The 56,107-nt window shown below is 65.8% G+C and carries 54 protein-coding genes and 2 tRNA genes (1 of these 56 cut by a window edge); 30 read left to right on the forward strand and 26 right to left on the reverse strand.

Annotated elements, in window-relative coordinates:
- From ACT3SZ_RS06610 to ACT3SZ_RS06625, 4 genes are all read left to right on the forward strand, one after another.
- The coding region (locus ACT3SZ_RS06610; protein WP_444617675.1) for a cutinase family protein at positions 1-530 on the forward strand (530 nt) is incomplete at its 5' end.
- Positions 531-631: 101 nt separating this feature from the next.
- On the forward strand, positions 632-1,219 hold the full coding sequence (locus ACT3SZ_RS06615) for a TetR/AcrR family transcriptional regulator (protein WP_444617677.1): 588 nt from the start codon (positions 632-634) through the stop codon (positions 1,217-1,219).
- A gap of 105 nt (positions 1,220-1,324) precedes the next feature.
- Positions 1,325-2,638 (forward strand): phenylacetate--CoA ligase PaaK, encoded by a 1,314-nt coding sequence (gene paaK / locus ACT3SZ_RS06620; protein WP_444617679.1) that lies wholly within the window; start codon positions 1,325-1,327, stop codon positions 2,636-2,638.
- Positions 2,639-2,939: 301 nt separating this feature from the next.
- Positions 2,940-3,914 (forward strand): S1 family peptidase, encoded by a 975-nt coding sequence (locus ACT3SZ_RS06625; RefSeq protein ID WP_444617681.1) that lies wholly within the window; start codon positions 2,940-2,942, stop codon positions 3,912-3,914.
- 191 nt (positions 3,915-4,105) lie between these two features.
- On the opposite strand, the gene ACT3SZ_RS06630 is transcribed toward ACT3SZ_RS06625, so the two are convergent.
- The 4 genes from ACT3SZ_RS06630 to paaZ all read right to left on the reverse strand — a co-directional run bounded on the left by ACT3SZ_RS06630 (position 4,106) and on the right by paaZ (position 9,645).
- Positions 4,106-5,584 (reverse strand): aldehyde dehydrogenase family protein, encoded by a 1,479-nt coding sequence (locus tag ACT3SZ_RS06630; protein WP_444617682.1) that lies wholly within the window; start codon positions 5,582-5,584, stop codon positions 4,106-4,108.
- A gap of 49 nt (positions 5,585-5,633) precedes the next feature.
- Entirely contained in the window at positions 5,634-6,878 is a 1,245-nt protein-coding gene (locus ACT3SZ_RS06635; RefSeq protein ID WP_444618056.1) for an MFS transporter, read from the reverse strand.
- Positions 6,879-7,081: 203 nt separating this feature from the next.
- Positions 7,082-7,525: a hydroxyphenylacetyl-CoA thioesterase PaaI gene (paaI, locus tag ACT3SZ_RS06640; RefSeq protein ID WP_444617684.1), complete on the reverse strand. Its 444-nt coding sequence runs from the start codon at positions 7,523-7,525 to the stop codon at positions 7,082-7,084.
- Positions 7,522-9,645, reverse strand: a complete 2,124-nt coding sequence (paaZ, locus tag ACT3SZ_RS06645) for a phenylacetic acid degradation bifunctional protein PaaZ (protein ID WP_444617686.1) — start codon at positions 9,643-9,645, stop codon at positions 7,522-7,524. Before paaZ ends, paaI begins: the two co-directional genes overlap by 4 nt.
- 115 nt (positions 9,646-9,760) lie before the next feature.
- Here paaZ and ACT3SZ_RS06650 point away from each other — a divergent pair, with 115 nt between their 5' ends.
- Together ACT3SZ_RS06650 and ACT3SZ_RS06655 are read left to right on the forward strand one after the other, a co-directional pair.
- Positions 9,761-10,162, forward strand: a complete 402-nt coding sequence (locus ACT3SZ_RS06650) for a PaaI family thioesterase (RefSeq protein ID WP_444618057.1) — start codon at positions 9,761-9,763, stop codon at positions 10,160-10,162.
- A 127-nt stretch (positions 10,163-10,289) separates the two neighbouring features.
- Positions 10,290-11,549: a CynX/NimT family MFS transporter gene (locus tag ACT3SZ_RS06655; RefSeq protein ID WP_444617688.1), complete on the forward strand. Its 1,260-nt coding sequence runs from the start codon at positions 10,290-10,292 to the stop codon at positions 11,547-11,549.
- A gap of 26 nt (positions 11,550-11,575) precedes the next feature.
- Here the strand turns inward: ACT3SZ_RS06655 and ACT3SZ_RS06660 are convergent, their stop codons facing one another.
- From ACT3SZ_RS06660 to ACT3SZ_RS06705, 10 genes are all read right to left on the reverse strand, one after another.
- Entirely contained in the window at positions 11,576-12,460 is an 885-nt protein-coding gene (locus tag ACT3SZ_RS06660) for a 3-hydroxyacyl-CoA dehydrogenase family protein (RefSeq protein WP_444617689.1), read from the reverse strand.
- Between the two features lies 1 nt (position 12,461).
- Positions 12,462-13,238, reverse strand: coding sequence for an enoyl-CoA hydratase/isomerase family protein (locus ACT3SZ_RS06665; protein WP_444617691.1), 777 nt, complete (start codon positions 13,236-13,238; stop codon positions 12,462-12,464).
- The gene (locus ACT3SZ_RS06670; RefSeq protein WP_444617692.1) at positions 13,238-14,461 is read right to left on the reverse strand and encodes an acetyl-CoA C-acyltransferase; all 1,224 of its coding nucleotides are present in this window, start codon (positions 14,459-14,461) and stop codon (positions 13,238-13,240) included. Before ACT3SZ_RS06670 ends, ACT3SZ_RS06665 begins: the two co-directional genes overlap by 1 nt.
- A complete protein-coding gene (locus ACT3SZ_RS06675) occupies positions 14,458-15,261 on the reverse strand; it encodes an enoyl-CoA hydratase/isomerase family protein (RefSeq protein ID WP_444617694.1) in 804 nt (267 codons plus the stop codon). Before ACT3SZ_RS06675 ends, ACT3SZ_RS06670 begins: the two co-directional genes overlap by 4 nt.
- Positions 15,254-16,408, reverse strand: a complete 1,155-nt coding sequence (paaE, locus tag ACT3SZ_RS06680) for a 1,2-phenylacetyl-CoA epoxidase subunit PaaE (protein WP_444617696.1) — start codon at positions 16,406-16,408, stop codon at positions 15,254-15,256. Before paaE ends, ACT3SZ_RS06675 begins: the two co-directional genes overlap by 8 nt.
- The gene (paaD, locus tag ACT3SZ_RS06685; RefSeq protein WP_444617697.1) at positions 16,408-16,947 is read right to left on the reverse strand and encodes a 1,2-phenylacetyl-CoA epoxidase subunit PaaD; all 540 of its coding nucleotides are present in this window, start codon (positions 16,945-16,947) and stop codon (positions 16,408-16,410) included. The genes paaE and paaD overlap by 1 nt, the downstream gene beginning before the upstream one ends.
- Positions 16,941-17,765 (reverse strand): 1,2-phenylacetyl-CoA epoxidase subunit PaaC, encoded by an 825-nt coding sequence (gene paaC / locus ACT3SZ_RS06690; RefSeq protein ID WP_444618058.1) that lies wholly within the window; start codon positions 17,763-17,765, stop codon positions 16,941-16,943. Before paaC ends, paaD begins: the two co-directional genes overlap by 7 nt.
- Before the next feature lie 38 nt (positions 17,766-17,803).
- Complete coding sequence (gene paaB, locus ACT3SZ_RS06695) at positions 17,804-18,088, reverse strand: 1,2-phenylacetyl-CoA epoxidase subunit PaaB (protein WP_038549899.1); 285 nt, start codon at positions 18,086-18,088, stop codon at positions 17,804-17,806.
- Between the two features lie 69 nt (positions 18,089-18,157).
- The gene (gene paaA, locus ACT3SZ_RS06700; protein ID WP_444617700.1) at positions 18,158-19,111 is read right to left on the reverse strand and encodes a 1,2-phenylacetyl-CoA epoxidase subunit PaaA; all 954 of its coding nucleotides are present in this window, start codon (positions 19,109-19,111) and stop codon (positions 18,158-18,160) included.
- A gap of 130 nt (positions 19,112-19,241) precedes the next feature.
- On the reverse strand, positions 19,242-20,891 hold the full coding sequence (locus ACT3SZ_RS06705) for an AMP-binding protein (protein WP_444617701.1): 1,650 nt from the start codon (positions 20,889-20,891) through the stop codon (positions 19,242-19,244).
- A gap of 117 nt (positions 20,892-21,008) precedes the next feature.
- On the opposite strand from ACT3SZ_RS06705, the gene ACT3SZ_RS06710 reads away from it, so the two are divergent.
- A complete protein-coding gene (locus ACT3SZ_RS06710) occupies positions 21,009-21,593 on the forward strand; it encodes a lipoprotein LpqH (RefSeq protein ID WP_444617703.1) in 585 nt (194 codons plus the stop codon).
- A gap of 23 nt (positions 21,594-21,616) precedes the next feature.
- Here ACT3SZ_RS06710 and ACT3SZ_RS06715 read toward each other — a convergent pair whose 3' ends face one another.
- Entirely contained in the window at positions 21,617-23,059 is a 1,443-nt protein-coding gene (locus ACT3SZ_RS06715; protein WP_444617704.1) for an alanine/glycine:cation symporter family protein, read from the reverse strand.
- A gap of 250 nt (positions 23,060-23,309) precedes the next feature.
- On the opposite strand from ACT3SZ_RS06715, the gene ACT3SZ_RS06720 reads away from it, so the two are divergent.
- Positions 23,310-24,122 carry a DsbA family protein gene (locus ACT3SZ_RS06720; protein WP_444617705.1) on the forward strand — a complete coding sequence of 271 codons (813 nt, stop codon included), beginning with the start codon at positions 23,310-23,312 and terminating at the stop codon, positions 24,120-24,122.
- Positions 24,123-24,342: 220 nt separating this feature from the next.
- On the opposite strand, the gene ACT3SZ_RS06725 is transcribed toward ACT3SZ_RS06720, so the two are convergent.
- A tRNA-Ala gene (locus ACT3SZ_RS06725) sits at positions 24,343-24,418 on the reverse strand.
- Positions 24,419-24,617: 199 nt separating this feature from the next.
- On the opposite strand from ACT3SZ_RS06725, the gene ACT3SZ_RS06730 reads away from it, so the two are divergent.
- The 6 genes from ACT3SZ_RS06730 to nrdE all read left to right on the forward strand — a co-directional run bounded on the left by ACT3SZ_RS06730 (position 24,618) and on the right by nrdE (position 30,391).
- A complete protein-coding gene (locus tag ACT3SZ_RS06730) occupies positions 24,618-25,244 on the forward strand; it encodes a vitamin K epoxide reductase family protein (RefSeq protein ID WP_444617707.1) in 627 nt (208 codons plus the stop codon).
- A 221-nt stretch (positions 25,245-25,465) separates the two neighbouring features.
- Positions 25,466-25,588, forward strand: coding sequence for a type B 50S ribosomal protein L36 (gene ykgO / locus ACT3SZ_RS06735; RefSeq protein WP_012732041.1), 123 nt, complete (start codon positions 25,466-25,468; stop codon positions 25,586-25,588).
- Between the two features lie 397 nt (positions 25,589-25,985).
- Positions 25,986-26,216 carry a glutaredoxin-like protein NrdH gene (gene nrdH, locus ACT3SZ_RS06740; RefSeq protein WP_301442506.1) on the forward strand — a complete coding sequence of 77 codons (231 nt, stop codon included), beginning with the start codon at positions 25,986-25,988 and terminating at the stop codon, positions 26,214-26,216.
- A 116-nt stretch (positions 26,217-26,332) separates the two neighbouring features.
- Complete coding sequence (locus tag ACT3SZ_RS06745) at positions 26,333-27,691, forward strand: MFS transporter (protein WP_444617709.1); 1,359 nt, start codon at positions 26,333-26,335, stop codon at positions 27,689-27,691.
- Positions 27,692-27,722: 31 nt separating this feature from the next.
- A complete protein-coding gene (nrdI, locus tag ACT3SZ_RS06750) occupies positions 27,723-28,166 on the forward strand; it encodes a class Ib ribonucleoside-diphosphate reductase assembly flavoprotein NrdI (protein WP_444617711.1) in 444 nt (147 codons plus the stop codon).
- A 65-nt stretch (positions 28,167-28,231) separates the two neighbouring features.
- Positions 28,232-30,391, forward strand: a complete 2,160-nt coding sequence (gene nrdE / locus ACT3SZ_RS06755) for a class 1b ribonucleoside-diphosphate reductase subunit alpha (protein ID WP_444617713.1) — start codon at positions 28,232-28,234, stop codon at positions 30,389-30,391.
- Positions 30,392-30,662: 271 nt separating this feature from the next.
- On the opposite strand, the gene ACT3SZ_RS06760 is transcribed toward nrdE, so the two are convergent.
- Positions 30,663-31,160 carry a ferritin gene (locus ACT3SZ_RS06760; RefSeq protein ID WP_444617715.1) on the reverse strand — a complete coding sequence of 166 codons (498 nt, stop codon included), beginning with the start codon at positions 31,158-31,160 and terminating at the stop codon, positions 30,663-30,665.
- A gap of 422 nt (positions 31,161-31,582) precedes the next feature.
- On the opposite strand from ACT3SZ_RS06760, the gene nrdF reads away from it, so the two are divergent.
- The 4 genes from nrdF (at position 31,583) to ACT3SZ_RS06780 (ending at position 36,983) form a co-directional block, all read left to right on the forward strand.
- The gene (gene nrdF / locus ACT3SZ_RS06765; protein ID WP_444617716.1) at positions 31,583-32,581 is read left to right on the forward strand and encodes a class 1b ribonucleoside-diphosphate reductase subunit beta; all 999 of its coding nucleotides are present in this window, start codon (positions 31,583-31,585) and stop codon (positions 32,579-32,581) included.
- A gap of 481 nt (positions 32,582-33,062) precedes the next feature.
- The gene (ctaD, locus tag ACT3SZ_RS06770; protein WP_444617717.1) at positions 33,063-34,763 is read left to right on the forward strand and encodes an aa3-type cytochrome oxidase subunit I; all 1,701 of its coding nucleotides are present in this window, start codon (positions 33,063-33,065) and stop codon (positions 34,761-34,763) included.
- 111 nt (positions 34,764-34,874) lie between these two features.
- Positions 34,875-36,155 carry a phosphoserine phosphatase SerB gene (gene serB, locus ACT3SZ_RS06775; RefSeq protein WP_444617718.1) on the forward strand — a complete coding sequence of 427 codons (1,281 nt, stop codon included), beginning with the start codon at positions 34,875-34,877 and terminating at the stop codon, positions 36,153-36,155.
- Positions 36,156-36,983, forward strand: a complete 828-nt coding sequence (locus ACT3SZ_RS06780; RefSeq protein WP_444617720.1) for a peptidyl-tRNA hydrolase — start codon at positions 36,156-36,158, stop codon at positions 36,981-36,983.
- Here the strand turns inward: ACT3SZ_RS06780 and ACT3SZ_RS06785 are convergent.
- The 3 genes from ACT3SZ_RS06785 to ACT3SZ_RS06795 all read right to left on the reverse strand — a co-directional run bounded on the left by ACT3SZ_RS06785 (position 36,972) and on the right by ACT3SZ_RS06795 (position 42,159).
- A complete protein-coding gene (locus tag ACT3SZ_RS06785) occupies positions 36,972-38,546 on the reverse strand; it encodes an AMP-binding protein (RefSeq protein ID WP_444617721.1) in 1,575 nt (524 codons plus the stop codon). The two genes, ACT3SZ_RS06780 and ACT3SZ_RS06785, sit on opposite strands and share 12 nt — an antisense overlap.
- Before the next feature lie 167 nt (positions 38,547-38,713).
- Positions 38,714-40,792: an ATP-dependent DNA helicase gene (locus ACT3SZ_RS06790; RefSeq protein ID WP_444617722.1), complete on the reverse strand. Its 2,079-nt coding sequence runs from the start codon at positions 40,790-40,792 to the stop codon at positions 38,714-38,716.
- A 20-nt stretch (positions 40,793-40,812) separates the two neighbouring features.
- On the reverse strand, positions 40,813-42,159 hold the full coding sequence (locus ACT3SZ_RS06795; protein WP_444617723.1) for a nicotinate phosphoribosyltransferase: 1,347 nt from the start codon (positions 42,157-42,159) through the stop codon (positions 40,813-40,815).
- 32 nt (positions 42,160-42,191) lie between these two features.
- Here ACT3SZ_RS06795 and clpS point away from each other — a divergent pair, with 32 nt between their 5' ends.
- The 9 genes from clpS (at position 42,192) to ACT3SZ_RS06840 (ending at position 49,619) form a co-directional block, all read left to right on the forward strand.
- The gene (clpS, locus tag ACT3SZ_RS06800) at positions 42,192-42,506 is read left to right on the forward strand and encodes an ATP-dependent Clp protease adapter ClpS (protein WP_301442465.1); all 315 of its coding nucleotides are present in this window, start codon (positions 42,192-42,194) and stop codon (positions 42,504-42,506) included.
- A 25-nt stretch (positions 42,507-42,531) separates the two neighbouring features.
- Positions 42,532-43,134 (forward strand): DUF2017 domain-containing protein, encoded by a 603-nt coding sequence (locus ACT3SZ_RS06805; RefSeq protein ID WP_444617724.1) that lies wholly within the window; start codon positions 42,532-42,534, stop codon positions 43,132-43,134.
- A 7-nt stretch (positions 43,135-43,141) separates the two neighbouring features.
- Complete coding sequence (locus tag ACT3SZ_RS06810) at positions 43,142-44,179, forward strand: P1 family peptidase (RefSeq protein WP_444617725.1); 1,038 nt, start codon at positions 43,142-43,144, stop codon at positions 44,177-44,179.
- 33 nt (positions 44,180-44,212) lie between these two features.
- Positions 44,213-44,872 (forward strand): rhomboid family intramembrane serine protease, encoded by a 660-nt coding sequence (locus tag ACT3SZ_RS06815; protein WP_444617726.1) that lies wholly within the window; start codon positions 44,213-44,215, stop codon positions 44,870-44,872.
- A gap of 66 nt (positions 44,873-44,938) precedes the next feature.
- Entirely contained in the window at positions 44,939-45,823 is an 885-nt protein-coding gene (gene murI, locus ACT3SZ_RS06820; protein ID WP_444617727.1) for a glutamate racemase, read from the forward strand.
- Between the two features lie 76 nt (positions 45,824-45,899).
- Positions 45,900-46,727, forward strand: coding sequence for an MBL fold metallo-hydrolase (locus ACT3SZ_RS06825; protein ID WP_444617728.1), 828 nt, complete (start codon positions 45,900-45,902; stop codon positions 46,725-46,727).
- Between the two features lie 11 nt (positions 46,728-46,738).
- The gene (gene rph / locus ACT3SZ_RS06830) at positions 46,739-47,500 is read left to right on the forward strand and encodes a ribonuclease PH (RefSeq protein ID WP_444617729.1); all 762 of its coding nucleotides are present in this window, start codon (positions 46,739-46,741) and stop codon (positions 47,498-47,500) included.
- A gap of 23 nt (positions 47,501-47,523) precedes the next feature.
- On the forward strand, positions 47,524-48,168 hold the full coding sequence (locus ACT3SZ_RS06835) for a non-canonical purine NTP pyrophosphatase (protein ID WP_444618059.1): 645 nt from the start codon (positions 47,524-47,526) through the stop codon (positions 48,166-48,168).
- Positions 48,169-48,248: 80 nt separating this feature from the next.
- Entirely contained in the window at positions 48,249-49,619 is a 1,371-nt protein-coding gene (locus ACT3SZ_RS06840; RefSeq protein ID WP_444617730.1) for an amidohydrolase, read from the forward strand.
- A 28-nt stretch (positions 49,620-49,647) separates the two neighbouring features.
- Here the strand turns inward: ACT3SZ_RS06840 and ACT3SZ_RS06845 are convergent, their stop codons facing one another.
- Positions 49,648-50,025, reverse strand: a complete 378-nt coding sequence (locus ACT3SZ_RS06845) for a DUF3817 domain-containing protein (RefSeq protein WP_444617732.1) — start codon at positions 50,023-50,025, stop codon at positions 49,648-49,650.
- Complete coding sequence (locus tag ACT3SZ_RS06850; RefSeq protein WP_444617734.1) at positions 50,022-50,489, reverse strand: hypothetical protein; 468 nt, start codon at positions 50,487-50,489, stop codon at positions 50,022-50,024. The genes ACT3SZ_RS06845 and ACT3SZ_RS06850 overlap by 4 nt, the downstream gene beginning before the upstream one ends.
- Before the next feature lie 89 nt (positions 50,490-50,578).
- Between ACT3SZ_RS06850 and ACT3SZ_RS06855 the strand changes: the two genes are divergently transcribed.
- A tRNA-Leu gene (locus ACT3SZ_RS06855) sits at positions 50,579-50,663 on the forward strand.
- Positions 50,664-50,824: 161 nt separating this feature from the next.
- Here ACT3SZ_RS06855 and ACT3SZ_RS06860 read toward each other — a convergent pair.
- Complete coding sequence (locus ACT3SZ_RS06860) at positions 50,825-51,514, reverse strand: hypothetical protein (RefSeq protein ID WP_444617736.1); 690 nt, start codon at positions 51,512-51,514, stop codon at positions 50,825-50,827.
- A gap of 853 nt (positions 51,515-52,367) precedes the next feature.
- Between ACT3SZ_RS06860 and ACT3SZ_RS06865 the strand changes: the two genes are divergently transcribed.
- Positions 52,368-52,502 carry a hypothetical protein gene (locus ACT3SZ_RS06865; protein WP_444617738.1) on the forward strand — a complete coding sequence of 45 codons (135 nt, stop codon included), beginning with the start codon at positions 52,368-52,370 and terminating at the stop codon, positions 52,500-52,502.
- On the opposite strand, the gene ACT3SZ_RS06870 is transcribed toward ACT3SZ_RS06865, so the two are convergent.
- Both ACT3SZ_RS06870 and ACT3SZ_RS06875 read right to left on the reverse strand, forming a co-directional pair.
- Positions 52,499-52,876, reverse strand: coding sequence for a hypothetical protein (locus ACT3SZ_RS06870; RefSeq protein ID WP_444617740.1), 378 nt, complete (start codon positions 52,874-52,876; stop codon positions 52,499-52,501). The genes ACT3SZ_RS06865 and ACT3SZ_RS06870 overlap by 4 nt on opposite strands.
- A 36-nt stretch (positions 52,877-52,912) precedes the next feature.
- On the reverse strand, positions 52,913-53,467 hold the full coding sequence (locus ACT3SZ_RS06875; RefSeq protein WP_444617742.1) for a DUF4352 domain-containing protein: 555 nt from the start codon (positions 53,465-53,467) through the stop codon (positions 52,913-52,915).
- 200 nt (positions 53,468-53,667) lie between these two features.
- On the opposite strand from ACT3SZ_RS06875, the gene ACT3SZ_RS06880 reads away from it, so the two are divergent.
- Complete coding sequence (locus ACT3SZ_RS06880) at positions 53,668-55,731, forward strand: neutral/alkaline non-lysosomal ceramidase N-terminal domain-containing protein (protein WP_444617744.1); 2,064 nt, start codon at positions 53,668-53,670, stop codon at positions 55,729-55,731.
- Positions 55,732-55,747: 16 nt separating this feature from the next.
- Here ACT3SZ_RS06880 and bcp read toward each other — a convergent pair whose 3' ends face one another.
- Positions 55,748-56,107, reverse strand: the 3' portion of a protein-coding gene (bcp, locus tag ACT3SZ_RS06885; RefSeq protein ID WP_444617746.1) for a thioredoxin-dependent thiol peroxidase. It continues 138 nt past the right edge of the window; 360 of the gene's 498 nt are visible here — the last part of the coding sequence; the start codon falls outside the window, past its right edge — the gene reads right to left on this strand; the stop codon is at positions 55,748-55,750.

The following is a 56,107-nucleotide window of genomic DNA, read 5'->3' on the forward strand; positions in this document are numbered from 1 at the left end:
ACCAGCTCGTCGCTCGCACCGCTGCGGAGTGCCCGTCCTCGAAGATCAGCCTGGCGGGTTACTCGCTGGGGGCGGACGTGGCGTCCCGCGTGGCCGCGGACATCGGCCACGGACGTGGCCCGATCGACGCCGACAAGTTCGGTTCCGCCGCGGTGATCTCCAGCCCGAACCGTGGTGCCGACTCGGTCGAGGGCGGTAGCGCCCGCGGCGGGGCCGGCGTGTTCGGCGCCCTGCCCGACGGTTACGGCGAGGTTGCCGACCGCGTAATGGACGTGTGCGCTGCCGCCGACTACATCTGTAACTCCGACGAGCGCACGGAGAACACTCGCGAGCGTGCCGAAGCCGTCACTCAGATGACCGCTCTCGACCAGACGCTGACCGGCAGCTCGGACGTGCGCGCCGTGGACAACCGCAGCGTGGTCGCCGAGGTTCCGTTCGGCCTGGCCCCCGGTCAGTACGCGCACGTCTCTAGCTACGGCGGCAACGGTGGAGTTAACCCCGCTTACGGTTTCCTGACCAGTAACTTCTGATCTCCCATGGCTCTATGCAGGGCCATTCGGGGTAGGGGGCAACTCCACTGGGGCACTCTATCGGTACAGTCTTCAGAAAGACGTCGGCGAGGAGTGTGAACGTGGTGGTTGAGGTTCGAGGGCGCAATGCCTATGACCGTGAGACGGTCCTTCGTACGTGCGTCGAGGTTTTCAATCGTCGAGGCTATGAAGCGACGAGCATGGGGCTCCTGGCGAAGGAACTGGGGATTTCAAAGGCCGGGATCTACCACCATGTGGCCTCCAAGGAGGAAATCCTCGAGGTCGCGTCCGACCGAGCGCTGGCGGGCTTGGAGGCGGCCAGGCGTCGGTGTGAGGCACTCGATGGCAGCTGGAGTCAGAAGCTGGAGTATCTGCTTCGGGAGTCGGTCCGTCTGGCGATCGACGATCGTCCCTATGTGGCGCTGCTCCTCCGGCTCCGGGGCAACTCACCAGTGGAGGTGGCAGCTCTTGAGCGCCGGCGTGAGTTGACGCGCTTTGTGGAGGAGCTGATGCTCCGTGCGCAGGAGGCGGGGGAGATCAGGGGAGATGTCGACGCCAGACTTCAAGCCAGGCTCCAGCTTGGCATGGTGAATTCGGTCGTGGACTGGTTTGCGTCCCAGGGAGAGACTGGTGTTGGTGCGCTCCAGGACAACGTGGTGAAGCAGGTCTTCGAGGGGATCGCTGTGTAATTGGTGACTTGGGTCATGTTTTGTGTAGGATATCTATCATCCCACCTACCGACCGAACGGTCGGAAGGTACAGGGTAATCCACACTGCGAGAAGAGATGGTGAACATGACTGCGCTCATCACGAACCGCGTCGCCGGCGGCGGCCCGGAACTGGACATCGAATACGCCTCACGTGACGAGATCACGGCCCTGCAAATCCACCGGGCCAAAGCCACCTTGCGGCATGTGTACTACAACGTGCCGCACTACCGTAAGGCCTTCGCTGACCTCGGCGTCCATCCGGATGACTTCCGGGAGATGGACGACCTGGCGAAGTTCCCGATGACCGAGAAGGAGGATCTTCGTCAGAACTACCCCTTCGGCATGTTCGCCGTGCCGCAGGAGCAGATTGCACGGGTCCATGCGTCGTCAGGCACGACAGGACGCCCCACCGTCGTTGGATACACCCACAAAGACATTGAGACGTGGTCGGAACTCGTCGCCCGGTCTCTGCGCGCGGGGGGAATGCGTCCCGGCGACAAGATCCAGGTCGCATTCGGCTATGGACTGTTCACCGGAGGGCTCGGTGTGCACTACGGCGTCGAGAAGCTTGGTGCCACCGCGATTCCTACCTCCGGGGGGATGACGGAACGTCAGGTGCAGATCATCCAGGACTTCAAGCCTGACGGGATCATGTGTACCCCCTCCTACATGCTGAACATCGTCGACCGCATGATGAAGGAAGGGATCGACCCTTCGGAGACGTCGATCCGAGCGGGAATCTTCGGTGCGGAACCATGGACTGCGGGTATGCGTGACGAGCTCGAGAAGGTCATGGGAATCACGGCCACCGACATCTATGGTCTTTCCGAGGTCATGGGGCCGGGCGTCGCGCAGGAGTGTGTTGAGACCAGGGACGGCCTCACGATCTGGGAAGACCACTTCTATCCTGAAATCGTCGATCCGAAGACTGGGGCCCAGCTTCCTGATGGACAGGTCGGCGAGCTCGTGATCACCTCCCTGACTAAGGAGGCGTTCCCCGTTATTCGCTACAGGACCCATGATCTGACGCGCCTGTTGCCGGGAACGGCGAGGTCGATGCGGCGAATCGACAAGATTCTTGCGCGCAACGACGACATGATCATCCTCCGCGGTGTGAACTGTTTCCCTTCCCAGTTCGAGGAGATCATCACGGAGCACGCTGACCTGCGCCCTCGGTACCAGTGCGTGTTGGACAGGAAGGGGCGAATGGACACGCTGACCATCAAGGTCGAGGCCGTCGACGGACTGGCAAAGGCGCACCGCGATGATGCCGCGGCTTGGCTCAACCGTGAAATCAAGAACCGCATCGGGATCTCGACGAGTGTCGAAGTTCTGGAAGCCCTCGACACCGGCGAAGGTAAGGCCACGCGGTTGGTCGATAACCGGCCGCAGAGCTGAGGCATTCCGCGCCTGGCGAAAGATCGCTGTGAGCTGCCAGCCCCGGCAACATCTATGGGGGGCTGAGGTTCGCGGCCGGCAGGTGGGGGACTCCTGCCGACCGAAGTAACCGAACAGTATCGATTGAACATACTATGGGGAAAATTCCCCAGACTTGATCAGGCTCCTTCCTGCCCTGTGCTAGCTTTGCCTAATGATAATATCGAGATCGATTATGCGGTTCGGTGGGGCTATTCTTTCGGCAGGGTTGGTGGGAGGTTTGATCGCGTGTGGGAGTGACGACGGAGTTGTAGAAGGGGGTGTGGCTACGGGCGAGGCTACTGGCGCGGACAGTAGCGAGGAATTTCAGGCCAGCGCCTGTCCTGATGTTGACCTTCCGTATGAAGCTACACTTTCGGATTCTCTTGACTGGATCAAAGATCGAAAACTCATCGCCGAAGATGCTGGCAGGTGTGTTACCTGGGCGGATGCGCGGGAGTACCTAGAAAGCCGCACGGCATCTAGTTCTCCAGCTGCGACTACTCCGGCCACGGCACCTGATTTGGGTAGCTCCTCATCGTCGGACCGAGCGGAGGGGAAGGTTGATGCTAGTGACCGAAAGATATATCGAAATAGTCGAGATTTCGACTACCTGAACACTATGGGAAAGATATCCCCTGGGGTTCGCTATTACATCGAGAATGGCGGAAGCTGCTCGTTTGGATGGACGGTTGCGAAGAAGGACCAGCCGTCGAGAATCTACAACTTGACCGCGGGGCATTGTGGAAATGAGGGCGATCGCGTCTATATTACTGCTGCCAGCGGCGAGAAAGTTAATGTCGGTGAGTTTGTCGAGAGTTACTTTGATGGGACCCCGGACAACGTAGGTCCCGGAGATGACTACGGGCTTATAGAGATATACTCTGAATATCAAGAATATATCGAGGCTACCCCGTCTGTGAACGTTGGAGGAACTCCTCTGAGCTTGGGGGGATGGAGGTCTGCAGAGTGGCTGGAGAGCGCTAAGCCGTATATTTGCCGTCTTGGTTGGCGTTCGGGATTATCCTGCGGGAACTTCCAAGATATGCTGAACGCGAAGACTCTTACCTTCGATGCTATTCAGGATCAAGGGGATTCCGGTGGCGCTATATGGGCTGTCGACCCCACTGACCAGTCTGAAGTTAATATCTATGCGGTAGGGGTCGCGAGTTTCGGCTACGTCGAGGATGCGACTACCGCGGGGGCCAAGGTGGTCGGGCCCATGATGGATAAATTCGGTTTTACGATTTATGGGTGACTTCGCCTCGGTGACTGAGTGTGGCTGACAAGTGGGGGTTCTTGGTGCCGCAGGGACCTGGTCGGCGGGAACGCTGTGGGTTTCGGCGCTGTCGTAGCGCGGCGATGCGATGACTGTGGATGATGTCAGAGATGAACGGGAGGGCCCCTCGCTGTGGCGAGGGGCCCTCCCGTTCGGACTGTGGATAGTGTCTATCCGTTGATCACATGCGGGACTGCCACATGCTTGAGCCCTTCCTGGCCGAACTCGAGTCCATATCCCGAGCTCTTGATTCCGCCGAAAGGCACACGGGGGTCGATCGTCCCGTGAGAGTTAATCCAGGTTGTGCCCGCTTCAATTTTGCTGGCGACAGCGCGCGCAGAGTCTCGGTCAGCCGACCACACCGACGAACCAAGGCCAACGTCCAGGCGATTCGCTTCCAGGATGGCCTCGTCCAACGAGGAATACCCGATGATCGGGAGTGCGGGGCCGAACTGTTCTTGGGTGACCAAGGGGTTGTTCGGGTCGATGTCCGAGACCAGCGTGGTCGGATAGAAGTAGCCGGGGGCGGAGTAGTCGGGATCGCCCCCGAGAAGAACGGTTGCACCGGAGGCGATGGCTTCCTTCACCAGACTGTCGACGATATCGAACTGGTCCTGGTTCTGCAGCGGTCCAAGCACGTTCTCCTCGGATAATCCCACTCCCATCGGCATTTTCTGAGCCACACGGACCAGTGAGTCGCAGACAACGTCGTAGATGGAGTCGGGAACGTAGAGCCGCTTCAAGGCCGCACAGGTCTGACCGGTATTGATGAACGCGCCCCAGAAGATTCCCTCGGCGACCTTGTCGTTGGCGGCAACAACATCCGGGTCGGAGATATTGGTTCCGAACGCGTCTTCGAGGACGATGCCGGCATCATTTCCTCCGAGTTCCAGGGTGAGACGTTTGATCGTCCCGGCCGAACTCTCCGCGATCTTTCTGCCGGTCGCGATGGATCCGGTGAACATGATCTTGTCTATCCCGGGATGAGTGGGGATGCGGGCCCCAACTTCGCGGTCGCCGGCCACGACCGTCAGCACTCCCGCAGGAAGTACCTTGTTCAACACGTAACACAGGGCCAGCACCGACAGCGCGGTGTTCTCCGATGGTTTCAGGACGACGGTGTTACCCATCCGCAGCGACGGAGCGATCTGCCATATCGAGATCAACATTGGCCAGTTCCAGGGGCCGATGGCGCCGACGACACCGACTGGGCGGTACGCAAGGGTCGCGTAGGTCTCGCCGTCGTCCACCAGGACTTCCTCTGGAAGTGGCGTGGTGGCAGCGGTTCGGGTCCACGCCTGGCAGCCGCCAACCTCAAAGCGGGCGTTCGGGCCATTCAGGGGCTTGCCCTGTTCTCGGGAAAGCAATTCGGCCAGTGGTTCGGCAACGGCCTCCACAGCGTCGGCGGCGAGGAGGAGAAGGTCGCGACGCTCGGAATCCGGACGCTGGGCCCATTCCTTCTGCGCGGCGCGAGCGGTGGCCACGGCATCGTCGAGTACCTCGGCACCGTGCACAGGCGCATGGCCGATGAGCTCCTCGGTCGCGGGGTCGTAAACGGGACGTCCTCGGTCATCATCGGCGCAGACCGCATTGAGCAGTTCATCGTAGCTACTGGGAAGTGATGGCAGGCTGGTTGGAGAAGTGGTCACGGTACCTCCTTGGGACGGGGCGGTTGGATCCTGGTGGTTGGCGTCCTGTTTACACGCGCAGGTCACCCTTCTCCACGGACTTTGGAACGGCCCAGGCGGCCAGGAAGGAGATGACACACACGATTGCCAGGTAGAGGCCGATCGTCCAGGATTGGCCCGTCGAATCGAGCAGGAGTTGGGCAATCAGCGGGGCGAAGGCACCACCGATTACCGACCCGATTGCATAGCCGATCGACGTTCCGGAGTAGCGGAGGTTGGCGGGGAACATCTCGGCGTAGAGCGCAGGCTGGGGTGCATAGCAGGGGCCAAGGGCCATACCGAGGATCACCACGGCCAGGATGAACAGACCCGTGTTCCCCGTGTCGATCAGTGACCACATGGGGATCAGCCAGACGATCAGGAGGGCGTAGCCGATCATGAACGTGACTCGTCGTCCGATCCGGTCAGACATCCATCCGCCAAGGAAGGTGAAGCCGAGCCACACGACACCGCCGCACAATGCGACGACCAGGGTGGCGGTCTTCGTCATTCCCAATTCGGACGTTCCGTAGGAGGAAAAGAACGCAATGATCATGTAACCCACGGCGTTCGTTCCGGCGAAGATGAGGGCAGCCAGGAGGACGCTCCTCCAGTGATAACGGAAGAGCGAGCTCAGCGGTGCGGATGCTTCCTTCTTGCGGGCCTGCATTTCCACGAACACCGGGGACTCGTCCACGGAGCGCCGGATCACGTACCCGGTCAGGATCAGGATGATCGAAGAGAGGAAGGGGATCCTCCAACCCCAGGAGAGGAATGCCTCGTCCGACATGGAGCTGGTGAGCACCATCATGAAGGTCGTGGCGAGGATGAGTCCGAGCGGGACCCCGATCTGCGGGTATGCGCCGAACCAGCCGCGCTTCTCTCGAGGAGCGTGCTCGACCGCCATCAATGCAGCCCCGCCCCATTCGCCACCGGCGGACAGGCCCTGGAGGACTCGCAGCAGGACGAGCAGGATCGGTGCCCCGACTCCGATGGACGCATAGGTGGGAAGCAGTCCGATGAGTGCGGTGGCCAGTCCCATTCCGACGAGGGTGAGGACGAGAAGCAGCTTCCGGCCGTAGCGGTCACCAAGATGCCCGGCGATGACTGCGCCGAGCGGACGGAAGAGGAAACTGATGCCGAGCGACGCCCACGACAGAATTTGGGCAAGTGTGCTCTGGGAACCGACGGGCTCGAAGAACAGTGGTGCGAAGACGAAGGCTGCTGCCTGGGCGTAGATGAAGAAGTCGTACCACTCGATGGTGGTGCCGACCATGGTGCCAGCGAGGACACGGCGTTCCTCGCGTCGACGCTGAGGTGATCGATTCTGGGTGGGGTCGCCGGGATGGGCGGCGGTGTCAGTAGGGTCAGGTGCGGGCGCGGCGCCCGGGGTGAGTGTAGCCACGGAGGGACTCCAGAGGGATTCGGTGGAGAGCAGGCGTGAACAGCTATGACGGGTCTAGCGAGGTGGAGCGGAGACTACTTCAGGGTGACGGCACGTGAGGTGCCACGGAACTGGGCGATCACACGCCCCTCACAGGACAGTTCGACATCAGTGATGCCGTTTCGGCCCCAGACATCTGACTGCACGGCGCGACCATGGATGCGCTGGCCTTCTTTCCCCGGTGCGATGTAGTGCATGGTGTTGAAGGCAGCGACAGCGGGCTGGCCGCCTGAATTGCAGGCGCCGGCGAAGAGGGAGTCAGCGAAGGCATACAGGAAACCGCCTTGGGCATTGCCGTGGCCGTTGCACATCTCGGCCCGGAGAGTGAATTCGCCTTCGCACCTCCCGGCGGAGAGTGAAGTGATCGTGATGCCGAGAAACTGGGAGGCCCGGTCTTGCTGGAACATTCCCCGGACCCAGTCGAATTCGGGTTCGTCCGCCACTCCCGGTGCGAGGATCGTGTCCTGGGTCGTCATCATTCACCCCAGGTTGCGTAGGTGGTGTTTTCCTTTTCGACGAGGGTCAGGACGTCGTAGGTGGCAACGATCTCATCGTCTTGATTCGTGATCAGCGCGTCCCAGCACACTTCCCCGTACTCGTCAGTGACGCGGGGGGTGATGCGTTTCGCCGTGAGAGTCACGCGGATGGTGTCGTCGTAGGTGACCGGCGTGATGAACCGGAGGTTCTCGAGGCCGTAGTTGGCCAGTACGGGACCGGGAGCCGGTTCGACGAACAAGCCGGCCGCCCAGCTCACCAGGAGATATCCGTGCGCGACTCGTCGGGGGAAGAAAGGATTCGCCGTGGCAGCGGCTTCGTCGGTGTGGGCGTAGAAGGTGTCTCCGGTGGTGTCCGCGAAGTAGCGGATGTCATCCAGAGTCACGGTACGAGGCTCCGATACGAGCTGGTCACCGACGCGCAGGTCCGCCAGCGACTTCCGGAAAGGATGAATACCAGTTCCGGCATCGATGTCTTCGCGTGTGACGGTGTTGGATCTGGCACCCTGGACCCATTCTCCGGTGACCGCGGTGAGGAGGTCGGGGGAGCCCTGCACTGCGGTGCGCTGCATGAAATGCTTGATTCCGCGGACGCCGCCGAGTTCCTCGCCTCCGCCGGCGCGTCCTGGCCCGCCGTGGACCAGCACCGGAAGGGGAGAACCGTGACCGGTCGAGGTCTTTGCGTCCTGTCGGTTGACCAGGTGAAGGCGTCCGTGCAGGGGCGCGATACCGCGCGACACCGCCGCAGCCGTGTCCATGTCATTGGTGACCAGCGATGCGACCAGGGAACCTCGACCGAGGTTGGTCAGCTCGATTGCTTCATTGATGTCCCCGTCGTTGTATCCGATGACGGTGATCACGGGGCCGAAGGCCTCTGTGTCGTGCACGGCGGGCGTCCGAGGATCGTCAACGGTGAGGATGGTGGGGGAGAAGAAGGCACCGTCTTCGGTGCCTTCCGGAACGCCGCCAAGCCGGACGTCCGCACCGGCGTCGACCAGCGTCCTGACGGCTGCGGCGACATCGGACTGCTGGGCCTTGGAGACGAGAGGCCCCATCGTGGTTGCGTCCTCACGAGGGTCGCCAACTACGACCTTGTCAGTGAGACGGGTGGCCAGTGCCTCAACGACGTCGTTGACCTGCGTGGACGGCACGATCGCGCGTCGGACGGCGGTGCACTTCTGTCCCGCCTTCGCGGTCATCTCTCCGAAGAGAATTCTGATGTAGGCGTCGAATTCCGGGGTGTCGGGGGTTGCGTCCGGCGCGAGAATCGCGGCGTTGAGGGAATCTGCCTCGGCGGAAAAACGCAGGCCATGGGTCTGGACCGCGTCGGAGCCACGGAGCACACGGGCGGTGTCTGCTGAGCCGGTGAACGCCAGGTGGTCGCGCTCGTCGAGGTGGTCGATGAGATCGCGTCCCCCGCCCGCGATGATCTGCAGCGATCCCGCGGGGAGTAGTCCGGACTCCGCCATCATGCGTACACATTCGACGGCAACCGCGGCGGTCTGGGTCGCGGGCTTAACGATGGACGGAACGCCGGCCACAAATGCCGGGGCGAACTTCTCGAGCATGCCCCAGACGGGAAAGTTGAATGCGTTGACCTGTGCGGCGACGCCGGGAATTGCGGTGTAGATGTGGCGGGCGACGAAGCTGCCGTCCCGGCTCAGCACCTCAACGGGGCCATCAGGAATCACGTTGGTGTTGGGCAGCTCCCGACGTCCCTTCGAGGAGAACGCGAAGAGCGTGCCGATGCCACCGTCGATGTCGACCAGATTGTCGCGGCTCGTCGTGCCGGTGGTGAATGACAGCTGGTAGAGGCTGTCGCGACGGTCGTTGAGGTACAGTGCCAGATTTTTGAGGATCAGGGCACGCTCGTGGGTGCTGAGCTCACTGAGGTTGCGCTGTCCGACCGTGCGTGCGTGCTGGACGGCCGCGGCGCTGTTCTGGGAGCTGTCGGCGACGACCTGCGCGGTGGTCTCTCCCGTCGACGCATCGGGGATGGACGTGATGCGCGCGCCGGGGGCCGAGGAGTCAGGAGTGAGCCACTGGTCAGCGATGTAGCTCGGAAGGGTTTTTACGTCAGTCCGTGCAGTTGTGGAGGCAGTCACGGGCGTCCTTTCTATAAAGCGTAGTTACCGAACGATCGGTCGGTTCCGCTATAGTATCGCAGGAGAAAGAAGTGACACAACACACAGGACGGGAGTCTTCTCGGTGGATCACGAGATGTGGCAGATCAGGTTGGGTGAACTCGACGAGAAACTCGGGGTGAAGATTCTCCAGGAGAGCCCGGAAAAGGTGGTGGCGACGATGCCCGTGGCGGGTAACAGGCAGTCGCTGGGACTGTTGCACGGCGGTGCCATGGTCGCCGTGGCAGAGGCCGTGGGATCCTGGGCGGCGCTCAAACATGCCTCGACGTCAGGCAACGCCGTGGTCGGTGTGGACATCAACGCAACTCACCATGCGTCGGTCTCGGAGGGAACCATCACGGCGACCGCTACCGCCATCCGGCTGGGGAGGCGGATGTGCTCGCATGAGGTCGTCATCACCGATGAGGACTCCCGCCGGCTCTGCACGGTACGGATCAGCAATCTCGTCGTCCCTCAGAGCTCACGTCCAGGGAACTGATGCCCGACACAATCCAGGCTTCACGGCTCTCCATGTGAGACGCAGTTGATAAGTTGATCGGCATGCCTAAGATCCAGCCGCATCACACACGTGCCAACGCGCACTCAGAACCGGGAGCGTACCGGCGATGACGGCGCCGACATCGCCGACATCGAAGACGGCAAAGGGCCGGCGCTACGGACGAGCTGCTCCTGTGTTGGCTGTGGCGGGCATTCTCCTCGTCGCGGGCAATCTGCGCGCGGCGATAACAACGGTGGGCCCGGTGCTCACCGAGATCGAGGATGACCTCGATATCTCATCCTCAGCAGCGTCGTTCCTTGTTAGCCTGCCTCTGGTGGCCTTTGCCGCAGTATCGCCGCTGGTGCCCCGTCTCGCGCACCGGTTCGGCCTGGAACGCGTCATTGCCGGTGGCCTCGGACTCCTGGCACTGGGGTTGGTGGCTCGGTCGACACCACCGTTCGCCCTCCTGTGGGTCGGCACGCTTCTTATCGGCGTCGCCATAGCGGTCCTCAATGTTGTGCTTCCCGCACTGGTGAAGAGAGATTTCCCGACGAAGATCGGGCAAGTAACCGGGGCGTATTCGGCCATTCAGTCCGGGGTCGCCGCGATTGCCGCCGGCTTGGCTGTTCCGGTAGCCGGACTGACCGTCCTGGGCTGGCGGCTACCACTGGGGATGTGGGCGGGACTGGCCCTCCTCGCCCTCGCCATCATCCTCCCGCAGGCACGCCGGACAAGCCCCGACAACGTCGGTGAAACGGCACCGGCAACGGCACCGGCACCGGCAGCGGCAGCGGTGCCGGAAACCAGGCGCCCAGGGCGTCCGATGTGGCGGCGCGCCGTGGCCTGGCAGGTCGCGGCATTCATGGGCCTACAGTCCACGACCTACTATGTTCTGGTCACCTGGCTTCCGACGATCGAAAAGGACGCCGGGATCAGCGGGACGACAGCAGGCACCCATCTGCTCCTGTTCAACGTCTTCGGGATCATCGGCAGTCTCGTATGCTCGGCCCTGTTGGTGCGGGTGAAGGATCAGCGGATCCTCGGCGTGCTCATTCCCGTGACCTTGCTGATCGCCGTCACCGGGATCCTCGCTGCGCCGGCCCTGACAGGCATATGGGCGTGCATTGCCGGTATCGGAGCAGGCGCAAGCATCGTATTCTCTTTGTCCCTGTTCGGGCTACGGACCAGGCATCACACGACCGCTGCGTCGCTATCGGGGATGGCGCAGTCCGTCGGCTATATTCTCGCAGCCCTCGGGCCGGTCGTCGTGGGTGCGCTGCATGACGTGACCGGTTCGTGGACGCCGGCGCTCATCGTTCTCATTGTCGTGAACGTCGGGATGCTCTGGGCAGGGGTTCTTGCCGGGCGAGATCGGACAGTGGATTGAGTCGGCCCGCCCGGCCCTGCGCTACGTCAGGACGGGTACTCGTAGAACCCTCGACCTGATTTACGGCCAATATCACCGGCCTTGACCTTGTCCCGGAGGATCTGCGGCGGGGCGAAACGTTCGCCGAGGGTGGACTCGAGGTACTCGGCGATGCCCAGGCGCACGTCCAGCCCAACGATGTCGGTGAGGGCCAGGGGGCCGACAGGATGCTTGTAGCCCAAGGTCATCGCATTGTCGATGTCCTCCGGTGAGGCAACACCCTCCTCGACCATGCGCATCGCTTCGAGGGCAATGGCCACACCGAGTCGGGACGACGCGAATCCCGGACGGTTCTTCACCACCACCGGAGTCTTCCCCAGGGCGGTGGCCCACGCGGGAGCCTTCTCCGCGAGTTCGGCGGAGGTGGCGTCTGCGATCACCACCTCGATCAGCTTCGAGGCGGGCACCGGGTTGAAGAAGTGCAGGCCGCAGACCTTCTCCGGACGCCCCGTGATGTTGCCGACCGCCGCGGCGAGATCGTCGACCGACAGCGACGAGGTGTTCGTGGCGATCCAGGCGGAGTCGCCAACGACCTTGGCTGCGCGGGTGAGCGCCTCCGTCTTGATCGTTAGATCCTCGGGAACGGCTTCGATCACGAGACCACACCCCGCGAGGTCCGCGGAGTTCGCCGTGACCGTGAGACGCTCGACGGTTTCGGACGGTGAACCGGGCAGCTTCCCTCTGTCCGCAGAGGCCTGTACCTGGTCGACGACACGATGACGGGCCGCGTCGGACGCAGCGCTGTCCGCTTCCAGCACGGTGACCGTGCTTCCCGCGATCAGAAAAGCATGGGCTATACCGGCGCCCATGCGTCCACCACCGATGACACCTACAGCGTCCGGCAGGTTCGAGGGCTGGTTGGTATCGGTCATGTCACTTCTTCTTTCTGTCGATGAAGGCCTGCATGCGGTCGAACTTCTCCTGCGACTCGAACAGCACGGCCTGGGCGAGTTCGTCGACGTGGGGATGGGCATCTCGAGGCATCGCGAAGACCCGCTTGGAGATGCGAACTGCTAAGGGATCCTGGGCTGCGATGCGTTCGGCGAGTGCGCCGGCAGCGTCGTCGAGTTCGTCGGGGGAGTGAAGGGACAGCAGGATCCCGTTGTCCTTACATTCCTCCCCGGTGAGGATCCGTCCCGCCAGGAGAATTTCTTTGGCGAGTTGTTCGCCGGTGACTTCCTTGAGCCGCCACAATCCTCCGGCTGCGGCAATGATGCCGAGCCCGGTTTCCGGCTGCCCGAATCGGGTGGCGGGAGTTCCGAGCCGAAAGTCGGCGGCGAGGGCGAGCTCTGCGCCTCCGCCCAGGGCCGCGCCGTCGATGGCTGCGATGACCGGCATCGGAAGTTTCGCGATGCGGTCGAAGATCTGGGAGTTGATGCCCCGAAGCGCATCGTCGCGACGACGTTCACGCAATTGGGTGATGTCGGCACCGGACGCGAAGATTCCCCGGGGGCCGTTCTTTCCCTCCACCGTGCAGCCGGTGATCACCAGTGTGCGCGGCTCCCTCTCGAGCTCTGCGCACACGGCGTGAAGGTCATCGACCATCGCCTGGTCTATGGCATTGCGGACATCGGGTCGGTTCAGTCTCGCCACGGCATACGTCGCCGCTCCGTGGGTCTCCTCGCTGAAGGAGAGGGTGGAAAAGGTCATCAGTTCACCCGCTCAATGAGTAGTGCCGTCCCTTGTCCGACGCCGACACACATCGTGGCCAGCCCACGGCTACCGCCTTCTCTCTCGAGTCGGTTCAGTAGCGTCACGATGAGTCGTGATCCGGAGGAGCCGAGGGGATGGCCAAGAGCGATGGCTCCACCCGAGGCGTTGACGATGTCTTCGCGGCTGTCGAGTCCCAGTTCCCGCATACACGCGAGCGACTGGGTCGCGAAAGCTTCGTTGAGTTCCACCGCATCAAGGTCACCGATGTCCCACCCGGCTCTGTCCAGGGCCTTTCTGGTGGACGGGACCGGCCCCATCCCCATGATCTCGGGGGCGAGACCAACTGCGGCATCCGTGACGATTCGGGCGCGCGGCGTGAGGCCGTAACGCATGCAGGCATCGCCGGAGGCGATGAGAACGGCGGACGCACCGTCGTTGAGCGACGAGGAGTTTCCGGCGGTGACCGCGCCGTCCGGACGGACGACCGGGCGCAGCGCCGCGAGCTTGTCGAGGGTCGTGTCCGCACGAGGTCCTTCGTCGGTGTCGACGATCGTCACCGCACCCTTGCGGCCGTGCACGGTGACCGGGGTGATCTCCCCGGCGAACTGCTCTCCTTCGATGGCGGCGAGTGCTCGGGTGTGCGACCGGAGAGCAAATGCATCCGCGTCGGTGCGGGAGATCTTTTTGACGTCGGCCACCTCTTCGGCGGTCTCCGGCATCGACAGGGTTCGCTTGTCGACGTCGAGATGCTTCGGGTTCGTGAAGCGCCAGCCGATGGACGTGTCGAAGCTCGGGCCAGGTTTCGCCCACGCCGTTGCGGGCTTCGCCTGGACCCACGGTGCCCGGGTCATCGATTCCACTCCACCGGCGACGACAACGTCGGCGACGCCGGCGGCGATCTTATGCCAGGCGTCGGCGACCGAACTCATGCCTGAGGCGCAGAGGCGATTCACCGTCATCCCGGGGACATGTTCGGGTCCGCCGGCGAGCAACCATGCCATCCGTGCGACGTTGCGGTTCTCCTCGCCGGCACCATTGGCGTTGCCGAGGATCACCTCATCCACTGTGGCCGGGTCGGCACCTGACTTCTCCAGGAGGTCGGAGATGACGGTCGCCGCGAGATCATCGGGACGTACCGATGCCAGCGCGCCGCCGTAGCGTCCGACGGGGGTCCGGCGTGCGTCGATGATGTAGGCGGAACGGGGGTCGAGCTGGGTCATCGGTGAGCCTTTCCGGTGAAAACTGGTTTCCGCTTCTCCTGGAAGGAGCGGAAGCCTTCGGCATAGTCGGGGGTGTGTGACAGTCGGACCTGGGCGGCATTCTCGAGGGTCAGGGCCTCTCGTGGCCCAGGTGACGTCTCTGCGATGGTGGACAGCAGTTGTTTGGATTCCAGGAAGGCCGCGGTCGGGCCCTCGGAAGCCTTGCGGGCGGCGGTACGCGTGACGTCCAGGACGTCGTCGGCAGGCATCGTCCGGGAGAACAATCCCTCGCTGACCGCTTGAGCGCCACTGATCAGCTCGCCAGAGTAGATCAGGTCGAGTGTGCGGTGCCGACCGAGACGGGCCAACAGGTAGGCGTGGCCGCCGGAATCCAGGGTGGCTCCGAGTGCGGCGAAGGGGGAACCGATTTTGGCGTTGTCAGCTATATAGACCACGTCGCAGGCGATTGCGAGCCCCAGTCCCACTCCGAGACAGGCACCATGAACGGCGGCGAATGTTGGCGCGGGGAACTCCTCCAACTCGTGGAGGACCGGTTCGAGGCTGGCGAGGTAGCCGGCGGCATCGTCATTGTCCGGGTCGGTTCCGGCGACGTCACGTCCGGCGCAGAACCCACGGCCTTCACCGCGGAGAAGGAGGGAACGGATTTCCCCGCGTTGGGCCCGGGCGGTTGCCGCGTCGAGCAGGGCGCGAAGTTCTCCCAGGTCAGCTGCGGTTAAAGCATTGCGCTTTTGGGGGGCGTTGAGGACGAGTTCGGCTACCCCGTCGGTCACGGTGAGAGTGACGGTCGTCTGATCAGGCATCGAAATTCACGCTCACTGCATCGCTGGTCGGACGGGACTGGCAGGTCAGGATGTAGCCGGCCTCGACTTCGTCCGGCTCCAGGGCGAAGTTCTCGTCCATGTCGCATGTGCCCGAGACCAGCTTGGCGCGGCACGTTCCGCAGACGCCGCCGGCGCAGGCGAAGGGGACGTCCGGCCGTTTGCGCAGTGCGGCGTTGAGGATGGTCTCGCGCGCCGACCTGGGGGAGTCGACGGTGGACGAGGAGCTGTCCAGGGTGAACTCGACCTCGTAGGTCGGCTCATTGTCTTTGACCTCGACGATACGGCCCTGCTGGCCGTCCGGCGTCGACGGCTTTCCGGTGGTGAACAGTTCGAATCGAACTCGCTCGTCATCGACACCCCGGTCCTTCAGCTCATCACGGGCGAGCTGGACCATGTCGAAGGGTCCGCAGAGGAACCACTCCTCCACATCTCCTGCTCGGAGCATGCGATCCAGCATGATGGCCAGTTTCTCGTCATCCACCCGTCCGGTGTGAAGCGGACTTGTCCGGTTCTCCCGCGACAGGATGTGGTGGACGGTGAACCGATCCGGGTAACGGTCTTTGAGATCACCGATCTCTTCGGCGAACATCACGTCCACGGTGGACCGGTTGGCGTAGACGAGTTCGAAGGTCGCGTCGGGGGAACCCGCCAACGTTGCGGTGGCAATCGCCATCACCGGAGTGATGCCCGAGCCCGCAGCGAAGGCAACCAGTCGAGCCCGCGGGTTGTGGTCCAACTGTTCCGAGACGAGACCCGCCGGATCATTCATCGCGGTGGTGCGGACCTTCTGGGTGAACGCGCCCTGCGGATTCATCACGTCGATGACATCGCCGGCCGTGAGCGTGTCATTGGCCCAGGTGGAGAACACGCCGCCGAGAGTCTTCTTGATGGCCACCCGGATCTCGCCGGGGACCGGTGCGGCGCAGATCGAGTAGGAGCGGCGGACCTCATGGTCGTCGATCGACGCCCGAAGGGCCACGTACTGGCCGGGGACATAGTTGTAGTCGGCAACCAGGTCGTCCGGCACCGCAAAACACACTTCCACGGCGTTCTCCGTCAGCGGCCTGACCTCGGAGACGGTCAATGAGTTGAAGCGGGCACGGGTGCGGGGGGTGGTGGTAGTCATCAGTGCACCTTGAAGTAGTCGAAGGGTTCGTGGCAGTCACTGCAGACGTACAGGGCCTTGCAGGACGTGGACGCGAAGCGGGTCAGCTCACGGGTGTTGTGGGAATCGCAGAGGGGGCAGGCAACGTCCGGACGGGTGAGGCCGAGCTGCAGGGTCACCGGGCCGTCCGGGGCGGAACGGTGGGTGGGCGGGGCGATGCCGTAATCCTTGAGTTTCTGTTTTCCCTGCTCGGTCATCCAGTCGGTCGTCCAGGCCGGGCTGAGCACGGTCTCCACCCGGATGCGGGAGCGGTCGAAGCCGGTCCGGGAGACGGCCTCGGTGACGTCGGCGGTGATCTGGGACATCGCGGGGCACCCGGAGTACGTCGGCGTGATCGTGACGGTGACGGAGTCGTCGTCGACAGTGACCTTCCGCAGGATTCCGAGGTCGGCAATGGTGATCACGGGGATCTCGGGATCGGTGACGGTAGCCGCCGCCGTCCACGCCTGTGTCTGGGCCTGTGTCTGGGTGCCCGGTGCTGTGGCGTTGGCGGTCACCATGTCGCTCCCGGGTGCTGGCGGGCCAGCGACTGCATCTCCGTCACGATGTAGCCACGGTGCTCGCTGAAACGTCCCGTCCTGGCGTATCCCAGGTCGGCGGCGGCGGGAACGGTCGGGACCGTCAGCCCGGCCTTCTGGATTACCGTCGATAGGTGGGCGTCGACCGCCTCCCGCAGGCTCGAAGGACGGACGATCGCGCCGGGGGACTTCTCTTCCGCTCGGTCGATGACCTCGGTATCCGTGAACAGTTCATCCTTGTAGGGCCACATGGACTCCAACCCGGCCTGCATCCGCCGGTGCGATTCCTCGGTGCCCAGGCCGAGACGCAGCAACCACTGAATGGCATGGTCGATGTGGTAGCTGACTTCCTTGATCGCCTTGTCCGCGATGGCCGCGAGCATCTCGTCGGTGGAGGAGGACAACCGTGAATAGAGCTCGCCGGCGTACAGGCTGAAGATCAGCTGGCGTGCGATCGTATGACCGAAGTCGCCGTTGGGCTGCTCGACGAGGCGGCAGGAGCGGAACTCCTCTTCATTACGGAAGTAGGCCAGATCATCCTCGGTCTTACCGTGCGCGCTGCCGGCGTATGTATAGAGGAACCGGGCGTGGCCGAGGACGTCGAGGGCGATGTTCCCCAGGGCCACGTCCTCCTCCATCTCCGGCGCACGCGAGATCCACCACCCCAAACGCTGGGAGAGGATCAGTGAGTCATCGGCGAGCTGGAGGGCGTAGTCGGCGATCTCCGGCGAGGCGGCCTTCCCGGTGCTCGAGATGATGTCGGTAACCTGCTCGGCGGTGATCGCATCGCCGACCGACATGTGGGTGGCGGAGTCCGTGCTGACGGCGGTGTCGGTATTCACAGGTGCTTCACCCCTTCGGAAGCGGTGTAGTACGTCGCGTGGCGGTAGTTCTTCCCGGAGGAGGACTGGAAGTACCCGCCCTTGGAATCGGGATCGGATGCGGTGATGGCGGCCGACGGCACAACCCAGACGGACGTTCCCTCGTTGCGGCGGGTGAAGAGGTCCCGGGCGTTGCGCAGTGCCATGGTCTCGTCAGGGGCGTGCAAGGAGCCTGCGTGCACATGGGACAGTCCGCGGGTTGATCGGACGAATACTTCCCACTGTGGCCAGTTGGTGGACATGGAGTTCCTCTTCTCTGTGGTCTATCTGGGGTCTATCTGGGTTTCGTGCGGGTCAGGCAGGTCAGGCGGTCAAGCGCTGATCAGTGCCGTTTCGACGGTGCTGGAACGCTCGGCGTAGGCGGCGGCTGCCTCGCGGACCCATGCTCCGTCGGAATGGGCTTGGCGGCGGTGTTCCATGCGCTGCGTATTGCACGGGCCGTGCCCCTTGATGACCGTCATGAGTTCGTCCCAGTTGAGCTCGCCGTAGTCGTAGTGGCTGCGCTCCTCGTTCCACACCAGGTCGGGGTCGTCGAAGCTGAGGCCGAGAGCTTCTGCCTGGGGGACGATCGTGTCCACGAAGCGCTGACGTAGCTCGTCGTTGGAGAATCGCTTGATCTTCCATGCCATGGACTGTTCGGAGTTGGGGGAGTCGCCGTCCGGGGGACCGAACATCTGCAGGGCGGGGCCGTAGAAGCGGTTGATCGCTTCCTGCGCCATCTGCTTCTGGGCAGCAGTGCCATTGGCGAGGGAGTGGAGGATCTCCCAACCCTGACGCTGGTGGAAGGACTCTTCCTTACAGACGCGCACCATGGCCCGGCCGTACGGCCCGTAGGAGCAACGGCAGAGGGGCACCTGGTTGACGATGGCTGCGCCGTCGACCAGCCAGCCGATTGCTCCGATGTCCGCCCAGGTGCGCGCCGGGTAGTTGAAGATCGAGGAGTACTTCGCCGTGCCGTCGAGTAGCTGCTCGACCAGCGTCTCGCGGTCAGTGCCGAGGCTCTCTGCCGCCGAGTAGAGGTAGAGGCCATGGCCGGCCTCGTCCTGGACCTTGGCCATCAGGATGGCCTTGCGCTTGAGGCTGGGGGCCCGTGAGATCCAGTTGGCTTCCGGCTGCATTCCGATGATCTCCGAGTGTGCGTGCTGGGAGATCTGGCGGGTCAGGGTCTTGCGGTACTTGTCGGGCATCCAGTCGGTCGACTCGATGCGGGTGTCGTTGGCGATGAGTTCGTCGAATGCCTGGTCCGGTGTCGTCGTGGCAGTCATGGTTACCTCCGGTCGTTACCTCGGTCGTGGACTGACCGATCGTTCGGTAAGTTTATGGGAGCGCGGAGTCAGTTGTCAACCGAAACTTCCTCCCCGCCCGTGCCCAGTTCCCGCCCCGGCCCCGCCAGTCTCAGTCGGCCTGCTCGCGCAGCACGTTCTTCCTCACCTTGCCCGTCGACGTCCGCGGCAGCTCGTCGATGACGCGGTAGTCGCGCGGGACCTTGTATCCGGCGATGAGGCCGCGGCAGTGGTCGATGACGGACGACTCCAGCGCCGCGTCCTGCTCCACGCCGGGGACGAGGACGACGTAGGCGCGCAGCGCCTCACCCCACCGGTCGTCCGGCACACCGATCACCGAGACGTCCGCCACCGACGGGTGGCTGATCACCGCCTGCTCCACCTCGATGGTAGAGATGTTCTCGCCGCCGGAGATGACCACGTCCTTCGCCCGGTCGAGGACCTGGATGTACCCGTCGGGGTGCTTGACCGCCAGGTCACCGGAGTGGAACCAGCCGCCGCGGAACGCCTCCTCGGTGGCGTCGGGATTGTGGAAGTACTCGCGCATCACGATGTTGCCGCGCATCACGACCTCGCCCATCGTCTCCCCGTCGGACGGCACGTCCACCAGCGTCACGTCCGGCAGTGCGTCCCTCCCGATCTGCTCGACAACGCGGACTTCTTCGCTGGTGACCATCGCCAGGCCCTGCCGGGACTTCAGGCGGGCGCGCTCGGCCGTGGACAGCGTGGCCCAGTCCGGCTGCGGGGCGCAGGCGACCGTGGGGCCGTAGGTCTCGGTGAGACCGTAGACGTGGATCACATCGATGCCGAGGTCCTCGCACGCGCCGATCACCGTGGGGCTCGGCGGCGCGCCCGCGGTCGCCACCGACAGGTCGGTGACCTCGTGTGCCTCCTCGGCGGAGACGATGGTGGCCAGCACCGCCGGTGCCCCGCACAGCCCGGTCACGCCCTCCTCGTCGATCAGTCGCCACACCTCGTCGCCGCGCACCGCCCGCAACGCCACCTGGGTGGCGCAGGCCGCCATCGCCGCCCAGCCGGTGCACCACCCGGAGCAGTGGAACATCGGCAGGGTCCACAGGTAGACCGATTCGCGGGTGTAGTTGTGCGTCATCACCATGCCCAGTGCGGCGAGGTAGGCGCCGCGGTGCGTGTAGACCACGCCCTTGGGGCGTCCGGTGGTGCCGGAGGTGTAGTTGATGGCGATGGCGGCGTCCTCGTCCTCGACGGTGAAGGGGAGCGCGGCGCCCTCAGCGTCCTCGGCGCCCTCGGCGCCCTCGGCGAGGTACTCGTCGAAGGTGGTGACGACACCGTCGTCGGGGAACTTCGGGGTGGGCTGGGTGCCGTCGGCGTCGTGGATGAGCACGAAGGTGTCCACCAGCCCGGCGCTGCCGAGGGTGCGCCGGCAAGCGAGGATCAGCTCCTGCTCGCCGAACAGGGTGCCGATGCCGGCGTGGTCGCAGATGTAGCGCACCTCCGCCGGCGCCAGGCGCGTGTTGATCGGCACGAGGACTCCGCCGGCGAGGGGGACGGCGAACTGCGCGAGCAGCGCCTCGTAGCTGTTGGACGCCAACATGCCGACGCGTCCCCCGGGCCGCAGGCCGCGGCGCTGCAGCGCGCGGGCGAGACGCAGTGCGTCCTCCCGCATCCCGGCGAAGGTGATGCGACGCGGACCGTCGACGCAGGCCGTGCGGTCCGGGTGGATCGTGGCGCTGCGGTCGAGGAAGCGCAGCGGGGTCAGCGGGACGTTGAGGCCTGCAGTCATGGGCGGTTCTCCTTTTGGACGGTGAATCAACACCTGCGAGCGTAACCGCGTCCGGCCGTGGCTGCGGCGTTATGGTTACGATCGGGGAGGAAACATTCACCGAGGAAAGGAACGGCCGTGAACATCAGCGACACCCGCCGCCGCGTGGTGGCCCTCGCCCTGGGAACCTGCATGGTCGGCGCGCTCGCCGCCTGCGGCGACGACAACGACAACGGTGGGGACAGCAGTGGGGACGCTGCGGGCGGCGACGCGACCGTCACGGTGACCGAGACGTCCGACGCGGGTGCGGGCACCAGCGCCGACGCGAGCGGGACGAGCGAGCCGGGAAGCGGCTCAGGAACCGGCTCAGGAAACGGCGGCAGCGTGACCAGCCTCGTCTTCGACGGGACGGACATGGCGTCCCAGTTCATTGAGGTGCAGTGCCGGCAGGACGGCTCGGACGAGTTCGAGATCGACCTGCGCAATGACGACGCGACGAGCCACGTGGAGGTCGACCTCGACACGAGGGACACGCCGCGCGTCGACGGTCTCGGCGTGGAGATGGAAGGTAAGGAGTGGGAGTCCACGGACGCTCAGGAGGCGGACGCCACCGTCGAGGTCGACGGCGACACCTACCGGGTCAGCGGCCAGGTGGAGGTCGACGACGACCACCCGGACGCCGGTGACGTCGCCGAGCTGGAACTCGAGGTCAGCTGCGTGTAATCAGCGCCTGAATCTGGGCCTGATCAGCGCCAGGGGGACTTCTGCTCGACCAGGAAGTCCTCCACCTCGGCGGTCGACGCCTTGAGCTTCGGATCGAAGTCCAGATACGCCTTGGTCTCGCGGGCGATGAGCCCGGAGAGGATCAGCAGGCCGATGAGGTTCGGCAGGGCCATCAGGCCATTGGCCAGGTCGGAGAACGTCCAGGCCACGTTGAGTTCCATCGTGGCACCGATGACGACCACGCAGGTGAAGATGATGCGGTAGGGGACCGTGGCGTAGTCGCCGAAGATGCGCTGCGCGCTGCGCTCGCCGTAGTACGACCAGCCGAGGATCGTGGAGAAGGCGAAGAACACGATCGAGATCGTCACGATGTAGCCGCCCCAGTGACCCGGCAGGGCCTCGGCGAAGGCATCACTCGTCATGGTTCCGGCACGGTCCTCGCCCTGGTCCCACACGCCGCTGGAGATGATCACCAGACCGGTGAAGGACACGACCACGATGGTGTCGATGAAGGTCTGCGTCATGGAGACCAGGCCCTGACGGACCGGGTGGGTGGTCTTCGCCGCGGCGGCGGCGATCGCGGCCGAGCCCATGCCGGACTCATTGGAGAAGATGCCGCGGGCGGCACCCATCTGCAGGGCCAGCAGGATGCCGGAGCCCACGAAACCACCGACGGCGGCGGTGCCGGAGAACGCATCAGTGAAGATCAGGCCGATGGCCTCGGGGATCGCCGCAGCGTTGACGGTGAGCACCGCCAGGCCGCCGATGATGTAGACGGCGATCATCAGCGGGACGAATCCGGCCGTGACCTGGCCGATGGCCTTGATGCCGCCGAGCAGGACGGCACCGATGAGGATAAACAGGACGATGGCGGTGATCGTCGGGTCGATGCCGAAGGAGTTCTCCAGGTTCTCCGACACGGCGTTGGCCTGGGTCATGTTGCCGATGCCGAAGGACGCGACGACCGCGGCGATGGCGAAGAACCAGGCGAGGAACTTGCCGACCGGGCCCTTGATGCCGCGCTCCAGGTAACGCTGGGGGCCACCGGACATATTGCCCTTGCCGTCGGTGACGCGGAAGCGCACCCCGAGGAAGGCCTCGGAGTACTTCGATGCCATGCCGAGCAGACCGGTGATCCACATCCAGAACAGAGCACCGGGGCCACCGATGGAGATAGCGGTGGCGACACCGACGATATTGCCCACGCCGACCGTAGCGGCCAGCGCCGTGGTCAGCGCCTGGTACTGGGTGATATCGCCTTTGGCGCCCTCGTCCTCCCGGTCGATAAGCCCGAGGCGCAGTGCGGGGAGCAGTTTGCGGAACTGGACGCCGCGCAACCGGATGGTGAGCACGAAGCCGGTGGCGAAGAGGAGGGGGATAAGGAGCCACGGTCCCCAGACGAAGGACGCGGCGGTGTCGAGACCGTCCTCGAAACCCGAGGCCAGCAGCATGTCGGTTGTTTGCATAAGGGAAAGATAACCCGCGCGTGTTTCCGCCAGGTAATGAATGGGGAAGTTTTTCTGCGTGGGGGTGGAGGGGGCCCTGCTGTGCGCGCACTGTCAGTGTGGGAGCCCTGGTTGCCAGTTTGCTGGGAATGCCGACACCCCCGGCGGTCCCGTCTGGATTAGCGGCGCGGACGACAGATAGGGTGGATGCGGTCACGTCCTGCGAAAACGTCGGGGCGAGGAGAGAGAACACCGTGAAAGGTTGAGGTTTGTGAGTCAGAAGATCAAGGCGCCCAACGACAAGAACCGGAGCTTCCTCTGGGGGATCGTGGCGCTCGTGGTGATCTGCGTGCTGTTCATCGGTTTCATGGTCTTCAACGGCCGGAAGAGCGCCGATGTGGACCTCAGCGCGGCAGACGTATCCTTCTCCATGTCACTGGAGGACGGTGTCATCCAGCTCCGCTCCAGCGACGGCTCAGGTGACGGAGACGACGTGCCGATGGTCGACCTCTATGAGGACTACGCCTGCCCCCACTGCTCGGACCTGGCGCAGGTGCACGGTGACTCCATGGAGGAGGCCGTCGAGAAGGGGGAGATGAACGTCAACCTGCACACGGTGGCGTTCCAGGACAGCGCGAACAACCCGTCGTCGTCCCGCACGGGCGCGGTGGCGCTGGCGATCGCCAACACTGGTGACGTCGATGCCTTCTGGGCCTTCCACGAGAAGGCCTTCACCGATCAGACCGAGGTCGCCCGCGACTGGCGCTTCGATGAGCTGGCGGATGCCGCTGAGCAGCTCGGTGTCGAGGAGTCCGTGGTGGAGTCGATCCGCGACGAATCCGTGGTCGAGGAGTACCAGTCGATGCTCGACGCCAATGGTGACGGTCTGCGTGAGCTCATGGGTGACGACGCCGGAACCCCGGCCCTGTACGTCAACGGTGAGTACCTCGCGATCGAGCGCGACCCGGAGAACCCGGAGGAGCTGAAGAACTGGGTGCCGGACGTCATCGCCGGCAACACCGGTTCGGACGACTCGGACGCTTCCGAGGCTGCGACGGAGTCGGAGTCCGCTGACGCCGAGTAGTTCGGAGTAGTTCGGGGTAGCCCGACGTAGTTCGTCCCTACGGACGGCGCAATCTCTGCATTTCGGCCCGGTCACTGCCAGTGACCGGGCCGAAATGCATAGATTACGCCGGTCAGCAGCGCCGCCAGAGGCACCAGAACCCCCAGGGGCAGGGCAGCCCAGAACCGCGCACGAAAAAGTCCGCCCTTGCTCTCCGAGGAGAACAAGGGCGGACCCGTGTTGGTGGAGCTAAGGGGACTCGAACCCCTGACCCCCACACTGCCAGTGTGGTGCGCTACCAGCTGCGCCATAGCCCCGTACGCTAAGCGGAAGAAGAAGTGTTCCTCGCTGCGGACGAGACATAATGTACCCCAGGGTTCTCCGAGCACGCAAACCAGCAGGTGAGTGTGGCGAAAGACGCATTTCAGACGTTGGGTCGCGCGGGGCCGGTGTGCGAGAATTGCAGTACATCGACGGCGGGCACCGCGTCCGCTGCGGCACATGATGGGAGAATCAGTGACTACAGCGGTTGAGGAACGGGCGGGGGAGCGGCCGGACGGTCGACAGGCGGGTCTCTGGGGCGGCTCGGCACTCTATGCTTTCGGGCTCGTCGTCTTCGGCATCATCGGCCTGTTCATGTCGGGGTTGATCCTCTTCGACAAGATCAAGCTCCTGCAGGACGCGAGCTTCACTCCGGCCTGCACCCTGAACGACGTCGTCTCGTGCACGGACGTGATGAACTCCGACCAGGCCTCCGCCTTCGGCTTCCCGAACCCCTTCATTGGTCTCGTCGGCTTCGCCATCGTGCTGTGTATCGGTGTGGCGCTCTTCGCCGGCGCTCGGTTCCGCGCGTGGTTCTGGTACGGCTTCCTGCTCGGCCTGGCCCTCGCCGTGGTCTTCGTGCACTGGCTCGCCTATGAGGCGGTCTATGAGATCGAGGCCCTCTGTCCTTACTGCATGGTCGTGTGGTCGGTGGTTCTGCCGTTGTTCGTCTCTACGGTGGTGCGGATCGCTCACTCGCGCACGGAGGCCCGTGGGGAGACGGTGTCGCGTGGTGCGTCGGCTCTGTTCATGCCGCTGGCGGTCGTCGTCGTGTGGTACCTCGGATTCACTGCGCTGATCCTCCAGCAGTTCGTGTTCTGAGTCTGGTAGGTGCAGCCCACGGTGGCGGTTTGGTCAGGGCACCGTGTCAGGCTAAGCTGACGTGCTGTGTCGCGACCCGGAATTTTTCCGGGCTCGTACGTTGCTCTTCCGGGCGCTTTTAGTGCTCCGGGGAGTCTGATCAATTCCGATCAATCACGATCAACACCGCGCCGAGGTTCTGTGTGAACAGCCCGGGGCGCACGACGAGAAAGGAGCGCCCGATGAAGGTCCGTAAGTCCCTTCGGTCGCTGAAGAACAAGCCGGGCGCCCAGGTTGTCCGCCGCCACGGCAAGGTCTTCGTGATCAACAAGAAGGATCCGCGTTTCAAGGCTCGCCAGGGCTGATTCAGCGGTCTTCCGTTTTCGGACGAACCCCTCCAGTACTGCCCCCTCGCCGGGGTGGCATCGGAGGGGTTCTTTCGTGTCTGCAGACCTGTAGACCTGCCGGGGAAGAGCGGTTAGCAACCGTGGAATTACATCAATGATTTTTCGGCCCAACATCTAGTGTCGCCCCTCTCTCGCCACCTGCGAATACGCATCTTGTAACTACTATATCTTGTGTTCGAACGATGTTATTACCCCTATATCTCGTGGAAAAACGGGTTGTGTCCCGTTGCGATCCCGGTGTAGTGTCGTCGTCATCAGCCCGGCAGGGGCACCGCTCCGGGCACCCGGGGATCATGCACCGCCGGGCACGTCCCACCCCACGCATTTCGCCGTCATTCTTCACAGGAGCGCCTCGATGATCACCGTCTACACCAAGCCCGCCTGCGTCCAGTGCACCGCCACCAAGAGGGCTCTCGACAAGGCCGGACTTGACTACGAGATGGTCGACATCAGCCTCGACGACGAGGCCCGCGACTACGTGATGGCCCTCGGCCACCTCCAGGCCCCGGTCGTCGTCACGGAGGACGCCCACTGGTCCGGCTTCCGCCCGGACCGCATCAAGTCCCTGGACGTCGCAGCGGCCTGATACCGTCCCCCGCGAGGGGGACGCGAACACCACCGGGAGGGCGCTGCAGCAGGCAGCGTCCTCCCTCTTTTTTTGTCACGTTTGACCCCTCGAACCCCTTGAAGTGGTGTTTTTCCATGGCTTCGCGCTCTCAACGCCGTCCGGGCAGGATGGCCCTGCGGTCGGTTCTGGCCGACACCACTCCGCTGCAGTCGCCGCATTTCCGACGGCTGTGGACGGCCAATATCGTCACCGTCATCGGCTCGCAGCTGACCGTGGTCGTGGTTCCCGCGCAGATCTACTCGATTACCGGGAGCTCGGGGTTCGTGGGTCTGGCCGGTGCTTTCGGTCTGGTCCCGCTGATCATCTTCGGCCTGTACGGCGGTGCGCTGGCGGACATGATGGACCGTCGTCGCCTGCTGATCATCACCACCGTCGGCTTGATCGCGACCGCGGTCGCCTTCTGGGCGCAGGCCGCCGCCGGGCTGGACAATGTGTGGTTGCTGCTGTCGATCTTCGCGCTGCAACAGGCGTTCTTCGCCGTCAACCAGCCGACCCGCACCGCGATCACCGCGCGCATCGTCCCGGAGGGTGCGGTGGCCCCGGCGGTGTCGCTGAATATGACGGTGCAGCAGGCCGGCGCGATCCTCGGGCCCATCCTCGGTGGGCTCCTGATCCCGGTGACCGGCTACTCGCTGCTCTACCTGCTGGACGCTTTCTGCCTGGCGGCCACGCTGTGGGCCGTGCTCAAGTTGCCGGCGCTGCCGCCGGACCTGAGCGGTTCAGGTGGCGCAAGCGGCACAAACAGCACAGGGAAGGACGCTTCGCGTCGCAGGACGCCGGGCTTCCGCAGCATCGCCGAGGGTTTCATCTACCTCGCGGCGATGCCGATCCTGCTGATGAGTTTCGTCATCGACCTGATCGCCATGATCTTCGGCATGCCGCGCGCCCTGATCCCGCAGATCTCCACCGTGGACTTCGGCGAGACCGGCGACGGTGGCCTGTTCTACGCGCTGCTCTGGGCGGCGGTGCCTGCTGGTGCCGTGCTCGGCGGGATCTTCTCCGGCGCGGTGACCAGGCTGCGCCACCAGGGTGTGGGCATCGTGGTTTCGGTGCTGTGCTGGGGCGTGGCGATCATCGTGATGGGTGTGGCCGTCAACCTCGCCGACGGACGCATCGGCCTGTGGGCGTGTGTGGCGGTGTTCGCCTTCGTTCTCGGCGGCTTGGCCGATATGTTCTCCTCGGTGCAGCGCTCCGCGATGCTCCAGGAGGCGGCGGACGACCGGATGCGTGGACGCCTGCAGGGCGTCTTCCTCATCGTCGTCGCCGGCGGCCCGCGCCTGGCGGACATGCTGCACGGCTGGGCCGGGTCCGTCCTCGGCGCCGGTACCGCCACACTCGTCGGCGGCGTCCTGGTCGTCATCGGCACCGTCATTGCGGTGGCGATCGTCCCGTCCTTCCTGAAGTACGTTCCTGCCCGGTTCACCGAGCGGTAGAGTCCGAAAGAGAATACGAGGTACAGCGAGCATGCTCATCGTCTATTTTTCATCGACCACCCGCAACACCGACCGCTTCGTCCACAAGCTCGAGCTGCCCGCCACGCGCATCCCGCTGCGCCGGTCGGACGCACCGCTCGTCGTGGACGAGCCCTTCGTGCTCGTGTGCCCGACGTACGGCGGGGGAGCGTCGATCACCGGGGACGACTCGCGTCCGGTTCCCAAACAGGTCATCCGCTTCCTCAACGATCCCGGCAACCGCGCGCTGCTGCGCGGGGTGATTGCCTCGGGGAACCTGAACTTCGGCAAGGACTTCTGCCGGTCCGGGGACGTGATCGCCGCGAAGTGCGGCGTGCCCTACCTGTACCGTTTCGAACTCATGGGAACCCCAGACGACGTGACACGCGTGCGCGAGGGACTGGCGGAGTTCGAGGACTCGCTGCGCCATGACGGGCGCTGGGAGGCCGTCGCATGACATAGGCCGCCGACTCCAGTAGACATAGACACAGACACCATCTTATTTTCACAACGGGGAGAGCCATGACCACCGATCTCGGGAAAACCGTCGCTGAACCGGTCCAGCAGGCCGACCAGCTCGACTACCACCAGCTCAACGCACTGCTCAACCTGTACGACGGCAACGGGCAGATCCAGTTCGACAAGGACCGCGAAGCCGCCAACCAGTACTTCCTGCAGCACGTCAACCAGAACACCGTCTACTTCCACGACCTGGAAGAGAAGATCGGGTACCTGGTCGAGAACAAGTACTACGACCCGGAGGTGCTCGACAAGTACGAGTTCGCCGACGTCAAGGCGCTGTTCAAGCGCGCCTACTCCCACAAGTTCCGGTTCAAGACCTTCCTCGGGGCGTTCAAGTACTACACGTCCTACACGCTGAAGACCTTCGACGGACGCCGCTACCTGGAGCGCTACGAGGACCGGGTGTGCATGGTCGCCCTCGGGCTCGCTGACGGCGACATCGAACTGGCCGGCAACCTTGTCGACGAGATCATCGCCGGGACGTTCCAGCCGGCCACCCCGACGTTCCTGAACATCGGCAAGGCCCAGCGCGGCGAGCCGGTGTCCTGCTTCCTGCTGCGCATCGAGGACAACATGGAGTCCATCGGGCGCTCCATCAACTCCGCCCTGCAGCTCTCCAAGCGCGGTGGCGGCGTGGCGCTGCTGCTGAGCAACCTGCGTGAGACCGGTGCGCCGATCAAGCACATCGAGAACCAGAGCTCCGGCGTGATCCCGGTGATGAAGCTGCTGGAGGACTCCTTCTCCTACGCCAACCAGCTCGGTGCCCGTCAGGGTGCCGGTGCGGTATACCTCAACGCCCACCACCCGGACATCATGAAGTTCCTGGACACGAAGCGGGAGAACGCGGACGAGAAGATCCGCATCAAGACCCTCTCGTTGGGCGTGGTCATCCCGGACATCACCTTCGAGCTGGCCAAGCGTAACGACGACATGTACCTGTTCTCCCCGTACGACGTGGAGCGCATCTACGGCCGTCCCTTCGCCGACATCTCCGTGACCGAGCACTACGAGGAGATGGTCGAGGATCCGCGGATCCGCAAGCGCAAGATCAACGCGCGCCAGTTCTTCCAGACCCTGGCGGAGATCCAGTTCGAGTCCGGCTACCCGTACATCATGTTCGAGGACACGGTGAACAAGGCGAACCCGATCGAGGGGCGCATCACCCACTCCAACCTGTGCTCGGAGATCCTGCAGGTCTCCACGGCCAGCGAGTTCAACGAGGACCTGACCTACTCCGAGGTCGGCGAGGACATCTCCTGCAACCTCGGCTCACTCAACATCGCCGCCGCGGTGGACTCGGAGAACTTCTCGCGCACCATCGAAACCGCGATCCGCGGGCTCACCGCCGTCTCTGACCAGACGTCCATCGACTCGGTGCCGTCGATCCGCGAGGGCAACGACGGCTCCCACGCCATCGGGCTGGGCCAGATGAACCTGCACGGTTTCCTGGGCCGCGAGCACATCCACTATGGCTCGGACGAGGGCCTGGACTTCACCAACGTGTACTTCGCCGCGGTGATGTACGAGTGCCTGAAGGCGTCCAACGCCATCGCGCGGGAGCGCGGGACGAAGTTCCGCAACTTCGCCAACTCCGACTACGCCTCCGGGGAGTTCTTCGACTCCTACGACCCGGCTGCCTTCCAGCCGCGCACCGAGAAGGTCGCCGCGATCATCGAGAAGTCGTCGATCCACGTGCCGTCCACCGAGGAGTGGGCGGAGCTGAAGGCGGCGGTGATGGCCGACGGCCTGTACAACCGCAACCTGCAGGCCGTGCCGCCGACGGGCTCGATCTCCTACATCAACAACTCGACCTCGTCGATCCACCCGATCGCCTCGAAGATCGAGATCCGTAAGGAGGGCAAGATCGGGCGCGTCTACTACCCGGCGCCGCACATGGACAACGACAACCTCGACTACTTCGAGGACGCCTACGAGATCGGCTACGAGAAGATCATCGACACCTACGCGGTGGCCACGCGCTACGTGGACCAGGGGCTGTCGTTGACGCTGTTCTTCAAGGACTCGGTCACCACCCGTGACATCAACAAGGCGCAGATCTACGCGTGGCGCAAGGGCATCAAGACCCTGTACTACATCCGCCTGCGTCAGACGGCCATGGCCGGCACCGAGGTCGAGGGCTGCGTGAGCTGCATGCTCTAAGGCTGCTGGGTCTGGGCTGGGTACGGGTAAGGGGTGACCCCGCGCCACGTGCCAGATTCGCCCGCTCCGCGGCACGCGGAGACCGAATCCGGCACGCGACGCGGGGTTCGTGCCGCTGGACCCGCGCCGCGCCCTCCTCCAGACGCAAAACGACCACCCTGGGTCGGCTCTGATCAATCAGAACCGACCCAGGGTGGTCGTATCAGCTACGCCGGACGCCGGCAGCGCGTCGCGTCAGCGCGGCGTCGCCAGCGTCGCGGCGGGGGAGTGTTTACTCGCCGTCGCGGGCACCGAGCTTGGCGTCGATGCGCAGCAGGCCGGAGCCGTCGTTGCCGACGGTCTTGATCCAGTCGATGATGTCGTTGACGGAGGACTCTTCCTCGATCTGCTCAGCCAGGAAGAAGTTGATCAGCTGGCGGGAGTCGATGTCGCCGGTCTCGTCCGCGGTGCGGGCGAGGTCGCGGATCATCGCGGAGACCTTCTGCTCGTGGGCGAGGGAGGCCTCGAAGGCGTCCAGCGGGGTGGCGATCTTCAGGGACGGCAGCTCGATGTCGGTGAGGTCGACGCGGGCGTCGCGGTCGAGCAGGTGCTCGGCGAACTTCGCGGCGTGCTCGCGCTCCTCGTCGGCCTGGGCGCGGAACCAGTCGCGCATGCCGAGGAAGGAGAGGCGGTCCATCTCGTAGGACAGCTGGGTGTAGATGAGGGCGGCCTGGTGCTCGGCGACGACCTGCTTGTTGACGGCTTCCTGGAACTTCTCGTTGATGCTCATGGCGATAACGGTACTGATCGGTAAAACCTTTCTCTAGCCAGTTCAGGCTAACCAACGCCCTATCGTTGCAGGTGAAAAGGCATGTCTGCCCTAATTATGCCTTGCCTGCGCTATTTAGGGGCCGATGCCATCTGTGCAGGTTACGGGCTTTTTCTTCGAATGACGGCAGAATTTCAAACCCAACTAGCCGGTATCATGCCGCGCCTGCGCTTAGCGTAACCTCCCACAAATTACCCCAATGCGGGGGTATTTTGACTGCCATCGAGGGGGCTCACGCGCGGCGACGGCGAGGGGCGGGGCCGGGGTACCGCGGGTTAGCAGGGGCGGTCGCGGGCGGCTAGGATGGCGGGGACTTGCGCCCGCCGTTCGCGTCGTCCGGCGTGGCGCTTCACGCACCATCACTTGCCCTTCAGGAGAGGTATATGACCACGTCCCGGCAGCCGCACTCGCCCGTCCACCACAGTGAGGGGGGACCGGTCACCGCCATCAACTGGAATACCATCCCGGACGATAAGGACCTCGAGGTGTGGGACCGGCTGACGGGCAACTTCTGGCTGCCGGAGAAGGTGCCGCTGTCGAACGACATCCAGAGCTGGGGCACGCTCACCGAGACCGAGAAGCAGGCCACCATGCGTGTCTTCACCGGTCTGACGATGCTGGACACGATCCAGGGCACCGTGGGCGCGACCAGCCTGATCCCGGACGCCATCACCCAGCACGAGGAGGCGGTGTACACCAACATCGCCTTCATGGAATCGGTGCACGCCAAGTCCTACTCGTCGATCTTCACGACCTTGTCCTCTACTCCGGAGATCAACGATGCTTTCCGCTGGTCCGAGGAGAACAAGAACCTCCAGGACAAGGCCGACATCATCCTGAACTTCTACAAGGGCGACGACCCGCTGAAGAAGAAGATCGCCTCCACGCTGCTGGAGTCCTTCCTCTTCTACTCGGGCTTCTACCTGCCGATGTACTGGTCCTCGCATGCGAAGCTGACGAATACCGCGGACCTGATCCGCCTGATCATCCGCGACGAGGCCGTGCACGGCTACTACATCGGCTACAAGTACCAGCGCGGGCTGGAGAAGGTGTCCGAGCAGCGTCGCGAGGAGCTCAAGGAGCACACCTTCGAGTTGATGTTCGAGCTCTACGACAACGAGTGCCAGTACACCGAGGACATCTACGACGACCTCGGCTGGACCGAGGACGTGAAGCGTTTCCTGCGTTACAACGCCAACAAGGCGCTGAACAACCTCGGTTACGAGGGGCTGTTCCCGACGGACGAGACGAACGTCTCCCCGTCGATCCTGTCCTCGCTGAACCCCGGTGGCGACGAGAACCACGACTTCTTCTCTGGTTCGGGGTCCAGCTACGTGATCGGCACCGCCGAGAACACCAACGACGACGACTGGGATTTCTGAGTTAGCTGCGCCACGTTCGCCCGCCCCGCCTGTCGTCCCCCGTGAGGGGACGCGGCGGGGCATTTGCGTCTCAGGAACGCCATAGCGTCCTGAAAGGATCGTCTTGCAGGACGCCGCGTCGGCCGTCCGGCGGTGCGGCGCTCGCGGCGTCCTGAAAACCGCGTAGGACGCACCGAGTAGGCTTTGAGCCGGTCACCAGCCTTTTTCGGACGCCCGACGGTGATGCGGAGGTGGGTTCACGACGGGCGCGCGGCGACCCGGACGGTGGGGGAGTGCAGGGGTTCGTGCACCCCCGATTGTGTCATTTGGGGCAGGTGGGGGGCTCTGGCTATTAAAGCCGGGGCCGAGGGATTAGTATTGGTCCCAGTCTGTGCGGGGTTGCCCCGTGACGGGTGACGTTCAACGACACCGGGTCCTCGCTGTGCAGCTCATTCACTGGGTGTCGTCCCGACGAACGGCACCGCGTAGTCAGGAGGATTGAATGACCGCAGTAGCGCCCAGGGAAGACCAACCGGTCTCCCCAGCTCGGCCTGCTCCTCAGGGTGGGAAGTCGAAGAAGGGTGGTCATGCATGGACCATGCTGACCACGACTGACCACAAACAGCTCGGCATCATGTACATGATCATGGCCTTCACGTTCTTCGCGATCGGTGGCCTCATGGCCCTGCTGATCCGCGTGGAACTGTTCCACCCGGGCCTGCAGTTCCTGTCGAACGAGCAGTTCAACCAGCTGTTCACCATGCACGGCACGATCATGCTGCTGCTGTTCGGCACCCCGATCGTCTGGGGTTTCGCCAACTACATCATGCCGCTGCAGATCGGTGCCCCCGATGTCGCCTTCCCGCGACTCAACGCCCTCGGCTTCTGGCTGACCACCTGGGGCGGCATCATCATGCTGACCGGGTTCCTGACCCCCGGCGGTGCCGCTGACTTCGGTTGGACGATGTACATGCCGCTGGCGGACGCCATCCACTCCCCGGGTGTGGGTTCGCACCTGTGGGTCATCGGTGTCGGTGTCGGTGGTGTCGGCAGTATCGCCGCCGCCATCAACATGCTGACCACCATCCTGTGCCTGCGTGCACCGGGTATGACGATGTTCCGCATGCCGATCTTCACCTGGAACATCCTGGTGACCTCACTGCTGGCACTGCTCATCTTCCCGCTGCTGACCGCTGCCGCCCTCGGCGTGCTCTACGACCGCATCCTCGGTGGCCACATCTACGATCCGGCCAACGGTGGCGCCATCCTGTGGCAGCACCTGTTCTGGTTCTTCGGCCACCCCGAGGTCTACGTCCTGGCCCTGCCGTTCTTCGGCATCATGTCCGAGATCTTCCCGGTCTTCTCCCGCAAGCCGATGTTCGGTTACGTCGGCCTGGTGTTCGCCACCCTGTCGATCGCCGCGCTGTCGTTGGCTGTGTGGGCGCACCACATGTTCGTCACCGGTGCCGTGCTGCTGCCGTTCTTCAGTTTCATGACCTTCCTGATCGCCGTGCCGACCGGAATGAAGTTCTTCAACTGGCTGGGCACGATGTGGAAGGGTCGAATCTCCTTCGAGACCCCGATGATCTTCGCCATCGGCTTCTTCGCCACCTTCCTGTTCGGTGGTTTGACCGGTGTCATGCTGGCCTCCCCGGCACTGGACTTCGCCCTGTCGGACTCCTACTTCGTGGTCGCGCACTTCCACTACGTGCTCTACGGAACCGTCGCCTTCGGCTCCTTCGCCGGCGTCTACTTCTGGTTCCCGAAGATCACCGGTCGCATGCTCGACGAGCGTCTGGGCAAGATCCACTTCTGGCTGACCTTCATCGGCTTCCACATGACCTTCCTGGTGCAGCACTGGCTGGGCAACATGGGCATGCCGCGCCGCTACGCCGACTACCTGGATCAGGATGGCTTCACCCTGTTGAACCAGGTGTCCACCATCGGTGCGCTGATCCTGGGTCTGTCCGTCCTGCCGTTCGTGTGGAATATCTTCAAGTCCTGGCGCTACGGCGAGATCGTCACCGTGGACGACCCGTGGGGCTACGGCAACTCCCTGGAGTGGGCGACTTCTTGCCCGCCGCCGCGCCACAACTTCACCTCGATGCCGAAGATCCGTTCGGAGCGTCCGGCCTTCGAGCTGCACTACCCGCACATGGTGAAGACCGCCCGCGAGGAAGCGCACGTGGGACGCCACTTCTAGAGCGAACCACCGGCGCAGCACCACCACGCTGCCACCACACTCACCACAGAGACAGCCGCACCCCGACTACGCGGGGTGCGGCTGTTCGTGTGTCAGGGAAACCATGACAGAATGAGTCCCGTGGACCAGCAGACTTCCTCCCGTCACCTGACCGTCAGCCTCGCACCCGGGCTCTCACCCGGCGTCGTCACCGTCACCGGACCGGACGCCCCCGGCGTCTCCGCCGACTTCTTCCGCATCCTCGCCGACCACGGCGTGCAACTGCTCGACGTCGAACAGGCGAACTTCCGCGGCATACTCAACCTCGCCGCCTACATCGGTGTCGTCGCCGGCAGTACCGAGGCGATGCGCCAGGAACTCACCGATGAACTGTCCAGCCGGGCAATGACCGTGACCCTCGACGTCGACGACGAGCTCGAGGGCAGCCGTGCACGCTCCACCCACGCCGTCATCGTGCTGGGTAACCCCGTCACCGCCGAGCACATCTCCGCCATCGGCCAGACCCTCGTCGACCACGGGGCCAACATCGACCGCATCCGCGGCATCGCCGACTATCCGGTTACCGGCCTGGAACTCAAGGTCACCGCCGCCGACCCCGCCCCGGGCGGCAGTGCGGAACTGCGCCAGGCCCTCGCAGCCGTCTCGCACGCCACCGGCGTGGACATCGCCATCCAGCGCGCCGGCCTGACCCGACGCGCGCCCCGGCTGATCTGCTTCGACGTGGACTCCACGCTGATCCAGCAGGAGGTCATCGAGATGCTCGCCGCGCATGCCGGACGCGAGGAGGAGGTCGCCGCCGTCACCGAGCGTGCCATGCGCGGGGAACTGGACTTCTCCGAGTCGCTGCACGAGCGGGTCAAGGCGCTGGCCGGGCTGGACGCCTCGGTCATCGACGAGGTCTCGAAGATGGTCGAGCTCACCCCGGGTGCACGCACCACCGTGCGCACCCTCAAGCGTCTCGGTTTCCGTACCGGGGCGGTCTCCGGCGGTTTCGTCCAGGTCCTCGAGCCGCTGGCCCGCGAGCTCGGCCTGGACTTCTACCGTGCCAATACCCTGGAGATCATCGACGGCAAGCTCACCGGCCGGGTCATCGGCCAGGTCATTGACCGTGAGGTCAAGGCCGAGAGCCTCAAGGAGTTCGCCTGGTCCAATGGCATCGCCTTGCACCAGACCGTGGCCGTGGGCGACGGCGCGAACGACATCGCCATGCTGTCGGTCGCTGGGCTGGGCATCGCCTTCAACGCCAAGCCGGCCCTGCGCGAGGTCGCCGACGCCACGGTGAACCACCCCTTCCTCGACGAGGTGCTGTTCATGCTCGGCATCGACCGCGAGGAGATCGACGCCGCCGACCTCGAGGACGGCAGCTACCACCGCGTCCCGCTGGAGGGCTGAGTGTCCTTCGCGCTCGCACACGACCGGCTGCGCACGGTGCTGGGGGATCGCGACGGCGAGGACCCGTCCGACCCCTCGACCGTGCAGGCGATGCCGCTGGTGCTGCATCTGCCGCACGAGGCGCGCCCAGAGCGTCGGGACGTACTGGAGGCCGCGGCGATCGCCTGCGTCTCCGTCTGCCTGGACGAGCGTGCGGGGCAGGACACGGCCTTCGCTGAGGCGCTGATGAACTGGTACGGCGCGCGGATCCGCAAGATCGCGCGGCGGGCGCGCAACAAGAAGTGGTCGGACGTTCAGTCGCTGCCGGGTGTGACCGCCAGCGTGGGGGACCCGCAGCGTCCTGCATCGGTACGCGCTTTCCCCGCCTGCCCGGTCACCGAGACACCGGCGTTGATCAACCGGCTGCAGATCGAGGGCACGGACCTGCCCCTGCCCGAGGACGCCGAGGGCGTGCTCGCCGCCGACGACCACCCGGTGGTCTACGTGGACGCCTCGTTGACGATGTCGGTCGGCAAGGCCGCCGCGCAGGTCGCGCACGGCTCGATGTTGCTGGCTGCGGCCATGGGCCGCGAGCGGGCGTGGCGCTGGGCGCAGGACGGTTTCTCGTTGCACGTCTGCGAGGTCGACGCCGGACGCTTCGCGGTGGTGCGCGCCGAGGCGGAGCGTAGGGAACAAGACGCCAGCACGCAGGACGCCGGTGCGTCCGACGGGAGCGCGGCGGAGGGGAGCGCGGCGGTCGTGCGCGACGCCGGCTACACCGAGGTCGCGCCCGGGTCGGTCACCGTGGTGGCACTCGACCGGAGTGCCGCGGCACCGTCAGGCCAGTGAGCGACGCAGGATCTTGCCGGTCGCGGACTTCGGGACCTCGGCGATGAACTGCAGCGCCCGCAGTTTCTTGTAGGGCTCCACCCGCTCGGCGACGAAGCTGACCAGTGTGTCGGCGAGTTCGTCACCGGCGGCGGCCGGGTCCTGTGCGACGACGAAGGCCTTGGGGATTTCCTCGCCGTCGGCGTCGGTGACACCCACCACCGCGGCGTCGGCCACGGCCTCGTGGGTGAGCAGCAGGGCCTCGAGTTCGGCCGGCGGGACCTGGTAGCCCTTGTACTTGATCAGTTCCTTGACCCGGTCGACGATGAAGACCTCTCCGGAGGCACCCTGGCGGGCGAGGTCGCCGGTGCGCAGCCATCCGTCGCCGGGCAGGGCGTTCGCCGTGGCTTCGGCGTCGCCGAGGTAGCCGTCCATGATCTGCGGGCCGCGGACCCACAGTTCGCCGGCCGCGCTGAGTTCACCGTCCGTACCGCCGGGCACCGCGATTTCCTCGCCGGTCTCCGGGTCGACGATTTTGTGCTCGGTGTTGGCTACCGGGCGCCCCACGGAACCGGGGGACAGCCCGTCGCCGAGGTTCACGTGGGTGACCGGGCTGGACTCGGTGAGCCCGTAGCCCTGGTACACGTCAATGCCGAGGCGGTCGTGCACCGCGGTGGCGAGCTCCCCGTCGAGGCTTGCCGCCCCGGAGAGCACCCCGCGCAGGGCGGAGAGGTCGTAGTTGTCGACCTCGGGGTGCTTGGCCAGCGCCAGGGCCACCGGCGGGGCGATGAAGGTGAAGGTCACCCCGTGCTTCTGGTGGTTGCGCAGGAAGGTGTTGAGCTCGAAACGCGGCACGGTGAGCAGGCGGGCGCGCAGGCGCAGCGTGAGGTTGGCCAGGGTGGTCAGGCCGTAGATGTGGAAGAAGGGCAGCACACCGAAGACGACGTCCTCGCGGGTGACCGGGCCGGAGACCTCCACCTGGGCCATATTGGCCACCAGGTTGCGGTGCGTGAGCCGCACGCCCTTGGGCAGCCCGGTCGTCCCGGAGGAGTACGGCAAAGCGGCGAGCTGGGTCGACGGGTCGAAGGACACCGACGGGGGAGTGCTGCGCTCGGCGAGCATCTGGTTGAGACCCCGTGAGGTGTCGAGGTGGATGAGACGCTCGCTAGGCAGCCCGGCGAGTTCGGAGGCCTCCTCGCCGCCGTCGCCCAGCCCGGCGAGGGTGAGCAGCATGACGGCGTGGGAGTCGCGCAGTTGCTCGGCGACCTTCGGCGGCGAGGCCAGCAGCGGCACGGGGGTCAGCACCGCGCCGAGACGCCACACGGCGTGGGCGGCGACGATGAACTCCACGGAGTTCGGGCAGTGCAGGGCGACGACGTCGTTCTTGGCGACACCGTGGCGCGAGAGCCACCCGGCGACCGAGTCGACGTGGCTGCGCAGCGTGGCGTAGGACGTCTCGGTGCCGCCGGCGAGGTCGACGACGGCGATGCGGTCCTCGTCCTCGGGGGACAGGTCGCCGTAGAGGTACTCGTGGATTCCGACGTCGGGGATGGTGACGTCGGGACGGTCGCTCGTGACGGGCATGCGTGTCCTCCTGCGCGGGGTGGTCGGGGTAGTCGTGGCCCCGGTGTCTTTTTCTGGTCGCGGTCAATCCTACCCGCGACCGTCGGTGACCCCCGCCACAATCCCCCGCGCGGCCACACCCGCCCCTGATACCCGCGCCGATAAGCGCCCCTGAAGCAGTGCCGCCGTCAGGCGCGCAACCGACGCAGCGCGCCGCGCGCGGTGTCGCCGTCCACCGTCTGCCAGAACGGCGGCATCGAGGAGCGCAGGAAGGATCCGTAGCGCTTCGTCACCAGCCGCTGGTCGAGCACGGCCACCACGCCCCGGTCGTCCACGGCGCGCAGGAGACGTCCGGCGCCTTGGGCCATGAGCAGGGCGGAGTGGGTGGCGGCGATCTCCATGAACCCGCTGCGTCCGGCGGAGTCCACGGCCTCCTTGCGGGCCTGGGACAGCGGGTCGTCCGGACGCGGGAACGGGATGCGGTCGATGACCACCAGCGACAGCGAGGGGCCGGGCACATCCACGCCCTGCCACAGGCTCAGCGTGCCGAAGAGACAGGTCTCCGGCTCGTCGCGGAAGCGTGTGATCAGGGCGCCGAGGGAGTCGTCGCCCTGGCAGAGGATCTCGTGGGGCACGAGGGTGCGCAGTTCGGCGGCGGCGTTCTCCGCGGCGCGGCGGGAGGAGAACAGTCCCAGCGTCCTGCCGCCAGCAGCGGAGACGAGCTGGGCGAGTTCGTCGATGGATTCCGGCGAGGCGCCCTCGCGTCCGGGCGGGGGCAGGTGGCGGGCGGTGTAGAGGATGCCGTGCGTCGACGGCTCGAAGGGTGTGCCCACATCGAGGGTGGTGCAGGCCGAGGCGGCCAGTCCCCAGGTGGCGAGCATCGAGGTGAAGCGTCCGCCGAGGGCGAGGGTCGCCGAGGTCAGGATCACGGTCTGGTCGGCGAAGAGCCGCCCGCGCAGCAGGTCGGACACGCTGAGCGGGGCGACGTACACACTGCGCCGGTTGCGGTCGCCGGAGAGCCAGACGACGTCCTCGCCGAGCAGGTCGTCGGATGTTTCGGACGTGCCGGACGCAGCGTCGCCGGTGGCGTCCCCACTACCGTCCCCGCCCTCGGCGGGGGACGCCTCGAGGATGCGCACCACGGTGTCGTGCATTTCCTCGCAGGCGGTGAGGCAGGAGAAGATCTCCGCGGACTTCTCCTGGTCGGCCTCGCTAACGGCGCTGCCCGGGGTGCCGGACGCCCCGCCGGTGCCCTGCAGCCGGCTGCGCGTCTTCCACAGCGCGTCGCGCAGTGCGTGCAGGGGTTCGACGAGGGTGATCGGCACGGACGTCCAGCGTCCTTCCGGGGCGGTGTGCGCGGTGACCGCGGCCTCGATCTCGGCGGTCCAGGTGTCGCCGGCGGTGAGCAGTTCGGCGGCGCAGTCGTCCGGGCCGACCTTCTCGCACCGCCGGGCGAGGATCGCCACCGCGGCACCGGAGAGCTCCTCGGTGGCCACGGAGGTGATGCGGCCCTCCAGTTCGTGGGCCTCGTCGATGACCACGGTGTCGTGGTTGGGCAGCACGGACTGCTCGGACAGGGCGTCGATGGCCAGCAGGGCGTGGTTGGTGACGACCACGTCGGACTGGGCGGCCTTCTCCTTGGCGGCCTCGGCAAAGCACTGGTCGCCGAAGGGGCAGCGGGTCGCGCCGACGCACTCGCGGCTGGTCACGCTGACCTGACGCCACGCGCGGTCGGACACGCCGCGGGGCAGGGTGTCGCGGTCGCCGTCCTCGGTCTCCTGGGCCCATTCGTGCAGGCGGGCGACTTGGGAACCGGTGGCGGTGACCTCGGCCTCGTCGATGAGGGCTTCTGCACCCTCGGCACCCTCGGCACCGGAACCTGCAGTGCCGCCGCCGATGCGGTTGAGGCACAGGTAGTTGTTGCGGCCCTTGAGGATCGCGAAGGACGGACGCCGGCCCAGCTCGTTCTTCAGCGCCTCGGTCACCCGCGGCAGGTCACGGTCGACGAGCTGGCGCTGCAGCGCGATCGTGGCCGTGGAGACCACCACCCGCTCGCCCGAGCCGACGGCATGCTCCAGCGACGGCACCAGGTAGGCCAGGGACTTTCCCGTGCCGGTGCCCGCCTGCACGGCGAGGTGACGCTGCGAGGAGATCGCCGTGGACACCGCCGCGGCCATCCGGCGTTGCCCGTCACGACGCGACCCGCCGAGCTCCCCGACGACGTGGTCGAGCAGCCCGGTCGTCCTCTCTTCTTCCTTCGTGCTCACCTTGGTACTCACAGGTCCGCTCACAGGTCGACGAAGCGGACGCTGAGGGCCGGCTCATCGCGCGACAGGGCCAGCGCCTCCCACGGCAGGGAGACGAGCTGGCGGGCGAGGTGGTCACGGGACTCGTCGAGCGTGGGCAGGCCGTCGACGAGACGTCCATCGCGCACCATCGGCACCGTGAGCTCCACCGGGTGCAGGATCCCGAGATCCGGGGTGTCGGCCTCAAGCGGGTACACGACCTCCTCGACGGCGGTGCCGGTGTCGCGGCAGGCGCGCAGGGCCCGCTTGGCCCCGCCGTGGCTGGCCTTGTGACTGCTGCGCTTGGCCACCGGATGCCCGTCGACGGAGGTCAACTTGTACACCAGGCCTGCGGTCGGCGCCCCGGAGCCGATGACCACCGACGTGCCCGCCCCGTAGGTGTCCACCGGTTCACTGCGCAGTGCGGCGATGGCGAACTCGTTGAGAGCGGAGGAGACCACGATGCGGGTGTCGTAGGCGCCGAGCCCGTCGAGCTGGGTGCGGACCTGCCGGGCGAGCACCCCCAGGTCACCGGAGTCGATGCGCACCGCGCCCAGGGCGGTGCCGGCGACCTCCACGGCGTTGTTCACACCCTGGGTGATGTCATAGGTATCGACCAGCAGCGTGGTGCCGGGGCCCTGGGCCTCGATCTGGGAGCGGAACGCGGCCTTCTCGTCCGGCTGGCCGTGCTCATCGACGTGCAGCAGCGTCCAGGCGTGCGCGCTGGTGCCGCCGGCGGGCAGCCCGTAGCGCGCGGCGGCCTCCAGATTGGAGGTGGAGTGAAAACCGGCGAGGTAGGCGGCGCGCGCGGCGCTCACCGCGGACTGCTCGTGGGTGCGCCGCGACCCCATCTCGATGATCGGACGGCCCTCCGCCGCGGTGACCATGCGCGCGGCGGCGGAGGCGACGGCGGAGTCGTAGTTGAGGATCGAGAGGATCACGGTCTCCAGGATGACCGTCTCGGCGAAGGTGCCGCGCACGGTGAGGATCGGCGAGTTCGGGAAGTAGACCTCCCCCTCCCGGTAGCCGTCGATCTGACCGGTGAAGCGGTAGGTGCGCAGGTACTCGCGTGTGGTGTCGTCGAGGAAGTCCAGGCCGTCGAGCTGTTCCTCGGTGAAGCGGAAGTCGCGCACGGCCTCCAGCACACGGGCGGTGCCGGCGACCACACCATAACGACGCTCATTCGGCAGCCGCCGGGTGAACACCTCGAAACTGCACCGGCGGTGCGCGGTGCCGTCGCGCAGCGCGGCCTGCAGCATCGTCAGTTCGTACATGTCGGTCAGCAGGGCGGTCGACCGGCCTGCTTTATCGGCTGCAGTATCGGCTGGGTTATCGGTGTGCTCGGTCACGGTCGTCCATCCTAGTCGGTAGTCTGGACACCATGACTTCACCCGCCGCTCCCGCCGCACCGGCGGTCACCCCTGTGGAAGAGCAGCTTCCAGACACCCTCACCGAGGCGGACCTCCCCTGGCAGTGCATCTGCTGGGACGACCCGGTGAACCTGATGAGTTATGTCACCTACGTCTTCCAGACCGTGTTGGGTTACTCGCGCAAGCGGGCGACCGAGCTGATGATGCAGGTGCACAATGAGGGCAAGGCCATCGTGAGTTCTGGCGAGCGCGACAAGGTCGAGGGCGACGTGAAGAAGCTGCAGACCGCCGGCCTGTGGGCCACGATGCAGCGCTCGGAAGGATAGTGCGGCACACGATGGAGGGCATGCGATGAAACCGTGGACGAAGAAGAAGAGCCTGGTGCGTGGCGTGCGTTTCGTCACCGAGCTGGAGCCGGTGGAGCGCGAGATGCTCGGCAACAGTGCTGCGACCGTCGGCGAACTGCTGATCGGGCGGGCACGTTCGGCGCCGAAGGACGAGCTGGCGGAGATGACGGGCCTGCCGTCCGGGCACACCGACGCGCCGGACGATCCGGTGCTCGCGGCGATGCTGCCGTCGTTCTTCCGTGACGGCGATGAGGAGGTCGACGGCGAGTCGGGGGTGTCGCGCCAGTTCAACGAGACCGACATCATCAAGGGCAAGCTCACGAGCCTGCGACTGGTCAGTGAACTGCTTGGCCCGGACGGCTCGGTGAACGTGAGCCTGAGTACCGAGCAGACGAACCCCTGGCTCAGCGCGCTGACGGACATCCGGGCCTTCCACCACGGGCAGATCGAGTTGATCCGGGAGCGACTCGACGAGTTCGGCGAGACCGATGGTCAGGCTGGTGCCGACGAGATCGCCGCGGCGGAGAACTACGTGGAGTGGCTCGGCTACCACCAGGACAGCCTGCTGACGGCCCTGATGGGGCCGATGGACGTGCCTGAGGAATGAGCGGGGAATGAGTACCGGCGGCCTGACAGATGTGCCGGGCCTGTTCCTCGGCCACGCCGAGGTGCAGAGTTCCGGGGTCAGCGTGGTGGTGTGCCCCGCCGGCGCGGTCGGGGCCGTCGATGTCCGTGGTGGGGGACCGGGTACCCGGGAGACCGATCTACTGGCCCCGTCGAACTCGGCGGAGGCCGTGCACGCCATCGCGTTGTGCGGCGGCTCGGCCTTCGGGTTGGACGCCGCGGGCGGGGTTATGACCGAACTCGAGGACCGTGGCATCGGCCTGCAGGTGCTCGGGGATCTTGCCCCGTCGCTGATCGTGCCGATCGTGCCGGCGGCGGTCATCTTCGACCTTCCCGTCGGCGACCCCGCGTCGCGGCCGACGGCCGAGACCGGCCGTCGGGCCGTGGAATGCGCGCTCGACGGCTCGCAGGACGGCGCACAGGACAGGACGCAGGACGCAGGGAACGTCGGCGCGGGGCGCGCGGCGACCGCCGGCGCGCTGAAGGGCGGCTTCGGCCAGGCGTCCTGCAGCGTCGACCTGCCGGGAGGCGGGAGTGCGGTGGTGGCTATCGGGCTGGTCGTGAATGCTGTTGGCTCGGTCGTCGACCCGTCTACCGGGGCGTTGTGGGGGAACCGGGCGGCTGAACCTGTCCTGGAACCTCTCCCGGAACCGACGGCAGCGGGGCTGCGCACCATCCTGGAGCGCGGCATCGGCGGCACCAAGATGACCGGCCCGGACCCCTCGCCGATGAACACGACCATCGGTGTCGTCGCCACCGATGCGACGGTGACCAAAGCACAGGCCGAGCGGCTGGCCATGGCCGCGCACGACGGCCTGGCCCGCGCCGTCCGGCCCTCGCACCTACCGATGGACGGCGACACCTTCTTCGCCCTCGCACCGTCCGGCGCACGTGGCGGTGTGGCGACCACCGACCTGGCGGCGCTGTGCGCCGCAGCGGCGACGGTGGCCGAACAAGCGGTCGTGGAAGCCGTCCTGGCCGCCGAGACCACCTTCGACGTGCCGTCCTGGCGCGACGTGATGAACTGACCCGGCACACCCCCACACACCCTGAGGAGAACCATGAGCGGATCAGACGTAACCCAGAGCAGTACGAAAGAGACGAGCCGGACGCGCTTTCGCGACCGCGGCCGGTTCGGCCAGGCGCTGGTCACCACCCTGGTATTCCTGGCGGTGCTGTGGGGCGTGCAGGTGGTGAACTGGGCGTCCGGCAACCGGCTGGTGTCGTGGGGTATCCACCCGCTCGACTTCTCGCACCTCTGGGGGATCCTGCCCGCCCCGTTCATCCACACCGGGTTCCCCCACCTGCTGGCCAACACCCCGGCGGTGGCGGTGCTGCTCTTCCTCGTCGCGCTGTCCGGGCAGAAGGCGGTGTGGGCGTCCACCGCGGTGACTACGCTGGTGGCAGGGATCGGCGTGTTCTTCCTCGGCGGGGAGAACACGGTGCATGTCGGGGCATCGATCCTGATCTACGGCTGGGCGGTATTCCTCGCCGTGCGCGGGATCTTCACCCGGGCTATCTCCGAGATCCTGCTCGGCGTGGTGGTCATCGTGCTCTACGCCGGACTGTTCTGGGGCATCCTGCCCAATCAGGACGGGGTCAGCTGGCAGGGCCACCTGTTCGGCGGCGTCGGCGGTGCCGTGGCCGCGTGGGGCGCGGGGCGTCCGGCGATCAAGCAGCGCGAGCAGGACAAGGCGCTCAAGGCGGCCAAGAGCACCTAAGGCACCGAGGGCACTGAGGGCACCGAGGGCACCGTGTAGGGGAGTGCGGGCCTAGACTCGGAGGGCATGGACGACCTCACCCTGACGAGTACCCCGTCGAGCACCCCTCCGGCACCGACCGCGTCAGCACCCATCGGCATCTTTGATTCCGGGGTCGGCGGGCTCACCGTGGCCCGCTCCATCATCGACCAGCTGCCCGGCGAGTCGGTGATCTACATCGGCGACACCGCGAACTCGCCCTACGGCGACAAGCCGTTGGCCACGGTGCGTTCCCTGGCCACCAGTATCGCCGACCAGCTCGTGGAGCGCGGCTGCAAAATGATCGTGGTGGCCTGCAACTCTGCCTCCGCCGCCTTCCTGCGTGACGCCCGTGAGCGCTACCCGGTGCCGGTGGTCGAGGTGATTCTGCCGGCGGTGCGTCGCGCGGTGTCGGTGACCCGCAATAACCGGGTGGGTGTCATCGGCACCCGGGCGACGGTCACCTCCGGGGCCTACCAGGACCTCTTCGCCGCGAGCCCCGGCGTGGAGGTCGTCGCCCAGGCGTGCCCCCAGTTCGTGCCCTTCATCGAGCGCGGCATCACCTCCGGACGCCAGCTGCTGGGTCTGGCGGAAACCTACCTGGAGCCGTTGAAGGAGGCCGGGGTGGACACCGTGGTGCTCGGCTGCACCCACTACCCGCTGCTCACCGGCGTGATCCAGCTGGTGATGGGGGACGATGTGACGCTGGTGTCCTCGGCGGAGGAGACCGCGAAGATGGTTTACCGCACGCTGAGTGACAAGGACCTGCTCGCCGACCCGCACGCCGCTGACGCAACTGGCGCTGATGCTGCCGCCGCCCCGGAGCTGACCTTCGAGTCCACCGGCGACCCGGCCCGTTTCGCCACCCTGGCCTCGCGTTTCCTCGGCCCGTCGGTGGCCGGGGTCAGCCGGATCCCGGAGATGCTGCGGTAACCGTCCGGTAGCAGTCCGGCATCTTTCGGTGGCCTGGCTCATGGTTTCCTAGGGTTATCATGTAACAATGACGGGCATGGACATGACCATTCTGGGATGCTCCGGGAGTCTCTCCGCCCCCGGCAACCCCGCCTCCGGCTACCTGCTGCGGACGGCGGACGGGCGTCAGATCCTCATGGACGTCGGACCGGGCGTGCTGGCGCGCCTGCAGGAGCTGGGCAACCCCGGTGACGTGGACGTCGTCTTCTCCCACCTGCACCCGGACCACTGCTCGGACTTCCCGTCGCTGGTGGTGTGGCAGCGCTTCCACCCCACGCACGCAGCACCGCAGCGCCACGTCCTGCTCGGCCCGTCGATCGCCGCACTGCACCTGGGGCGCGCCTCGGCCGACCACCCGTCGCAGGTCGACGACTTTTCCGACATCCTCGACGTGCACTCCTGGCGCGCGCCGGCGGCGCAGGACGCCCCGGTGGTCTTCGACGACACCTCCCGCGGCACCGTCTATCCGGCTCACCGCATCGGTTCGGCGACGTTGTACGCCGCCCCGGCGGTGCACCCGACCGAGTCGTACATGATCCGGGTGGAGGAGCAGGACGGCTCCTCGCTGGTCTACAGCGGCGATACCGCCGCCACCGGGCACCTCGCCGCGCTGGCCGCGGGGGCGGACGTCCTGCTGTGCGAGGCGACGTGGGGCGAGCGCGACAACGGCAACAACCCGCCGCAGATGCACCTCTCTGGCGAGGAAGCCGGCCAGGCCGCCGCGGAGGCCGGGGTGGGACGCCTGGTCATCACCCACGTGCCGCCGTGGGGTGATGCACAAGGCGCGCTGCGTGGGGCGCGGCGTTTCTTCGACGGCCCGGTCGAGCTGGCCCGGCCCGACATGGAGCTGCACGTGGGTGACTAGACTCTCGTGGCATGAGTAACCCCGAGAACTTCACCCGTGCCGACGGTCGCGCCGTCGACCAGCTCAGGACCGTGCGCATCACCCGCGGTTTCACCACCAACCCCGCCGGCAGCGTGCTCGTCGAGTTCGGCAACACCCGCGTGATGTGCACCGCCAGCGTCTCCGAGGGCGTGCCCCGTTTCAAGCGCGACTCCGGCGAGGGCTGGCTGACCGCCGAGTACGCGATGCTGCCGTCCGCCACCGCCGAGCGCATGCAGCGCGAGTCGGTGAAGGGCAAGGTCAAGGGCCGGACGCAGGAGATCTCCCGGCTGGTGGGCCGCTCGCTGCGCGCCGCGGTCGACCTGCGCGCCCTCGGCGAGAACACCGTGAACATCGACTGCGACGTCCTGCAGGCCGACGGCGGTACCCGTACCGCCTCGATCACCGGTGCCTACGTGGCGCTGGCGGACGCCCTGGCGGTGCTGCAGAAGCGCGGCGTGGTCCCCGGTGAGCCGCTGCTCGACCCGGTCGCCGCGGTGTCGGTCGGCGTGATCGACGGTGTCGGCTGCCTGGACCTGCCCTACGAGGAGGACAGCCGGGCGGACGTGGACATGAACGTGGTCATGACCGAGGAGGGCCACTTCGTGGAGATCCAGGGCACCGGCGAGAACTCCGAGTTCAGCCGCGACGAGCTCAACGTGCTGCTCGACCTCGCCGAGGGCGGTCTGCGCGACCTGACCGCACTGCAGCGCAAGGCGCTGGACGCCGAACTGGGTCAGGCGGTCACCCTGTGAGTGGGGGAGAGGACGTGCAGCCCCTGAAGGTTCTCGTCGCCTCGCGCAACGCCAAGAAGCTCGCCGAGCTGCACCGTGTGCTCGAGGCCGCCGGTGTCGACGGCGTGGAGCTGCTGAGCCTGCGCGACGTCGCCGAGTACCCCGAGACCCCGGAGACTGGCGCCACCTTCGAGGACAACGCCCTGATCAAGGCCCGGGACGGGGTGCGCTACGCCGGCCTGCCGACCGTCGCCGATGACTCGGGGCTGTGTGTCGACGCGCTCAATGGCATGCCCGGGGTGCTCTCGGCACGCTGGTCGGGCGACCACGACACCGGTGACGGGGACGTGGACGCCGCCAACAACCGGCTGCTGCTCGCGCAGACCGCCGACGTGCCCGACGAGCGCCGCGGTGCCGGCTTCGTGTCCGCCTGCGCGCTGGCGGTTCCCGAGGACATGGCAGGACGCCTCGGCGGCGAGCAGGAGCTCACCGTGCGCGGCGTCTGGCGCGGCAGCCTGCTGCGCGAACCCCGCGGTGACAACGGCTTCGGCTACGACCCGCTGTTCTCCCCGGACGAGGAGCCGCAGTTGTCTTCCGCACAGCTCGACCCGCAGCGTAAGGACGAACTGTCCCACCGTGGCCGCGCGCTGGCCGAGCTCGTGCCGTTCCTCACGGCGTTGCGCGGCTGAGACGGTAGGGTGGTGGGAGGAAAAACAACTCCCACCGGCACCGCAGAGGCGGTGACCGTCCCGGAAGGACCAGTGAGACCGTGCCCGTGACCGTCGAACCCGCTGACATTGTGGCAGGGACAACGCTTGACCGGGAGTGGCTCACCAGCCTGTACAAGGAGTTCCACCGGCGTCCGGAACTCTCCGGCGCCGAGGAATGGACCGCCGCGCGCATCACCGAGGAACTCGGCCGCTTCAGCGACTGGGAGGTCACCACCGGCATCGGCGGGCACGGCATCACCGCCGTGCTGAGAAACGGGGAGGGGCCCACGGTGCTCTTTCGCGCCGACTTCGACGGCCTGCCCGTCGCCGAGTCCACCGGCGTGGACTACGCCTCCACCCACTCCCAGTTGGACGCCCAGGGCCAGCGCGTGCCCACGATGCACGCCTGCGGGCACGACGCGCACACCTCCAGCGCCTTGGGCGCCATGTCGATCATCGACGCCTCGCGCGACAAATGGTCGGGCACGGTGGTGTTCTTGTTCCAGCCCGCCGAGGAGGCGTCGATCGGCGCGCACGGCATGGTGAACGACGGACTTCGCTCGATCATCCCGCGCCCCGACGTATGCCTGGGCCAGCACGTGGTGCCCGGCCCGTCCGGCCAGGTGTACTCCGCGCCGGGACCGGTGCTGACCAGTTCCACGACGATCGAGATCACCCTGTTCGGACGCGGTGCGCACGCCTCGATGCCACACCGGGCGGTGGATCCGGTGGTGCTGGCAGCCTCGGTGGTGATGAAGTTGCAGACCGTGGTCTCCCGCGAATTGCCCCCGGGCAAGTTCGCGGTGGTCACCGTGGCCTCGGTGGAGGCGGGCAAGGCCAACAACGTGATCCCGGACTCCGCGCGTATCGCGTTGAGCTGCCGGTTCTACGAGGAGTCGGTGCGTACCCGGGCGGTGGACGCGATCAAGAGGATCGTGCGTGCCGAGGCTGCCGCGGCCGGCTGCGAGCGAGAGCCTGAGTTCAAGTTCCTCGGCCTGCTCGCCGCCACGGACAACGACAGCACCGCCTACGCGGTGGTGCGTCCGCACTTCGACAGCTTCTTTGGCGAGCAGTCCCACGAGATGGAGCCGTGGACGGCGTCGGAGGACTTCTCGGTGATCCCGCGGGCGTTCAACGCCCCCTACCTGTTCTGGACGGTGGGGATCACCCCGTTGAAGCAGTGGCGCCGTGCCGAGGCGGCCGACCGGCTGGACATCGACATCCCCTCGAACCACAACCCGGGGTTCCTGCCGGACATCACCACGCTGCCGGTGACCACCCAGGCTGCCGCGCTGGCGGTGCTGGGCTGCCTGACTCACCGGTGGCCGGACGCCCCGGCGGGCTGGTCGCCGGACGCGGGCACGGGGGCCGGCGATATCGACGCCGCCGCGGTGCGTCGGGCGAAGGTGGAGACCTCGCAGGCCGACTGAGAGGGGAGGGTGCGCGGCCGGGGGACGGTCAGCTGTCGAGGCCGAAGGTCGCCACGACCTCATTGCGGCGACGCTTCTCCAGGACGAAGGAGAGCACCGGGATCACGCCGGCGAGGATCGTGGTGACCCACTTGCTCGGCGCCCAGCGGGCCTTGACCCCGAGGTCGAGGCAGGTGAGGCAGTAGATGATGAAGATCCAGCCGTGGACGATCGCGACCAGGGAGAACCAACCCGGCGACTCAATGTCCATCGGGGGGAAGACCAGGTACTTGAGGATCATTTCCACGCACAGGAAGAGCAGGAAGAGACCGGTGATGTAGGCGAGCACGGAGTAGCGGGTCAGTGCGCCCTTGACCCGGCGTTTACGCTCCGGGGTCACCTGGGGTGCGGGGGTGGAGGTGGTCATCGAGGTTCGTGGTCCGTTCCTGCTGTGTTGTCGGTCGTTTCGGTGCTGTCGCGGGCTTGCCGCGCGCGGCGTCGACGGTCGTCGACGAGCGGTGCGTCCTGCGTGGTCGTCGCCCGGGAGGGGAGGAGGTCGCTGGGGATCTCACGCGGCGCGGAATCCGGGGTCTCCTCCGGGATCGCCGGGCTGACGTTGCCCTCCGCCCGGTCGCGCTCGTACTCCATGTACTTGCGGTAGGCGAAGATGAAGAACAGGCCGAAGATCGGCCACTGCAGGGCATAACCCAGGTTCTGGTAGGAGCCATCGCCGCTGGACCAGCGCCCCCATTGCCACCAGGCGAGACAGAGCGTGGCCACCACCGCCAGGGCCAAGAAGGCCAGCTGGACGACACGGACCCGCAGCGACTGCGGCTGCCGAGGTCCGGTGGACGTCGAGGTGTTCGCTGTTCCGGTGGTGTCGTCGGGCACGGGTTCAAGGGTACCCCTGGCCGTGCTGCTACCATAACCCAGAGCGGCCGGCGTTTGCCGGCTGTGAGGACGGCCACGTGGTCGTCGACGCGCCCGTGGCGGAATTGGCAGACGCGCCAGGTTTAGGTCCTGGTGTCCTTGATGGATGTGGGGGTTCAAGTCCCCCCGGGCGCACAGTGAGCGGTTCACGAACTGAACCAGCCGGAGGTCACACACTCGAAAGGGTTGGTGAACTCCGGTTTTTCGTGTGATGGGGACGGGCTGGGGGCTCGGACATGGGAGCATCGAACGGGAGTGTCGATGCTGTCCGCGGTGGGGAGCCGGAGAATCGGGGACTACCAGAACATATTCCCCTTCGTAGGCGACGTCACCCGTCTCTCCGGATTTCCGAGGTAACCAGTCAGTAGGTCGCCAAACTCCTCGCGGGTGCAGTCAACGAGGTTCCGGAACTTCAGCTTCGCGGTCGGTTGCTCACCCTCTGAGCTGCCGTAGCGGATCGTGACAACCGGACCGCCGGCACTGCCGTTGGTACGTGCGTACTCAACCATCGTTGCGTCCGAGTATTCTCTGACCCAAACATTTTTTCCGAAGTACGTCCACGCCCACACGACATGGTTCTGCGACACTGTGCACCACAGGCCGACCGGGATAAACAAAACCGAAAATATCAGAAGTGCCAAGCACAACACGCCGAGTAATGTGTAGTGTAATTCCCAAGTCGGCCGGTCTGGAAAGAATGAATGGTCAAATAATCCTGCAAGCGTTATGGAGATAAGTAACGGGATAAATGGGCCAATAACCAGGACGCAGGATTTCCAAGATGAAGCCATCATCAGGGCCGACGAGGTCCTGCGAATTGTGGTGAAATATCGCCCTAGCCTCTCGGGAAAGTGTGCCGGTTCAGTCCCGGGCAGCAGAATCGATGAGATTCCGAGAGTGAACAGGGTGCTGATGGTCGTCGCCATTGCGCCGGCTCCCGCTTTATATTGGTACCCATACCATGTCATCGGCACGGCTACGATCACGAAAACGATGATACGGATCTTCCAATTGGGTATAACGGCTACTGCCCTCCAGGCGGCTACATTGGACACGGGTCGTATCGCGGTGGGTACGGATATAGAAATCTGACAGGGTGGGCCCCTTTAGTCACTACGGTGCGGGGGCTCGGTCCCCGTATTCTTCGCCGCTGGCGCCCCCAGTCCTCCGCCGATGGCTTCACCAGCATGATCGGGATCTGCAGCCGGGTCAAGTCCATCGAAGTGATGTCCGTCCGAAGTCGGCGCTGGGTTCTGGGCGGGTGGAGATGGGTGTGCGTTTGGTTGCGGCGGTGGTGAAAGGCGTCGGGAGCTGAGCGGAAGCGGTCGGCACGGTCGATACCCCTGGGGGTGTCTGCCACACTCCTTTGGTTTGCTCATGTAATGTTCCTGATGTGGAGACGTGATGAATCTCCATCAACGATGATCAGCGATCATTTTCCTTTCGAGTGGCGCACAGGCAGTCCGGAATGACGGTCACCTGTGCGTCACATGCGTATGTGGGGCGGGGCCGCCGCGCCCGATATCGGGGCCCGCAAAAGTGTCGGCAAACCGGCTGGCCACGGGGCGTTCTTAGGTGATACACTGCAGCGTCCGGCTCGACCGTCAGGGTGGTGTCATGCGGGGAACCGCGCGGCAGTAAACCACCGGGGGACGGTGGAGCGGGCAATCACAGGGGAACGTCCTTCATGTCACGTCCCGGGAGTCCGACCGTAGAGCGCTTGCGGCGGCTTCCGACCGGACATGCGCGTCCTCTTCCCTGTAAGTAACTGCTAAGAACGCTGTATCTCAACACTGTCTCAGACATCTGTCGTCGACACATTTTCCGAAAGGAGTGACCATGCCCCGCACTTTCCGCACGCTGATCCACAACCTCACCGGACCGGCCTATGAACCGACCGAGCCCCACCACCCGACAGTTGCCGTCGAGTATGACGCGCTGTTCCAGCTGCCGCAGGGCGTGGAACACTCCTAGCCGCGGGAGCGTCTCCTCAGGCTGCGGAAGACTGCGATCACCAGCGACGGAGCCCCGAGCGCCACACCGATGGGGAACAGCAGCCCAGGGGAGAAGATGACCGGCTTGTCCTGATCGGACACGGAGATCGGATAGGCGACTGCGGCGATGACGAGGAGCACCGCCGCGACAAGAAAGAGTCGCTTATTCGGCCACTTCCGCGTGGCCGCCGCCACCAGTGCGCCGATGATCACCACGATGCCGACGATCACCAGTTTCGAGGTCACCGGATAGAGGGAGTCGGAAACATCCCTCGACGGCACGTTGGCGAGTACCGCCGCGGCGGCGAGGAGCCCGATCCCGACTATAAGTGTGCCTAGGTGCCAGCGATTCATGTTCGCTAACCTACCTAGTTAATGACCGGGCTGCGGTCAGAGCGCGCCGACCCATTCGGCACGGTCGGTCCCGGCGTCGAAGTTCTCCTGGAAGCTCAGTCGGTACTCACCGGAGTCTACGGGGCCGTCGAAACAGATGGTCCCGTCCTCGCTCTCACCGGGGGCGACTTCGTCGAGCACGTGCACGGTCTCATCAGAGACCGTCTGGGTGCGCGGATGCTGCTCCGGGTCGTAGAGCTTCCATGCCGCTAGCCCGCGCACGTTGAGAGCCTCAGTCTCGCTGGTGACAGTGAAGTTCACGTCCGCGCAGATCTGGTTCGACGGCTCGCGTTCGTACTCCCGCAGGTTATCCACGGTGATATCGGCCTTATCGATGCTGATCGTCTCGCCGATGCGCGGCAGGTCGGAGTCGATCCCGTCTCCGTCACCATCCCCGTCGTTCCCGTCCCCGTCGCCAGCGCTGGCGGTGGACGAGGTCGTGGCACCGTCCCCGTTGTCGTCCTCGTCTCCACCGTCGTCCCCACCGCCGCAGGCGGCGAGGACGAGTGGCGTGGTGAGGATGAGGGCGGCGATGCTGCGGCGTCTGGTCATGGATCTCTCCTGGTGATCGGGCCGGTGGTTGCGACCGAATCTATAGCAGCCCCTACCGAACCCGCATCGCCATCGCGCTGACCAGCACAATCGACGGAAACGGTATTCACCTCCCAAGAATCTCGGTCGTTTTCCTTGCGTTCCGGAAACAAGAACACCGCCTCCCAGGTAGCGTCAGTGCGGACCCGAGGGGAGCCCGAATGACCGAATTCTCACGCCGCACATTCTTCGCTGGCCTTGCCGCGCTCGGCGGCACGGTGCTCTGGTCGTCGCACACCGCGACCGCCGGTACCGCCCAAGACCGTGCGCAGGACGCAACGGACGCCGAGCGCCTCGGCGTGGGTCGCGGCATCGCCGACACCACCGGCGAGCCGCTCGGTGCGGGCATGGATGGCTACGCCGTGCAGGAGCAGACGACCGTCGGCATCCGCCAACGTCTGTACTCCCGCGCCTTCATCTTCGACGACGGCACCAGCCGGTTCTGCCACGTCACCGTGGACACCCCGCTGATGTTCCAGTCGGTATTCCTGGAGGTGCTGCGCCGACTGCGCGCGGACTACGGCGACACCTACACCAGCAACAACGTGGTGATCACCGCCACGCACACCCACGTCGGCCCCGGTGGGCGTTCCGGCCACGCCATGGTCGATCTGGTCTCTCTGGGTTTTCGTCCGGTGACCTTCGAGGCACAGGTGGCGGGCATCGTGCGCTCGGTGCGTCGGGCACATGGCGACGTCGCCCCGGCCGACCTCACCCTCGTGCGCGGTCGCCTCGACGGCGTGGGGGAGAACCGCTCGAAGCAGGCCTTCGACCGCAACCCGCCGCAGGACAAGGAAGCCAACCCGGACGGGGTGGACCGCACCTCGGTGACCCTGCACGTCGCGCGCGCCGGCACGCCGGTCGGGCTGATCAACTGGTACTCGGTGCACGCCACCAGTTTCAGCCCGGAGATCCGCCACATCTCCGGCGACAACAAGGGCTTCGCCGCCTACAGCGTGGAGGACGCCGCGGGCGTGGACCACCGCGACGAGTCCGGGCTGGCGGCAGCGCCGTTCGTCGCGGCGTTCGCGCAGGGCACGCCCGGGGACGTGACCCCGAACCACGGTCTGGTCCCGGAGTCCGGGCCCGGCGGTGCCGGGGTTCAGGGGCAGAAACGTTCCGTGGAGATCCTGGGCACCCGGCAGGCCGAGGCCGCACAGAACACCACGGGCCGCTTCGCCGGCATCCCCGGTGGGCTCGACGGACGCACCCGGTGGGTGGACATGGACGCCGTCGACGTCGACGGGCGGTGGACGCCCGACGGGCTCCCGGGACGCACCGGCCCGGCGGTGCTCGGCGCGGCGTTCGCGGCGTCCAGCCAGGAGGACGGCGGCGGTCTCGACGTCGACATCGGACTCAACGAGGCCGAACGCGGTGGCGCGCCGTGGGTGCGACAGCTCAACGAGCTCGCCCCGATTCCTGCGGACGTACGCGCCGTGCACGCCCCGAAGGACATGCTGCTGCCGATGGGCTACATCGACGGCATGATCCAGCAACGACACCTCTTCGGCGTGTGGCGTCTCGGCGGGCTGGTGCTGGTCTACCTCGGTTTCGAACCGACGGTGACCGCCGGGCTGCGCATCCGACGCACCGTCGCCGAGGCGATGGGGGTGCCGCAGGACAACGTGGTCGTGCAGGGCTACTCGTGCGGCTACGGCCACTACGTCACCACGCCCGAGGAGTACCTGCAGCAGGACTACGAGGGCGGCGCGACCGCGTTCGGACGCCTGCAGCTGCCGGCGGTGCAACAGGTCGTGGATGCACTGGCGGCGTCGCTCGCGGCGGGGGAGGACGTGGCGTCCGGCGTCCCGGCCGGGGACTTGACCGGGGTGATCCCGGACAGCCCGGCGGCCATGGCGCTGCCGGACACCACCGCGCCGGGCCGCGCCTTCGGCGACGTCCTGTCCGGCGGTGGGGACGTGCCCCTCGGGCAGACCGCCACGGTGCGCTTCGTGGGGGCGAACCCAAACAACGACCTGCGCCTGGAGGACGGCTACCTGCAGGTGGTGCGCGGCGGAGTAGATGGCACGGTGGTCGCGCACGACTCGTCCTGGTCGACGTTGCTGACCTTCGACAAGAGCTTCACCGAAACCACCACCACCGTGGAGTGGGACACCACCGGCGCCGAACGCGGCGAGCACCGGGTCGTCCTGCGCGGGAACTGGCGCGACGCCCGCGGCACCGTCCGGCCCTTCGAGGGCTCGGCGACGGTGCGCGTCGTGTAGTGAGAGCGGAGTTAGATCAGAGCACGTCGCGTGCGATGCGGGCGACGTGCCCGGTGGCCTTCACGTTGTACTTGGCCATGCCGATCGTGCCGTCGGTGTTGACGAGGAACGTCGAGCGGATCACGCCCTGGACGATCTTGCCGTAGTTCTTCTTCTCACCGAAGGCGCCGTAGGCCGTCAGCGCGGTCTTCTCCGGGTCGGCGAGCAGCGGGAAGGTCAGCTCGTGGTCCTCGCGGAACTTCGCGAGCTTCTCCACGGTGTCCGGGGAGATGCCCAGGACGTCGATGCCGGCGTCGTTGAGTTCGGTGAGCGAGTCGCGGAAGTCGCAGGCCTCGGTGGTGCAGCCCGGGGTGTTCGCCCGCGGGTAGAAGTAGAC

The sequence above is a fragment of the Corynebacterium sp. AOP40-9SA-29 genome (assembly GCF_052377405.1).
Taxonomy (GTDB): Bacteria; Actinomycetota; Actinomycetes; order Mycobacteriales; family Mycobacteriaceae; genus Corynebacterium.

Coding starts and splice junctions, on each gene's coding strand:
- paaK (WP_444617679.1), top strand. CDS start 1,325: ATGACTGCGCTCATCACGAACCGCGTCGCCGGCGGCGGCCCGGAACTG.
- ACT3SZ_RS06635 (WP_444618056.1), bottom strand. CDS start 6,878: ATGGTCGGCACCACCATCGAGTGGTACGACTTCTTCATCTACGCCCAG.
- paaI (WP_444617684.1), bottom strand. CDS start 7,525: ATGATGACGACCCAGGACACGATCCTCGCACCGGGAGTGGCGGACGAA.
- ACT3SZ_RS06650 (WP_444618057.1), top strand. CDS start 9,761: ATGTGGCAGATCAGGTTGGGTGAACTCGACGAGAAACTCGGGGTGAAG.
- ACT3SZ_RS06655 (WP_444617688.1), top strand. CDS start 10,290: ATGACGGCGCCGACATCGCCGACATCGAAGACGGCAAAGGGCCGGCGC.
- ACT3SZ_RS06660 (WP_444617689.1), bottom strand. CDS start 12,460: ATGACCGATACCAACCAGCCCTCGAACCTGCCGGACGCTGTAGGTGTC.
- ACT3SZ_RS06665 (WP_444617691.1), bottom strand. CDS start 13,238: ATGACCTTTTCCACCCTCTCCTTCAGCGAGGAGACCCACGGAGCGGCG.
- ACT3SZ_RS06670 (WP_444617692.1), bottom strand. CDS start 14,461: ATGACCCAGCTCGACCCCCGTTCCGCCTACATCATCGACGCACGCCGG.
- ACT3SZ_RS06675 (WP_444617694.1), bottom strand. CDS start 15,261: ATGCCTGATCAGACGACCGTCACTCTCACCGTGACCGACGGGGTAGCC.
- paaE (WP_444617696.1), bottom strand. CDS start 16,408: ATGACTACCACCACCCCCCGCACCCGTGCCCGCTTCAACTCATTGACC.
- paaD (WP_444617697.1), bottom strand. CDS start 16,947: ATGGTGACCGCCAACGCCACAGCACCGGGCACCCAGACACAGGCCCAG.
- paaC (WP_444618058.1), bottom strand. CDS start 17,765: ATGTCGGTCGGCGATGCGATCACCGCCGAGCAGGTTACCGACATCATC.
- paaB (WP_038549899.1), bottom strand. CDS start 18,088: ATGTCCACCAACTGGCCACAGTGGGAAGTATTCGTCCGATCAACCCGC.
- paaA (WP_444617700.1), bottom strand. CDS start 19,111: ATGACTGCCACGACGACACCGGACCAGGCATTCGACGAACTCATCGCC.
- ACT3SZ_RS06705 (WP_444617701.1), bottom strand. CDS start 20,891: ATGACTGCAGGCCTCAACGTCCCGCTGACCCCGCTGCGCTTCCTCGAC.
- ACT3SZ_RS06715 (WP_444617704.1), bottom strand. CDS start 23,059: ATGCAAACAACCGACATGCTGCTGGCCTCGGGTTTCGAGGACGGTCTC.
- ykgO (WP_012732041.1), top strand. CDS start 25,466: ATGAAGGTCCGTAAGTCCCTTCGGTCGCTGAAGAACAAGCCGGGCGCC.
- nrdH (WP_301442506.1), top strand. CDS start 25,986: ATGATCACCGTCTACACCAAGCCCGCCTGCGTCCAGTGCACCGCCACC.
- ACT3SZ_RS06745 (WP_444617709.1), top strand. CDS start 26,333: ATGGCTTCGCGCTCTCAACGCCGTCCGGGCAGGATGGCCCTGCGGTCG.
- nrdI (WP_444617711.1), top strand. CDS start 27,723: ATGCTCATCGTCTATTTTTCATCGACCACCCGCAACACCGACCGCTTC.
- nrdE (WP_444617713.1), top strand. CDS start 28,232: ATGACCACCGATCTCGGGAAAACCGTCGCTGAACCGGTCCAGCAGGCC.
- ACT3SZ_RS06760 (WP_444617715.1), bottom strand. CDS start 31,160: ATGAGCATCAACGAGAAGTTCCAGGAAGCCGTCAACAAGCAGGTCGTC.
- nrdF (WP_444617716.1), top strand. CDS start 31,583: ATGACCACGTCCCGGCAGCCGCACTCGCCCGTCCACCACAGTGAGGGG.
- ctaD (WP_444617717.1), top strand. CDS start 33,063: ATGACCGCAGTAGCGCCCAGGGAAGACCAACCGGTCTCCCCAGCTCGG.
- serB (WP_444617718.1), top strand. CDS start 34,875: ATGAGTCCCGTGGACCAGCAGACTTCCTCCCGTCACCTGACCGTCAGC.
- ACT3SZ_RS06785 (WP_444617721.1), bottom strand. CDS start 38,546: ATGCCCGTCACGAGCGACCGTCCCGACGTCACCATCCCCGACGTCGGA.
- clpS (WP_301442465.1), top strand. CDS start 42,192: ATGACTTCACCCGCCGCTCCCGCCGCACCGGCGGTCACCCCTGTGGAA.
- ACT3SZ_RS06805 (WP_444617724.1), top strand. CDS start 42,532: ATGAAACCGTGGACGAAGAAGAAGAGCCTGGTGCGTGGCGTGCGTTTC.
- ACT3SZ_RS06810 (WP_444617725.1), top strand. CDS start 43,142: ATGAGTACCGGCGGCCTGACAGATGTGCCGGGCCTGTTCCTCGGCCAC.
- ACT3SZ_RS06815 (WP_444617726.1), top strand. CDS start 44,213: ATGAGCGGATCAGACGTAACCCAGAGCAGTACGAAAGAGACGAGCCGG.
- murI (WP_444617727.1), top strand. CDS start 44,939: ATGGACGACCTCACCCTGACGAGTACCCCGTCGAGCACCCCTCCGGCA.
- ACT3SZ_RS06825 (WP_444617728.1), top strand. CDS start 45,900: ATGGACATGACCATTCTGGGATGCTCCGGGAGTCTCTCCGCCCCCGGC.
- rph (WP_444617729.1), top strand. CDS start 46,739: ATGAGTAACCCCGAGAACTTCACCCGTGCCGACGGTCGCGCCGTCGAC.
- ACT3SZ_RS06845 (WP_444617732.1), bottom strand. CDS start 50,025: ATGACCACCTCCACCCCCGCACCCCAGGTGACCCCGGAGCGTAAACGC.
- ACT3SZ_RS06865 (WP_444617738.1), top strand. CDS start 52,368: ATGCCCCGCACTTTCCGCACGCTGATCCACAACCTCACCGGACCGGCC.
- ACT3SZ_RS06870 (WP_444617740.1), bottom strand. CDS start 52,876: ATGAATCGCTGGCACCTAGGCACACTTATAGTCGGGATCGGGCTCCTC.
- ACT3SZ_RS06875 (WP_444617742.1), bottom strand. CDS start 53,467: ATGACCAGACGCCGCAGCATCGCCGCCCTCATCCTCACCACGCCACTC.
- ACT3SZ_RS06880 (WP_444617744.1), top strand. CDS start 53,668: ATGACCGAATTCTCACGCCGCACATTCTTCGCTGGCCTTGCCGCGCTC.